The 41,938-nt window shown below is 57.0% G+C and carries 40 protein-coding genes (1 of these 40 cut by a window edge); 21 read left to right on the forward strand and 19 right to left on the reverse strand.

All coding sequences use genetic code 11. The features are described 5' to 3' along the window. On the reverse strand, positions 1 to 237 hold the start of the coding sequence (locus CRO87_RS07140; RefSeq protein WP_097162238.1) for a PAS domain-containing methyl-accepting chemotaxis protein. Its footprint begins 1,284 nt before the window's first position; only the first 237 of its 1,521 coding nucleotides appear in the window; its start codon is at positions 235 to 237; its stop codon lies beyond the left edge, outside the window. Between the two features lie 370 nt (positions 238 to 607). Between CRO87_RS07140 and ygjG the strand changes: the two genes are divergently transcribed. Then, entirely contained in the window at positions 608 to 1,987 is a 1,380-nt protein-coding gene (gene ygjG, locus CRO87_RS07145) for a putrescine aminotransferase (RefSeq protein ID WP_176504270.1), read from the forward strand. A gap of 195 nt (positions 1,988 to 2,182) precedes the next feature. On the opposite strand, the gene lsrG is transcribed toward ygjG, so the two are convergent. From lsrG to lsrA, 6 genes are read right to left on the reverse strand one after another with little or no spacing between them, the layout of a single operon-like run. Next, positions 2,183 to 2,479: a (4S)-4-hydroxy-5-phosphonooxypentane-2,3-dione isomerase gene (gene lsrG, locus CRO87_RS07150; protein ID WP_097162239.1), complete on the reverse strand. Its 297-nt coding sequence runs from the start codon at positions 2,477 to 2,479 to the stop codon at positions 2,183 to 2,185. Further along, complete coding sequence (gene lsrF / locus CRO87_RS07155) at positions 2,476 to 3,363, reverse strand: 3-hydroxy-5-phosphonooxypentane-2,4-dione thiolase (protein WP_097162240.1); 888 nt, start codon at positions 3,361 to 3,363, stop codon at positions 2,476 to 2,478. Before lsrF ends, lsrG begins: the two co-directional genes overlap by 4 nt. Before the next feature lie 11 nt (positions 3,364 to 3,374). Continuing rightward, positions 3,375 to 4,388 carry an autoinducer 2 ABC transporter substrate-binding protein LsrB gene (gene lsrB / locus CRO87_RS07160; RefSeq protein WP_097162241.1) on the reverse strand — a complete coding sequence of 338 codons (1,014 nt, stop codon included), beginning with the start codon at positions 4,386 to 4,388 and terminating at the stop codon, positions 3,375 to 3,377. 1 nt (position 4,389) lies between these two features. Next, complete coding sequence (gene lsrD, locus CRO87_RS07165; RefSeq protein ID WP_097162242.1) at positions 4,390 to 5,382, reverse strand: autoinducer 2 ABC transporter permease LsrD; 993 nt, start codon at positions 5,380 to 5,382, stop codon at positions 4,390 to 4,392. After that, a complete protein-coding gene (gene lsrC, locus CRO87_RS07170; RefSeq protein ID WP_097162243.1) occupies positions 5,383 to 6,417 on the reverse strand; it encodes an autoinducer 2 ABC transporter permease LsrC in 1,035 nt (344 codons plus the stop codon). Next, positions 6,414 to 7,901, reverse strand: coding sequence for an autoinducer 2 ABC transporter ATP-binding protein LsrA (gene lsrA, locus CRO87_RS07175; RefSeq protein WP_097162288.1), 1,488 nt, complete (start codon positions 7,899 to 7,901; stop codon positions 6,414 to 6,416). The genes lsrC and lsrA overlap by 4 nt, the downstream gene beginning before the upstream one ends. A gap of 217 nt (positions 7,902 to 8,118) precedes the next feature. Between lsrA and lsrR the strand changes: the two genes are divergently transcribed. From lsrR to CRO87_RS07190, 3 genes are all read left to right on the forward strand, one after another. Further along, entirely contained in the window at positions 8,119 to 9,087 is a 969-nt protein-coding gene (gene lsrR / locus CRO87_RS07180; RefSeq protein WP_097162244.1) for a transcriptional regulator LsrR, read from the forward strand. 37 nt (positions 9,088 to 9,124) lie between these two features. Then, the gene (gene lsrK, locus CRO87_RS07185; protein ID WP_097162245.1) at positions 9,125 to 10,717 is read left to right on the forward strand and encodes an autoinducer-2 kinase; all 1,593 of its coding nucleotides are present in this window, start codon (positions 9,125 to 9,127) and stop codon (positions 10,715 to 10,717) included. Positions 10,718 to 11,031: 314 nt separating this feature from the next. Continuing rightward, a complete protein-coding gene (locus CRO87_RS07190) occupies positions 11,032 to 13,053 on the forward strand; it encodes an NADPH-dependent 2,4-dienoyl-CoA reductase (RefSeq protein WP_097162246.1) in 2,022 nt (673 codons plus the stop codon). A gap of 206 nt (positions 13,054 to 13,259) precedes the next feature. Here CRO87_RS07190 and rlmG read toward each other — a convergent pair whose 3' ends face one another. Next, on the reverse strand, positions 13,260 to 14,396 hold the full coding sequence (rlmG, locus tag CRO87_RS07195) for a 23S rRNA (guanine(1835)-N(2))-methyltransferase RlmG (protein WP_097162247.1): 1,137 nt from the start codon (positions 14,394 to 14,396) through the stop codon (positions 13,260 to 13,262). An 83-nt stretch (positions 14,397 to 14,479) separates the two neighbouring features. Here rlmG and CRO87_RS07200 point away from each other — a divergent pair, with 83 nt between their 5' ends. The 4 genes from CRO87_RS07200 (at position 14,480) to sstT (ending at position 18,742) form a co-directional block, all read left to right on the forward strand. After that, the gene (locus tag CRO87_RS07200) at positions 14,480 to 14,980 is read left to right on the forward strand and encodes a M48 family metallopeptidase (protein ID WP_097162248.1); all 501 of its coding nucleotides are present in this window, start codon (positions 14,480 to 14,482) and stop codon (positions 14,978 to 14,980) included. A 72-nt stretch (positions 14,981 to 15,052) separates the two neighbouring features. Next, positions 15,053 to 16,039 (forward strand): Gfo/Idh/MocA family protein, encoded by a 987-nt coding sequence (locus tag CRO87_RS07205; RefSeq protein WP_097162249.1) that lies wholly within the window; start codon positions 15,053 to 15,055, stop codon positions 16,037 to 16,039. Positions 16,040 to 16,305: 266 nt separating this feature from the next. Next, on the forward strand, positions 16,306 to 17,274 hold the full coding sequence (locus CRO87_RS07210) for a TerC family protein (RefSeq protein ID WP_097162250.1): 969 nt from the start codon (positions 16,306 to 16,308) through the stop codon (positions 17,272 to 17,274). A gap of 223 nt (positions 17,275 to 17,497) precedes the next feature. Then, positions 17,498 to 18,742: a serine/threonine transporter SstT gene (gene sstT / locus CRO87_RS07215; protein ID WP_097162251.1), complete on the forward strand. Its 1,245-nt coding sequence runs from the start codon at positions 17,498 to 17,500 to the stop codon at positions 18,740 to 18,742. Between the two features lie 15 nt (positions 18,743 to 18,757). On the opposite strand, the gene CRO87_RS07220 is transcribed toward sstT, so the two are convergent. From CRO87_RS07220 to uxaC, 3 genes are all read right to left on the reverse strand, one after another. Then, positions 18,758 to 19,312, reverse strand: coding sequence for a YgjV family protein (locus tag CRO87_RS07220; protein ID WP_097162252.1), 555 nt, complete (start codon positions 19,310 to 19,312; stop codon positions 18,758 to 18,760). A 74-nt stretch (positions 19,313 to 19,386) separates the two neighbouring features. Further along, the gene (locus CRO87_RS07225) at positions 19,387 to 20,874 is read right to left on the reverse strand and encodes a UxaA family hydrolase (RefSeq protein WP_097162253.1); all 1,488 of its coding nucleotides are present in this window, start codon (positions 20,872 to 20,874) and stop codon (positions 19,387 to 19,389) included. Positions 20,875 to 20,907: 33 nt separating this feature from the next. Beyond that, positions 20,908 to 22,320 carry a glucuronate isomerase gene (uxaC, locus tag CRO87_RS07230; protein ID WP_097162254.1) on the reverse strand — a complete coding sequence of 471 codons (1,413 nt, stop codon included), beginning with the start codon at positions 22,318 to 22,320 and terminating at the stop codon, positions 20,908 to 20,910. 468 nt (positions 22,321 to 22,788) lie between these two features. On the opposite strand from uxaC, the gene CRO87_RS07235 reads away from it, so the two are divergent. The 11 genes from CRO87_RS07235 to CRO87_RS07285 all read left to right on the forward strand — a co-directional run bounded on the left by CRO87_RS07235 (position 22,789) and on the right by CRO87_RS07285 (position 30,088). After that, positions 22,789 to 24,084 carry an MFS transporter gene (locus tag CRO87_RS07235; protein WP_097162255.1) on the forward strand — a complete coding sequence of 432 codons (1,296 nt, stop codon included), beginning with the start codon at positions 22,789 to 22,791 and terminating at the stop codon, positions 24,082 to 24,084. Positions 24,085 to 24,202: 118 nt separating this feature from the next. Then, on the forward strand, positions 24,203 to 24,979 hold the full coding sequence (exuR, locus tag CRO87_RS07240) for a transcriptional regulator ExuR (protein ID WP_097162256.1): 777 nt from the start codon (positions 24,203 to 24,205) through the stop codon (positions 24,977 to 24,979). A 316-nt stretch (positions 24,980 to 25,295) separates the two neighbouring features. Then, positions 25,296 to 25,958, forward strand: coding sequence for a DedA family general envelope maintenance protein YqjA (gene yqjA, locus CRO87_RS07245; protein WP_097162257.1), 663 nt, complete (start codon positions 25,296 to 25,298; stop codon positions 25,956 to 25,958). Between the two features lie 2 nt (positions 25,959 to 25,960). Next, entirely contained in the window at positions 25,961 to 26,347 is a 387-nt protein-coding gene (gene mzrA, locus CRO87_RS07250) for an EnvZ/OmpR regulon moderator MzrA (RefSeq protein ID WP_097162258.1), read from the forward strand. Between the two features lie 148 nt (positions 26,348 to 26,495). Beyond that, positions 26,496 to 26,864, forward strand: a complete 369-nt coding sequence (locus tag CRO87_RS07255; protein ID WP_097162259.1) for a DUF1090 domain-containing protein — start codon at positions 26,496 to 26,498, stop codon at positions 26,862 to 26,864. Positions 26,865 to 26,901: 37 nt separating this feature from the next. Further along, the gene (locus CRO87_RS07260; protein WP_097162260.1) at positions 26,902 to 27,207 is read left to right on the forward strand and encodes a YqjD family protein; all 306 of its coding nucleotides are present in this window, start codon (positions 26,902 to 26,904) and stop codon (positions 27,205 to 27,207) included. A gap of 2 nt (positions 27,208 to 27,209) precedes the next feature. Beyond that, a complete protein-coding gene (locus CRO87_RS07265) occupies positions 27,210 to 27,611 on the forward strand; it encodes a phage holin family protein (protein WP_097162261.1) in 402 nt (133 codons plus the stop codon). Continuing rightward, a complete protein-coding gene (locus tag CRO87_RS07270; RefSeq protein ID WP_303622077.1) occupies positions 27,604 to 27,903 on the forward strand; it encodes a YqjK-like family protein in 300 nt (99 codons plus the stop codon). Before CRO87_RS07265 ends, CRO87_RS07270 begins: the two co-directional genes overlap by 8 nt. Before the next feature lie 237 nt (positions 27,904 to 28,140). Continuing rightward, on the forward strand, positions 28,141 to 28,533 hold the full coding sequence (locus CRO87_RS07275) for a DoxX family protein (RefSeq protein WP_176504271.1): 393 nt from the start codon (positions 28,141 to 28,143) through the stop codon (positions 28,531 to 28,533). Positions 28,534 to 28,605: 72 nt separating this feature from the next. Continuing rightward, positions 28,606 to 29,592 (forward strand): glutathione S-transferase family protein, encoded by a 987-nt coding sequence (locus tag CRO87_RS07280; RefSeq protein WP_097162264.1) that lies wholly within the window; start codon positions 28,606 to 28,608, stop codon positions 29,590 to 29,592. Positions 29,593 to 29,698: 106 nt separating this feature from the next. Further along, complete coding sequence (locus CRO87_RS07285; RefSeq protein ID WP_097162265.1) at positions 29,699 to 30,088, forward strand: DUF805 domain-containing protein; 390 nt, start codon at positions 29,699 to 29,701, stop codon at positions 30,086 to 30,088. 58 nt (positions 30,089 to 30,146) lie between these two features. Here CRO87_RS07285 and yhaJ read toward each other — a convergent pair whose 3' ends face one another. Beyond that, positions 30,147 to 31,046 carry a DNA-binding transcriptional regulator YhaJ gene (gene yhaJ, locus CRO87_RS07290; protein ID WP_097162266.1) on the reverse strand — a complete coding sequence of 300 codons (900 nt, stop codon included), beginning with the start codon at positions 31,044 to 31,046 and terminating at the stop codon, positions 30,147 to 30,149. A 104-nt stretch (positions 31,047 to 31,150) separates the two neighbouring features. Between yhaJ and CRO87_RS07295 the strand changes: the two genes are divergently transcribed. Both CRO87_RS07295 and CRO87_RS07300 read left to right on the forward strand, forming a co-directional pair. Further along, on the forward strand, positions 31,151 to 31,852 hold the full coding sequence (locus tag CRO87_RS07295) for a pirin family protein (RefSeq protein ID WP_097162267.1): 702 nt from the start codon (positions 31,151 to 31,153) through the stop codon (positions 31,850 to 31,852). 21 nt (positions 31,853 to 31,873) lie between these two features. After that, positions 31,874 to 32,056, forward strand: a complete 183-nt coding sequence (locus CRO87_RS07300) for a hypothetical protein (RefSeq protein WP_097162268.1) — start codon at positions 31,874 to 31,876, stop codon at positions 32,054 to 32,056. Positions 32,057 to 32,188: 132 nt separating this feature from the next. Here CRO87_RS07300 and tdcG read toward each other — a convergent pair whose 3' ends face one another. The 7 genes from tdcG to CRO87_RS07335 form a co-directional block, all read right to left on the reverse strand. Beyond that, positions 32,189 to 33,553 carry an L-serine ammonia-lyase gene (tdcG, locus tag CRO87_RS07305; protein ID WP_097162269.1) on the reverse strand — a complete coding sequence of 455 codons (1,365 nt, stop codon included), beginning with the start codon at positions 33,551 to 33,553 and terminating at the stop codon, positions 32,189 to 32,191. Positions 33,554 to 33,619: 66 nt separating this feature from the next. Beyond that, entirely contained in the window at positions 33,620 to 35,914 is a 2,295-nt protein-coding gene (gene pflB / locus CRO87_RS07310; RefSeq protein ID WP_097162270.1) for a formate C-acetyltransferase, read from the reverse strand. A gap of 20 nt (positions 35,915 to 35,934) precedes the next feature. Beyond that, entirely contained in the window at positions 35,935 to 37,143 is a 1,209-nt protein-coding gene (gene tdcD, locus CRO87_RS07315; RefSeq protein ID WP_097162271.1) for a propionate kinase, read from the reverse strand. Between the two features lie 78 nt (positions 37,144 to 37,221). Then, the gene (tdcC, locus tag CRO87_RS07320; RefSeq protein WP_097162272.1) at positions 37,222 to 38,553 is read right to left on the reverse strand and encodes a threonine/serine transporter TdcC; all 1,332 of its coding nucleotides are present in this window, start codon (positions 38,551 to 38,553) and stop codon (positions 37,222 to 37,224) included. A 47-nt stretch (positions 38,554 to 38,600) separates the two neighbouring features. After that, complete coding sequence (tdcB, locus tag CRO87_RS07325; RefSeq protein WP_097162273.1) at positions 38,601 to 39,590, reverse strand: bifunctional threonine ammonia-lyase/L-serine ammonia-lyase TdcB; 990 nt, start codon at positions 39,588 to 39,590, stop codon at positions 38,601 to 38,603. A gap of 93 nt (positions 39,591 to 39,683) precedes the next feature. Further along, a complete protein-coding gene (gene tdcA / locus CRO87_RS07330) occupies positions 39,684 to 40,622 on the reverse strand; it encodes a transcriptional regulator TdcA (protein WP_097162274.1) in 939 nt (312 codons plus the stop codon). Positions 40,623 to 41,158: 536 nt separating this feature from the next. Further along, positions 41,159 to 41,434 (reverse strand): YdgH/BhsA/McbA-like domain containing protein, encoded by a 276-nt coding sequence (locus CRO87_RS07335; RefSeq protein WP_097162275.1) that lies wholly within the window; start codon positions 41,432 to 41,434, stop codon positions 41,159 to 41,161. Positions 41,435 to 41,938 lie beyond the last annotated feature (504 nt).

Genomic DNA, 41,938 nt, shown 5'->3' on the forward strand with positions numbered 1-41,938 from the left:
CCACGGCTCGCCCTGTTGCAGGGTCGTCCACATATCGGCGAAGGCGGCTTTCGGCATATCAGGGTGACGGACCAGGTTGTGCGGCTGCCCGGTCAGCTCCTCCAGGCGATAGCCGCTGACCTGTACGAAGGTGTCGTTGGCGTGGGTGATGTGGCTTTGCAGATCGGTGGTGGACATCAACGTGGTGTCATCATCGAGCGCATAATCACGCTGCGTGATGGTTAGTGGAGGTGACATTAACGCGTCCTTTGCTTATTAAGTAGTTATTAATTTTTCTCTTAATTGTTATTTCGGCGATAACGACTTTATCTTTAATTGTTAAGTTTGATGCAGATCGCAATTTGCGTTTAAACCCTGAATTTCGTGGGTCATCACCGCCGTGGTGCAACCTTTGCACCAGCGCAGTGCAACCGTTCAATATAATGACCGTTGTTATGCTGAAAGCTCAGGAGTAAAAACCGCCGGAATGTTATGGGAATGATTAAATTTTGTAACATAGCGCCCTCCACAGCCGTTTATCTCGATTTTCTCGCCCCGCTTCCGGGTGGCGTAATCCCTGCAATACTTAAATCAGTATCATGTGATACGCAATCTCCAGGAGCATATTTTGAACAGGTTACCTTCCAGCGCCTCGGCTTTGGCCTGTACGGCGCACGCACTGAATCTCATTGAGAAGCGCACGCTTAATCATGAGGAGATGAAATCACTCAACCAGGAGGTCCGTGAATACTTTAAAGAGCATGTGAATCCGGGGTTTCTTGAGTATCGAAAATCTGTCACAGCAGGCGGGGATTACGGAGCCGTAGAGTGGCAAGCGGGCAGTCTGAATACGCTTGTCGACACCCAGGGACAGGAGTTTATTGATTGTCTGGGTGGCTTTGGCATTTTCAACGTAGGGCACCGTAATCCAAAAGTGGTTTCCGCCGTACAGAATCAGCTCGCTAAACAACCGCTTCACAGCCAGGAACTGCTCGATCCGCTTCGCGCGATGCTGGCAAAAACACTCGCCGCCCTGACGCCGGGCAAACTGAAGTACAGCTTCTTCAGCAACAGCGGCACCGAGTCCGTGGAGGCAGCCATCAAGCTTGCCAAAGCGTATCAGTCGCCACGCGGTAAATTCACCTTTATCGCCACCAGCGGTGCGTTCCACGGTAAATCACTGGGTGCACTGTCGGCGACGGCGAAAGCGAATTTCCGTAAGCCGTTTATGCCGCTGCTGCCGGGCTTCCGCCATGTGCCGTTTGGTGACATCAATGCCATGCGCACCGTGCTGAGCGAATGCAAAAAGACCGGGGATGACGTTGCAGCCATCATTCTGGAGCCAATCCAGGGCGAAGGCGGCGTGATCCTGCCTCCGCAGGGCTATCTGCCAGCCGTGCGTAAGCTCTGCGATGAGTTTGGGGCGCTGCTGATCCTCGACGAAGTCCAAACCGGGATGGGTCGCACCGGCAAGATGTTCGCCTGCGAGCATGAGAACGTGCAGCCGGACATTCTCTGCCTCGCCAAAGCGCTCGGCGGCGGCGTGATGCCGATTGGTGCCACGGTGGCAACCGAAGAAGTGTTCTCGGTGCTGTTCGACAACCCGTTCCTGCACACCACCACCTTTGGCGGTAACCCGCTGGCCTGTGCGGCGGCGCTGGCAACCATCAACGTGCTGCTGGAGCAGAACCTGCCCGCCCAGGCGGAGCAAAAAGGGGATTTACTGCTGGACGGCTTCCGCGTTCTGGCGCGTGAATACCCGGATCTGGTGCAGGAAGCCCGCGGGAAAGGGATGCTGATCGCCATCGAGTTCGTTGATAACGAAATCGGCTACACCTTTGCGAGCGAAATGTTCCGCCAGCGCATTCTGGTGGCGGGCACGTTGAACAACGCCAAAACCATTCGCATTGAGCCGCCGCTGACGCTGACCGTTGAGCAGTGTGAGCAGGTGCTGAAGGCGACGGGTAAAGCGCTGGCCGCGCTGCGGGTTTCCGTGGAGCAGGCCTGAGGATAGTCGGCAAAAAGCCCGGTGAGGTTTGGCACCCACCGGGCTTTTTTCTTTCCGGAGCCACTATGCTCCCCTCACCCCGACCCTCTCCCCAAAGGGGCGAGGGAGAAAAGTAGTCTGCTGCTCAACGTTAAAATCCCGCTCCGAACAGTCCCCTCGCCCCTTCGGGGAGAGGGTTAGGGTGAGGGGCGGTTTTCAGATTTCAGGCAACAACCCCACAAAGCTCCGTTTCTTGCGCGGCTCCGACATCATCTCATCGAGTTTTTCCACGCAGGCGAGATAGTGCGGAGTCTTTTTGTGCGCCAGCACCGCAGCGTCGTCCTTGTAGGCTTCGTAGATATAGAATCGCGTATCCACTTCCGGGTCCTGCAATACGTCAAAGCGCAGGTTACCGGGTTCTTCCAGCGCCCCTTCGTGGTTGGCGCGAAACACGTCGAGAAACTCACCGACGCGCTCCGGTTTGATGTTGATCTCCACCAGCGTCACGTTCATTTGGCTTCTCCCTGTTTTTCTTCCTGCCAGAACTGGTACGCCTCGCGGGCGCTCAAGTTCTCATGCACCACTTTTTTCACCGCTTTGAGCATCGCCAGCGGCGCGCTGGACTGGAAGATGTTGCGTCCCATATCCACGCCGGATGCGCCCTGATCGATGGCGCGCCAGCACATGTCGAGCGCTTCATCCTCAGGCAGCTTTTTGCCGCCCGCAATCACAATCGGCACCGGGCAGCTGGCGGTGACTTTTTCGAAGCCTTCTTCAACGAAGTAGGTTTTGACGAAGGTCGCGCCCATCTCCGCCGCGATACGGCTGGCGAGAGAGAAATAGCGGGCGTCACGAGTCATCTCTTTGCCCACGCCTGTCACTGCCAGCACCGGCATGCCGTAGCGGTTTCCGGCGTCCACAAGCTTGATGATATTGCTGATCGACTGGTGCTCGTACTCGCTGCCGATATAGACCTGCGCCGCTACCGCCGCCACGTTTAGACGCAAGGCATCTTCCATCGTCACCGCCACGCACTCGTTGGATAGCTCGCTCAGAATCGAGTTGCCGCCAGACGCACGCAGCACCACAGGTTTGTTGGTTGCCGCAGGCACGGTGCTGCGCAAAATGCCGCGCGTGCACATCAGCACGTCGGTTTCGCCAAACAGCGGCGCTATCGACAGGTCGATACGCTCCAGCCCCGTTGTTGGCCCCTGGAAATAACCGTGGTCGAAAGCCAGCATCACCGTGCGATTACTTTGTGGGTTAAAAATGCGCGCCAGGCGCGACTGCATGCCCCACTCCAGTGAGCCGCAGCCTTTCAGTTCGTACAGCGCGTTTTTCTGCGGGCGGTCGAGCCCAAAATCTTTGCCGTCTTTGATGTCGTCTAAATCAGCCATTGTTCCCTCCCTCAGAAATCGTATTTGCCGATGTTCTCTTTGGTGAACACCACGCGCTCCGGCAGCAGCACGATGCCGTTGCCCTTCGCCTCATACTGATAGCCCTGCACGCTGTTCGGCTCGACCTTAAGGTCGCCAATATCTTTTACCGCCACGCTGTCGCCGACGTTAAGATCGCCTTTTTTCAGCAGATGATCGGCGACGTTCACCGCAATTTTCCCCTGCTCCACCACGTCCCACAGGCCGAAGGCTTTCACCGTGCCGCGTTCAACATACGGGCGCATAACGTTTGGCGTGCTGAAGCCGACAATCGCCACGCCCTGACGCTTAAGGTTTTCAGCCGCCTGCGCAGCGGCGGGCAGAGCATTAGCGTCCGGGGCGATGATCGCGTCGAGATCCGGGTAGGCTTTCAGGATGCCTTCGGCGGTCTGCAACGATTTGGTGGCGTCGTTATAGCCAAACTGGGTGGTGACCACCTGCCACTGTGGATGATCCTTGGCGATTTTGGCCTTCGCCTCTTTCACCCACTGGTTCTGGTCGGTGACGGTTGGGCTGGAATAGAAGAACGCCACTTTGGCGTCGGGTTTGGTCACCTGCTTCCCGGCCATATCCACCAGCAGGCCGCCGAGCTGCTCCGGCGTGCCCTGGTTGATATAGATGCTGCGGCACTCCGGTTTGGTGTCGGAATCCCACGTCAGCACTTTCACGCCGCGCTGCATCGCGCGCTTGAGTGCCGGGCAGAGACCGTCCGGCGACACCGCCGAAACGATGATCGCGTTATAGCCCTGGTTGACGAAGTTGTTGATGAGCTGCACCTGGCCGGAGACGCTTGGCTCCGTCGGGCCGTCGTAGGTGACGTCCGCGCCGAGCTGTTTGCCCGCCTCTTTCGCCCCGTTGCCGCCGCTGGTGAAGAAGCCGACGCCGACCAGCTTCGGGATAAACGCAATGCGATCTGCCGCCTGCGCCGTCGCCACACTCATTGCCAGCGCCAGGGCGCTCAGCTGCACACACAGTTTTGCTTTCATCTTATGCTCCGGAAATTGTCTTCGAAAAAAGCCGACGCCACACCGTGCGCACCCCTTCACGATGCAGACTCAGCGAACGCCCCATCACCACGACAACCAGCAGCGCGCCCGCAAGCGCACTCGACACCTGGTTGGGAATACCGACCATCTGTAAACCTTGCTGTAAATACCCCACCAGCAGCGCCGCCAGCGCCGTCCCGATAACCGAGCCGGAGCCGCCGTAAATATTGGCCCCGCCGAGCACCGCCGCCGTCAGCGCAGGCATCAGCAAATCACGTCCCAAATCCGAGCGGGCAGAGCCGAAATAGGAAACCAGCACCAGCGCGGCAATGGCCGAGGCCAGCCCCACCAGGCCGTAAAGCACATACGGCATGCCATTGACGGAAAGCGCTGCATAGCGCGCCGCGCGCGGGTTTTGCCCGAGTAAAAAGAGATGGCGACCGAAGCGCCCGCGATGGGCCAGCAGCCAGAAGAAAAAAGTGATGACGATAAACAGCACCAGCGGAACGGGCAGGCCGAACAGCGTCAGGTTGGCGAAGGCGGTGAAGCTGTCCGGAAAGCCACCAATGCCTTCATAGCCCGTCGCACCCGCCATACCGGAAAGCAGCAGCGCCGCACCGCCGTAAAGGTAGAGCGTGCCAAGCGTGATGACCAAAGGGCTGATGCCGGTGTAGTGAATCAGGGCCGCATTCACCAGCCCGCAGAGCACGCCGAGCAGCAATGTCAGCGGTACCGCCAGGCTCATCGGCCAGCCCGCCTGCATCATCACGCCCAGCGCAATCGCGCACAGGCCAATGGTTGAGCCAAGCGAAATGTCGATTCCCCCACTGATGATCACCAATGTGAGCGGCAGCGCCACGATGCCAATACAAATGAAATCACTGGTGCTGAACAGCAGCATGTTCACGTCCAGCATGCGCGGGTTCAGCGCCCCGAAGAGGGCAATCTCCAGCACCAGCAGGATCAGCAGCGCGCTTTCCCAGTTGAGCTTCATTTACGCCACCTCTTTGCTTTTGCGTTTGGGAAACGGGGCGACGTTTTTGCCCCCTTTGTTGCCCGGCTGGAACCGGCTGTACTTCTGCGCCCGCTGATGACGGGTCAGCGCCTGGCGCAGGCGTCCGTCGAGCACCAGCACGCCCAGCAGCACCAGCCCGGCGATAAAGTCATTCCACCAGGCCGGAAGCTTAAACAGCACCAGCACGGTATCGATTTGAGTCAGGAAGAACGCGCCGAGGAAGGCGCCTATCAGCGTGCCGGTGCCGCCGAGCAGCGACACGCCGCCGAGCACGCAGGCAGCGATGGCCTTCATCTCCAGCCCGCTGCCGGTCTGGTTCGGCACAAAGCCAATCTGCGCGGCAAAAATGATCCCACCGCAGGCCGCAAGCATGCCGTTGAAGGTGAAGGCCAGCATCCGCGTGCGGTTCACGCCCACGCCCAGCTGCCTCGCCGCGGCAAGGTTGTCGCCAACAGCGTAAAAATCACGACCGAATGTGGTTCGCGCCAACCCCCACGCGCCTGCCAGCAGCAAAACCAGCACCAGCCAGCCGAGCGGCGAGATGCCAATGAGTGCAGGCTCCGACAGTGATTTCAGGCTGTCCGGCAGGCCTTCAATCCACTTGCCGCCGGTCCACAGCAGCATGATGCCGCGATACAGACCCAGCGTACCGAGGGTGGCGACAATTGCCGGAATACGAAAAGCAACCACCAGCAGGCCGTTGAATGCCCCCGCCAGCGCACCAATAGCCAGCGCGAAGGCGATCGCAACGGGCAACCCATAACCGCTGTTCAGCGCCACGCCAACCGCAATCGCGCTCAGGCCCACGGTGGAACCGACGGAAACGTCAATGTTGCGGGTCAGCATCACCAGCGCCGCGCCCAACGCCAGCAGGCAGAGGATCTGCGAGCTGGAATAAATCATCGCCAGAGTTTGCAGGCTGAAGTAGGAAGGGTTGAGCGCCACCAGCCCCGCAAACAGCGCCACGATGGCGAGGAACGCGCTCAGCTCGCGGTTTTTCAGCAAGGTTTTCATGCCTGTCCTCCGAAGGCTAAGGTCATCATCCGATCGACGCTCACCGCCTGCTTAGTCAGCTCGCCGCTCATGCGGCCCTGGTGCATCACCAGCACCCGATCCGCCAGCCCTGGAAACTCATCCAGATCGCTGGAGATCATCAGCACCGCCACGTTCTGCGCCGCCACGCTTTTCAGCAGTTGATAGATATCGGCGCGGGCCGAAACATCCACGCCGCGCGTCGGTTCATCCACGATAAGCAACAAGGGATTGGCTTCCAGACAGCGCGCCAGCAGCACCTTCTGCTGGTTGCCGCCGGAGAGCGTGCGCACCGGCTGGTCGGCATTGCTGAGCTTGATGCCGAGCGCGCGGTGATAGCGCTCCACCACCGCCGCCTCGCGCTTGTTCTCCTGCCACAGCGAAGGCTGATTGAACATCACCGTGTTCCAGCGAACGGGCGCATCAAGAAACAGCCCGGACACCTGCCTGTCCTCCGGCAGATAGACGAGGCCGCTCGCCAGCCGCGCGCGGGTGCTGTCGCCGCTGATGTCACGGTTTTCCAGCCAGACTCGCCCGGCCCGAACCGGGCGCAGGCCATAGAGCGTTTCCGCCAGCTCCGTTCGCCCGGATCCCACCAGCCCCGCAAGGCCGACGATCTCGCCCGCACGGATCTCCAGATTCAGATCGATAAAGCCTTCGCCCGTCAGATCTTCCACCCGCAATACGGGGAAATCCTGCGGCTGGGTGCGGCGGTTGCCCGGCAGCGCCAGCCACAGCTTTTGCGTGTCGCTCAGATCTTTGTCGCGGCTGGCGGGCGTCATGGCGGCGATCAGCTGTGCATCACTGTGATCCGCGGTTGCGCCGCTTAGCACCACCGCCCCGTCGCGCATCACCGAAACGTGGCTCGCAAGTTGACGGATCTCCGGCAGCTTGTGGGAGATAAAGACGATCCCGACGCCCAGCGCCTGCAAGGCCTGAACCTGCCGAAACAGCCTCTCCGTTTCGCCAGGCGTTAATGACGCGGTCGGTTCGTCGAGGATCAGGATTTGCGCGTTGCGCATCAGCCCGCGCAGGATCTCCACCATCTGCTGATCCGCCACTTCCAGGGTGCTGGCCGTCGCCTGCAAATTCAGCTGGCAGTTCAGCTGCTGTAATTTCTCCGCCAGCCGCTGCTCGAGATTCGCCTCGCGCGGCAGACGGAACAGGATGTTTTCCCGCACGGTTAAGTTCGGGAACAGCATCGGCTCCTGCGGCACCAGGTAGATGCCCAGCTGGTGTGCCTGCCCGGGTTTCAGGCGCGCAAAAGGTTTGCCGTTTATCCGAAGTTCACCCTCGTCCGGCGTTTCCACTCCGGCAACAATCTTCATCAGCGTCGATTTTCCTGCCCCGTTGCCGCCCATCAGCGCATGCACCTGGCCGGAAAAGAGCGTGAAATCAATGCCCTTTAGCACGGCGACGCCGGAGAACTGCTTGTGAATGCTGCGGGCTTCAATCAGTGGCTTCATCATCGCGCCTCGGTTGAACAAATGATTTTTTAAATTAATAATGTTCAAAAGCGTAGACCCTGAACTATATTTACAACCGTGCAGGGATCACAGTTTTGGCGTTTGGATCGCCCTGCAAAGGCTGTGAGCAATGAAAGATCGGTTTTGCCAGTGGCTTCACACTTTCTGTCCGCGCAACTGCGAACATATGATCTAGATTTTTATAAGAGTTCACTTTATGAGCGAAAAACGCATTGAAGAGAGCCGCTACGCCGGGCTGGCGCTGGCGGAAGAAGAACTGGTGGCGCGGGTGGCGTGGTGCTACTACCACGACGGCCTGACTCAGAACGATATTGGTGAGCGCCTTGGCCTGCCACGGCTGAAGATTTCACGGCTGCTGGAAAAGGGCCGTCAGTCCGGCGTGATCCGCGTGCAGATCAACTCCCGCTACGAGGGGTGCCTGGCGCTGGAAACCGAGTTACAGCAGCGCTTCGGGCTGAAAATCACCCGGGTGCTGCCCGCGCTGAATACCCCGCCGATGAACACGCGTTTGGGCGTCGGTGCCGCGCAGTCCTTAATGGGCGTGCTGGAACCCGGCCAGCTGCTGGCGGTGGGCTTTGGTGAAGCGACGATGAGCTGCATTCAGCACCTGAGCGGCTTTATCGGCTCCCAGCAAATTCGCCTGGTGACGCTTTCCGGCGGCGTCGGGCCTTATATGACCGGCATCGGCCAGCTGGATGCGGCGTGCAGCGTCAGCATGATCCCCGCCCCGCTGCGGGTGTCGTCGCCTGAAGTCGCGGAGATCCTGCGGCGCGAATCCAGCGTACGGGATGTGATCCTGGCAGCGGGCGCGGCAGACGCGGCGGTCGTCGGGATTGGGGCCATCGATCAGCGGCGCGACGCGACGATCCTGCGTTCCGGCTACATCAGCGAAGGTGAACAGCTGATGTATGCCCGCAAAGGCGCAGTCGGCGACATTCTGGGCTATTTCCTGCAGGCGGACGGCAAGCCGGTCGAGGGGCTGGAGATCCACCGCGAACTGCTCGGCGTCACCCTTGATGAGCTGGCACAGCTGCCGACCATCGTTGGCGTCGCCGGGGGAGAAGAGAAAGCGCAGGCCATTTATGCGGCCCTCACCGGCAAGCGCATCAACGGCCTGGTAACGGAAGAGACAACAGCACGCGCGGTGCTGTCGCTGGCGGGATAACCGCCGCGCGCCGCGCGATAACAGCGAGGCGCACGTCATGAGTTACCTTTTAGCGTTGGACGCAGGCACCGGCAGCATTCGGGCGGTGATTTTTGACCTGGCAGGTCGCCAGATTGCGGTTGGCCAGGCGGAATGGAAACACCTGAGCGTCGAGGGCGTTCCCGGCTCGATGGAGTTTGATCTGCACACCAACTGGCAGCTCGCCTGCCAGTGCATTCGCCAGGCGCTGGCCAACGCCCACCTCAGCGCCGCCGATATTCAGTCCGTCGCCTGCTGCTCGATGCGCGAAGGGATTGTGCTCTACGATCGCAACGGCGAGGCCATCTGGGCCTGCGCTAACGTCGACGCCCGTGCCAGTCGCGAAGTGGCTGAACTCAAAGAAATTCACGATTACCACTTTGAATCAGAAGTGTATGAAGTCTCCGGCCAGACTCTGGCGCTTTCCGCCATGCCTCGCCTGCTGTGGCTGGCGCACCATCGTCCGGATATCTACCGCAACGCGGCGACTGTCACCATGATAAGCGACTGGCTGGCGGCAAAGCTCTCCGGTGAGCTGGCGGTCGATCCTTCTAACGCGGGCACTACCGGCATGCTCGATTTGTTCAGCCGCGACTGGCGGCCCGCGCTGCTGGATATGGCCGGGCTGCGGGCAGATATTCTCTCGCCGGTGAAAGAAACAGGCACGGTGCTTGGCAGCGTGACTAAAGCAGCGGCACAGCAGTGTGGCCTGCGGGCGGGCACGCCTGTCGTTATGGGCGGCGGCGACGTGCAGCTGGGCTGTCTCGGGCTTGGCGTGGTACGACCCGGCCAGACGGCAGTGCTTGGCGGGACCTTCTGGCAGCAGGTGGTGAATCTGCCGCAAGTACGCACCGACCCTGAGATGAACATTCGCGTGAACCCCCACGTCATTCCCGGCATGGTGCAGGCGGAGTCCATCAGCTTCTTCACCGGCCTGACCATGCGCTGGTTCCGCGATGCCTTCTGCGCGGAGGAAAAGCTGATTGCCGAACGCCTCGGCACAGACACCTATGCATTGCTGGAAGAGATGGCCAGCCGCGTGCCTGCGGGCTCCCACGGCGTGATGCCGATTTTCTCCGACGCCATGCACTTCAGCCAGTGGTACCACGCCGCGCCGTCGTTCATTAACCTCTCCATCGACCCGGAGAAATGCAACAAGGCCACGCTGTTCCGCGCGCTGGAAGAGAACGCGGCGATTGTCTCCGCCTGCAACCTGACGCAGATTTCGCAGTTCTCCGGCGTCCGGTTCGACAGCCTGGTGTTCGCCGGAGGCGGCTCGAAGGGTGCGCTGTGGAGCCAGATTTTAAGCGACGTCACTGGCCTGCCTGTGCGGGTGCCGGAAGTGAAAGAAGCAACAGCGCTCGGCTGTGCGATTGCGGCGGGCGCAGGTGCAGGGCTGTATGCCGACATGGCCAGCGCAGGCGAAAAACTGGTGAGCTGGAGTCGGGTATTCACGCCCAACCGGGAGCATCGGGAGCTCTACGACGGCATGAAGGAGAAATGGCAGAAGGTCTATGCAGACCAGCTGGGCCTTGTGGACAGCGGCCTGACAACTTCAATGTGGCAGGCTCCGGGGCTGATGCGCTCGCCCGGCCAACGCCCCTCATCCTGACTTTCTCCCCAAAGTAGCGAGGGAATCATTTGCTCCCTCTCCCTTCCTGGGAGAGGGTCCTCACCTCACTCCCCCAATCTTTGAATCCCATCACAATCACCGCACTCGCCCTTTTCCCTTTTGCCCGCCGAACGCTAAATTAACAACTCATCCGACCACATAACAACAAAACTTTTACCCTAATTAATTTGAGTTGTAGGAAGGCGGCAAGGGAGCTTATCCCCAGGAGCTTACTAAAGTAAGTGACTGGGGTAAGGGAGTGCAGCCAACGCACCTACAGCTCGAAGTAAGACGGGTAAACACTGGAAGCGATTATGAGCCACTACCCATCCCTGTTTACCCCGCTCAGTCTGGGCTTCACCACCCTGAAAAACCGCGTCCTGATGGGCTCGATGCACACCGGGCTGGAAGAACGGCCAGACGGCACCGAGCGGCTGGCAGCGTTTTATGCCGAGCGCGCCCGGCACGGCGTGGCGCTGATCGTGACCGGCGGCGTGGCTCCGGCTCCTTCGGGCGTCGGGATGGAGGGCGGCGCGGTGCTCAACGATGCCAACCAGCTGGCGCATCACCGTCCGGTTACTGACGCGGTACACAAAGAAGGCGGGAAAATCGCTCTGCAAATCCTGCACACCGGGCGTTATAGCTACCAGCCGCGCCCGGTTGCGCCGTCAGCCCTTCAGGCACCGATCAACCGCTTCAAACCTCATGCGCTGACCCATGAAGAAATTCTTGTGCTGATCGACGACTTTGCCCAGTGCGCGCTGCTGGCGCGTGAAGCAGGCTACGACGGCGTGGAAGTGATGGGATCGGAAGGCTATCTGATCAACGAATTTCTTGCGTCCCGCACCAATCAGCGTGAAGACGAATGGGGTGGAAGCTGGGAAAAACGCATGCGCTTCGCCGTGGAGGTGGTTCGCGCGGTGCGCGAGCGCGTGGGCGAGGACTTTATCATTATCTACCGCCTGTCGATGCTCGACCTGGTGGAAGGCGGCGGCAACTTCGACGAAACCGTGGAGCTGGCGCAGGCCATTGAAAAAGCAGGCGCAACCATCATCAATACCGGGATTGGCTGGCACGAAGCACGCATTCCGACGATTGCCACGCCTGTACCTCGCGGGGCGTTCACTTGGGTAACGCGCAAGCTGAAAGGCAAAATAACAATCCCACTCATCACGACCAACCGCATTAACGATCCGCAGGTGGCCGATGAGATCCTCGCGCGCGGCGATGCCGATATGGTGTCGATGGCGCGGCCATTCCTCGCCGATTCGGAGCTGCTCTCGAAAGCACAAAGCGGCCGGGCGGATGAGATCAACACCTGCATCGGCTGCAACCAGGCCTGCCTCGATCAGATCTTCGTCGGCAAAGTGACTTCGTGCCTCGTTAACCCCCGGGCATGCCATGAAACGCGGATGCCTGTGGTCCCGGTACAGCAGAAGAAAAACCTCGCCGTTGTCGGCGCTGGCCCGGCGGGTCTTGCGTTTGCAGTCAACGCAGCCGCACGTGGCCATCAGGTGACGCTTTTTGATGCAGCAGGCGAAATTGGCGGGCAGTTTAATATCGCCAAGCAGATCCCCGGCAAAGAGGAGTTTTACGAAACGCTGCGCTATTACCGCCGAATGATCGACCTGCACGGCGTGAAGCTGGCGCTCAACCGCTTTGTGAACGCAGAAGATCTGGCTGAGTTTGATGAAGCCATTCTTGCCACGGGGATCGAACCAAGAATGCCCGCTATCGACGGCATAGATCATCCCAAAGTACTGAACTACCTCGACGTGCTGCGTGACAAAACACCAGTGGGAGAGCGCGTCGCCATTATCGGCTGCGGCGGCATCGGCTTTGACACGGCGATGTACCTGAGCCAGCCGGGCGAGGCCACCAGCCAGAACATCGCTGAGTTTTGCGTGGAATGGGGCATCGACACCAGCCTGCTTGCGCACGGCGGCCTGCGCCCGGAGGGACCACAGCTGCACAAAAGCCCTCGCCAGATAGTCATGCTGCAACGCAAGGCCAGCAAACCGGGTGAAGGTTTAGGCAAAACCACCGGCTGGATCCATCGCACCACCCTGCTTGCGCGTGGGGTGAAAATGTTCCCTTCAGTAAGCTACGAGAAGATTGACGATCGTGGCCTGCACGTAACGATCGGCGGGGAGCCACAGTTACTGGAAGTGGATCAGGTGATTATCTGCGCCGGGCAAGAACCGCGTCGCGATCTCGCCGAACCGCTGCGTGCGGCAGGTAAACCGGTCCATCTGATTGGCGGGTGTGATGTGGCGATGGAACTGGATGCGCGCCGCGCGATTGCGCAGGGCACGAAGCTGGCGCTGGAGATTTAGCGCTTTGCTGCCTTTTCCCCCTCACCCCAACCCTCTCCCTCAGGGAGAGGGAGAAAAGCAGAGACCGCACTATCAGTCCCTTCTCCCTATCGAAGAGGGAGAAAAGCAGGGACCACATGACCTGTTGACCTGCTTCAAGGAAAGGCAGAAAAACAGGGACCACATGACCTGTTGGTCTGCCTCAGGGAGAAGGCGAACGCTGAATGCTAACGGTTACGACCGAGCTTCACCGCTTTCAGGATCACAAACTTCTTATTGGTGGCGATAGTCGTGCAGTTGCCAAAAATCTTCTTCAGCTTGTGGTAATAATCGAGGTGACGGTTCGCCACGATCACCAGTTCCCCGTTGATTTTCAGGCAGCGGCGCGCGTGGTGGAACATCTCCCATGCCACGCCGTCGGTCAGCGCGCTTTGCTGATGGAATGGTGGGTTGCAGAGCACGGCGTTGAAGCGGAATGGCTCCACGCCTGACAGCGCGTTGTTAATCATGAACTCACAGCGGTCCAGGGCTTCCGGCATGTTCGCTTCGACGTTCATACGGCTGGAGCTGACCGCCATTGGCGATTCATCGACGAACACGACGCTCGCCTGAGGGTTACGTTCCAGCAGCGTCAGGCCGATGACGCCGTTACCGCAGCCGAGATCGACAATTTCCCCTTCCAGATCTTTCGGCAAATGCTCCATAAAGAAGCGCGCGCCGATATCCAGCCCGGTGCGGGAGAAGACGTTGGCGTGGTTGTGGATAGTCCAGTCGGTGCCTTCCAGTTTCCAGCGCGTAATCTGCGACTCTTCCTTCAACGCCGGGGCGGTGAAAGTACAGTTGATCAGGCGCGCTTTTTTCCACGCAAGGGTCGTGGTGGTAGTGCCCAGAATTTTTGTGAACAGATCCAGCGTGGAGTTATGCACGTCGCGGGCCTTCGCGCCGCCGATAATGCGGGTTTCCGGCGTGACCACTTCGCGCAACGCGCGCAGCTGCTGTTCCAGCAATGCCAGCGTTTTCGGGATCTTAATCAGCACAACTGCCGGAGCCGCCGGGTATTCGCCGGTGCTGTCGCGGAAGGTGACGCTGTTTTCCGGGATGTCGTTGTGGCGCAGGTTTTCACGGGTCGCCAGCTCGCTTAAGTAGGAATCACCGATGCTGTATGGCTGGTGTTCCGCGAGCGCACAGGCCAGCGCGCCGAAGGTGTCGTTCAGAACGAGGACCGGGCCGGTGATGTCGGTGCCGTCCAACTGTTGCAGCAGGTATTCGTCTGCCGCTTCCCACGCCTGCAGCGGGTTAACGTCGTCCGTTTCCGGGAAACGTTTTAGTGTCAGTGAACGGAAACCGTTGTCTGATTGGCTCATCGGCCCTCCTGAATGGTAAAATTCGGTGATATCCCCTTTGGGGGGCGTGAGTATACCCTTTTTTCCCTGAATTCGAGACAAGCATGAGCGAACTGACGTATTTAAGCGGTTATCCCGAGCAGCTCCTCGCCCAGGTTCGCACCCTGATTGCCGAACAGCGCCTCGGCGAAGTACTGGAGAAGCGCTATCCCAACAAGCACGACATCACTAACGATAAGGCGCTGTGGGAATTTACGCAAAACCTGAAAAACCGCTATATGCGCAGCGCCCCACCGATCAACAAGGTAATGTTCGACAACAAAATCCACGTGCTGAAAAACGCGCTGGGCCTGCATACCGCGGTGTCGCGCGTGCAGGGCGGGAAGCTGAAGGCCAAAGCGGAAATTCGCGTCGCCACCGTGTTCCGTCAGTCGCCGGAGGCCTTTTTGCGGATGATCGTGGTGCATGAACTGGCGCACCTGAAGGAGAAAGATCACAACAAAGCCTTCTATCAGCTCTGCTGCCATATGGAGCCGCAGTACCATCAGCTGGAGTTTGATACCCGCCTCTGGCTGACGCAGATGTCGCTGCCGGGAACTGCGTGAATCCGCACAGGTTTTGTCATCAAGCCGTGCTAAAGTGGCGAAAGGTCACTTTTACGGAGTACGTTGATTCTCATGATACGTTTCGCAGTCATTGGTACCAACTGGATCACCCGCCAGTTTGTCGATGCCGCCCATGAAACCGGCAGCTATAAGTTAACCGCCGTTTATTCCCGCAGCGCCGAACAGGCCCAGGCGTTCGCCAGCGATTATATGGTGGAGCATACCTTCACCTCCCTCGATGAAATGGCGCAAAGCGACGTCATCGACGCGGTGTATATCGCGAGCCCTAACTCCCTGCACTTCCCGCAGACGAAGCTGTTTTTGAGCCATAAAAAGCACGTTATCTGTGAGAAGCCTTTTGTCTCCAATATTGCGCAAGCGGAAGAAGCTATCGCCATTGCGCGGGAAAACGAGGTCGTGCTGTTCGAAGCGTTCAAGACCGCCAGCCTGCCAAACTTCGTGCAGCTGCAGCAGTCTCTCGGCAAAGTCGGCAATCTGCGCAAGGCGTTTATCAACTACTGCCAATATTCGTCACGCTATCAGCGCTATCTAGACGGCGAAAACCCAAACACCTTTAACCCGGCGTTCTCCAACGGTTCGATTATGGACATCGGCTTCTACTGCCTGGCCTCCGCGGTCGCGCTGTGGGGCGAGCCGCAGAGCGTGAAAGCCACCGCCTCGCTGCTGGCAAGCGGTGTTGATGCGCACGGCGTTGTCGTGCTGGAGTACGGTGATTTCAGCGTAACGCTGCAGCACTCCAAGGTGAGCGATTCCGTTCTGCCGAGCGAAATTCAGGGCGAGGCGGGCTCGCTGGTCATCGAGAAAATCTCCGAGTGCCAGAAAGTCTCCTTCGTGCCACGCGGCGGCAAAGCGCAGGATCTCACCCAGCCGCAGCACATCAACACCATGCTGTATGAAGCAGAAGTGTTTGCGCGCCTGGTGGAAGCGAATGAGGTGAATCATCCGGGCCTCGAGGTCAGCCGCATCACCGCGAAGGTTGCGACCGAAATCCGCCGTCAGACCGGCGTGGTATTCCCGGCCGACGGCGCATCTGCGTAAAACAATGTAAAACCCAGGTTACAGAGCATTGACCGCCTTCATGCTCTGTAATACTTTGTCACACGCAAAGGGGAGTAACTTGTTAGCCGGTGGATCGTCATGACGATGCGAAAGCATCCGGTCGCCGGGCAACAGGAAAGTGATGCAGCAGATCGCTTTCATGTTGTAAGTGAGACCTTGCCGAAAGGCGAGGTCCGGGCAAAAAATCCCATAACGGCTATCGTCTTTTGGACGTTAGCCGTTTTTTTTTGCTTGAGGAAGTGATTATGAATACTGTCGGCACACCGTTACTTTGGGGCGGATTTGCTGTTGTGGTCGTCATTATGTTGGCGATCGATCTGCTTTTACAGGGGCGGCGCGGCGCGCATGCGATGACGATGAAACAGGCGGCGAGCTGGTCGTTGGTCTGGGTCACTTTATCGCTGCTGTTCAACCTCGCTTTCTGGTGGTATCTCGCTCAGACCCAGGGGCGCGCGGTGGCGGATCCGCAAGCACTGGCATTCCTCACAGGCTATCTGATTGAGAAAGCGCTGGCGGTGGATAACGTCTTCGTATGGCTGATGCTGTTCAGCTACTTTGCGGTACCGGCGGCGCTTCAGCGTCGGGTGCTGATTTACGGTGTACTGGGCGCGATTGTGCTACGTACGATCATGATCTTCACCGGAAGCTGGCTTATCTCCCAATTCGAATGGCTGCTGTACGTGTTCGGCGCGTTCCTGCTGTTTACCGGGATTAAAATGGCGCTGGCGAAGGAAGACGAAGGCGGTATCGGCGACAAGCCATTTGTGCGCTGGATCCGCAGCCACCTGCGCATGACCGATAAAATCGAAAACGAACACTTCTTCGTGCGTAAAAACGGCCTGCTGTACGCCACGCCGCTGCTGCTGGTGCTGATTCTGGTCGAACTGAGCGACGTCATTTTTGCGGTAGACAGCATTCCGGCAATCTTCGCAGTGACGACCGATCCGTTCATCGTGCTCACGTCGAACCTGTTTGCGATCCTCGGCCTGCGCGCGATGTACTTCCTGCTGGCGGGCGTGGCTGAGCGCTTCTCCATGCTCAAGTACGGCCTGTCGGTGATCCTGGTGTTTATTGGCATCAAGATGCTGATCATCGATTTCTACCACATCCCGATCGCCATCTCCTTAAGCGTGGTGTTCGGCATTCTGGTGGTGACGTTGCTCATCAATTTGTGGGTGAACAAGCAGAACGACAGGAAAAAACTGACACAGTAATGCGTACGGCCCGGGTCATCCGGGCCGTTTTATTTTGCGGTTTATGTCAAATAAATGTTGTTGATTGGTTAAAAAATAAGACTCGGACGAAATAATCAGCACTTTCCCCTTTCTCCCGCGGCGAACATCCTTATACTCTTCCATGCAAACATTTGTTACATCCTGTAATGCAGCCACAAGAGCCGCCGGGATGGAACCACAACACCATCGAAGGAAGAATTAAATGACTACGCAACGCCCCTCAGGCCTGCTCCAGCGCATCGCTGGCGGCAGCCTTGTAAAACAAATTCTCGTTGGCCTGATTCTGGGTATTCTGCTGGCCTGGATCTCAAAGCCTGCCGCTGAGGCCGTGGGCCTGTTAGGCACACTGTTCGTTGGCGCACTGAAGGCCGTTGCCCCTGTGCTGGTGCTGATGCTGGTGATGGCCTCCATCGCTAACCACCAGCATGGACAGAAAACCAGCATTCGCCCGATCCTGTTCCTCTATCTGCTGGGTACCTTCTCCGCCGCGCTGACTGCGGTACTGTTCAGCTTTATGTTCCCTTCCACGCTGCATCTCAGCACCGGTGCGGGCGGTATCACTCCGCCATCGGGTATCGTAGAAGTTCTGCGTGGCCTGCTGATGAGCATGGTGAGTAACCCGATCGATGCGCTGCTGAACGCTAACTACATTGGCATTCTGGTTTGGGCCGTGGGCCTGGGCTTTGCGCTGCGCCACGGTAATGAGAGCACGAAAAACCTGGTTAACGACGTCTCTGACGCCGTGACCTTTATGGTGAAAGTGGTGATCCGCTTCGCGCCGATCGGTATTTTCGGGCTGGTCTCTTCTACGCTCGCCACTACCGGGTTTGCAACGCTTTGGGGCTATGCGCATCTGCTGGCGGTCCTGGTGGGCTGTATGCTGCTGGTGGCGCTGGTGATTAACCCGATGCTGGTGTTCTGGAAAATTCGCCGCAACCCGTATCCGCTGGTGCTGATGTGCCTGCGAGAGAGCGGCGTATACGCCTTCTTCACCCGTAGCTCTGCGGCTAACATTCCGGTGAATATGGCACTCGCAGAGAAGCTGAATCTCGACCGTGATACCTATTCCGTGTCGATTCCTCTGGGGGCAACCATTAATATGGCGGGCGCGGCTATCACCATCACCGTGCTGACCCTGGCGGCTGTCTACACGCTGGGCATTGCGGTCGATTTACCGACCGCGCTGCTGCTGAGCGTGGTGGCATCCCTCTGCGCCTGTGGCGCGTCCGGCGTGGCGGGTGGTTCGCTGCTGCTGATCCCTCTGGCCTGCAACATGTTCGGCATTCCAAATGACGTGGCAATGCAGGTGGTGGCCGTTGGCTTTATCATCGGCGTATTGCAGGATTCCTGTGAAACCGCGCTGAACTCCTCCACCGACGTGCTGTTTACCGCGGCGGCTTGTCAGGCCGAAGATGAGCGCCTGGCGAAGAACGCACTTCGCAGCTAGTGCCCGGCCCTTGCGCTAGCTGGCGGAAGGGCTTTCTTCCTTAAGCGCGGTTTCGGCCTGAAACGGATCGATGCCGCGCTTTTGCATCCGCCAGAAGCGCAGGATGTTCAGCCCGTTCATCACCAGGAAGCTGCCTTCAATCAGCGTGCCGCCAATCGACCCCAGCCAGAAGTTGTGGACAACCCAGCAAGCCGTTGAGCACCAGATGATGCAGCGCATCGTCAATCCTTTGCAGCGAAACAGCGCCCAGGTGCTGACCAGCGTGCTCGCCACCGGCAGTAATTCCATCGGATGATGAAACTTCGCCAGCCCAATGCCCCCGGTCAACAGCATGAAAATCGCCATCACCCACAGGCTGCGGGTGCGCAGGGTAATCAGCGTACGGACGGCGTTAAGCATGGCGCTGGAGCCTGCGGGAAACGCGCCCATCAGAAAGAAATGCACGCCGATGATGGCGCTGTAGACGGAAAGCTGCTTTTTGAAACGCCGCTCGTCGCGGTTGATAAACGTCGTGATACCCACCAGGAAGGCGATGACGCCGACGCCCTGGGCAAGCCAATACGCGGTCATGGAAAATCCTTTGGATGACGCAAAAAAAGAAACGGCGCTTCAGAATATGAAACGCCGTTTTAGCTTATCGGGGATCAGAGCGTGACGCCAGACTTAAAGATCGCCAGCTCGCGGAAATCATTCTTTTCATTACAGGTCTGCTTGCCGTTGGCAAACTCAACGATGGTATCGACGAACTCCGTCAGCAGCTCCGGCATCGCTTTGCCGTGAATTAACTGCCCGGCATCGAAGTCGATCCAGTGCTTTTTCTTCGCCGCCAACTCGCTGTTGGTGGCGATTTTCACCGTCGGCACAAAGCCACCGTACGGCGTGCCTCGCCCAGTGCTGAACAGCACCATATGACAGCCTGCGCCTGCGAGCGCGCTGGTAGCCACCGCATCGTTGCCTGGCGCACTCAGCAAATTCAGGCCGTGAGTTTTCAGACGCTCGCCGTAGCGCAGGACGTCAACCACCTGGCTGGAACCCGCTTTCTGTGTGCAGCCCAGAGATTTCTCTTCAAGGGTGGTGATCCCGCCCGCCTTGTTGCCCGGCGACGGGTTCTCGTAAATCGGCTGATTGTGCGCGATGAAATACTGTTTGAAGTCGTTGACCATCGTGACGGTCTTTTCAAACGTCGCTTCGTCGCGGCAGTGACTCATCAGGATCTGCTCGGCGCCGAACATCTCCGGCACTTCGGTCAGAACGGTTGTACCGCCGTTGCCAATCACGTAGTCAGAGAAGCGACCGAGCATCGGGTTGGCGGTGATGCCGGACAGGCCATCAGAGCCCCCGCATTCAAGGCCAAACTTCAGCTCGCTCAGCTTGCCTGGCTCGCGCTTGTCGTGGCGCATCACTTCATAAAGCTGATGCAGCTGCTCAAGGCCCGCTTCCACTTCATCATCCTGCTTCTGGCAGATCATGAAATGCACACGGTCAGCGTCAAACTCGCCCAGCGTTTCGCGGAACGCATCGACCTGGTTGTTTTCACAGCCAAGGCCAATCACCAGCACCGCCCCGGCGTTCGGGTGGCGCACCATGTTCTGCAACATGGTGCGGGTGTTGATGTGATCGTCACCAAGCTGCGAACAACCGTAGGTGTGGCTGAACAGGAACACGCCGTCGGTGCCTTCCGCGTCGTTCGACTCTTTCAGAAAACGGTTCTGAATTTGACGCGCGATGCCGTTCACGCAGCCAACGGTCGGCAGGATCCACAGCTCGTTGCGGACGCCCACTTCACCATTTGCCCGGCGATAGATCTGCACGTCACGATCGCCCGCCTGAGCGAGTTCGTCGTGCAGTTCCGGCTGATAGCTGTACTCGTCCAAATCGCTAAGATTGGTTCGTGTGTTGTGGGAATGGATATGTTCCCCAGGCGCAATATCCGTCAGCGCATGACCAATAGGCAGTCCATATTTGATGACGTTTTCACCCTTCGCGATGGCGTGCAGGGCAAATTTATGCCCGCGCACAACGTCGGCCAGCAGGCGCACCGTCTGACCTTCCACGGTCACTTCCTGTCCCGCCGCGATATCCGCCAGCGCGACGACCACGTTATCCAGCGAATGGATTTTGATGTATTGCATATCAACCAACCTTAATGCCGATGCGGTAGCGAATCAGTTCAGTTCAATGGCGAAGTAGTCGCGCGCATTGTTAAAGCAGATATTTCTCACCATTTCGCCCAGCAGCTGAATGTCGGCTGGCGCTTCGCCAGCGGCGACCCAGCGGCCAATCATCTGGCACAGAATGCGGCGGAAATATTCGTGACGCGTGTAAGAGAGGAAGCTGCGGCTGTCGGTCAGCATGCCGACGAAGCGGCTCAGCAGGCCCAGCTGTGCCAGCTGCGTCATCTGACGCTCCATGCCGTCTTTCTGATCGTTGAACCACCAGCCAGAGCCGAACTGCATCTTGCCCGGCATCCCTTCGCCCTGGAAGTTGCCGATCATGGTGCCCAGCACTTCGTTATCACGTGGGTTCAGGCAGTACAGAATGGTTTTCGGCAGCAGGTTCTCTTCGTTCTGCTTGCTCAGCAGCTTAGACAGCTCTTCCGCCATCGGGCGGTCGTTGATGGAGTCGAAGCCCACGTCCGCGCCCAGCAGTTTGAACTGACGCTGGTTATTGTTGCGCAGCGCACCAATATGGTACTGCTGCACCCAGCCGCGACGGGCGTATTCGCCGCCGAGCCAGACCAGCACAGCCGTTTTAAACTGCGCCACTTCGCGCTCGCTTAAGACTTCGCCTGACAGGCGACGAGCCAGAATCGCATCCAGCTCCGCTTCGTTGGCTTCAGCAAAGAGCACAACGTCCAGCGCATGATCGGAAACTTTACAGCCGTGCGCCGCAAAGTGATCCAGACGACGGCCCAGCGCAGTTTGCAGATCGCTGAAGCGACGGATATCGGTGTCAGACACTTCACCGAGCTTCGCCATGTAGTCGTTGAAGGTAGCCTGTTCGATGTTGAACGCTTTGTCCGGACGCCAGCTTGGCAGCACCTTCACGTCAAAACTGGTGTCTTTCGCCACGGTCGCGTGATGTTCGAGGGAGTCGATCGGATCGTCGGTGGTGCCGACCATCTTCACGTTCATCTGCTTCATGATCCCACGGGCAGAGAATTGATCCTGCGCCAGCAGATCGTTGCACTGATTCCAGATCTCATCGGCGGTTGACGGCGACAGCAGCTTGCCGGTGATACCAAACGGACGACGCAGTTCCAGATGCGTCCAGTGATACAGCGGGTTGCCTATGGTGTGCGGCACGGTCGCGGCCCATGCATCAAATTTTTCACGATCGGAGGCATCGCCGGTACACAGGCGCTCGGCCACGCCGTTGGTGCGCATCGCACGCCATTTGTAGTGATCGCCCTTCAGCCAGATGTCATACAGGTTTTTGAAACGGTAATTTTCGGCAACCTGCTGCGGCGGCAGATGGCAGTGGTAGTCGAAAATCGGCTGGTCTTTGGCATAGTCGTGATACAGACGGCGGGCAAATTCGGTGTCGAGCAGGAAATCTTCGGTCATAAACGGAGTCATTATCGTCTTCCTCGTTAAGAGTGCGTCAGATGCTTAACTGCAATGGTGACAAAGTTATCACACCAATTTCCAGCCGCCGAAGAATTTTTCGTGAGTGAGATCAATAAAAGCCGACAAAAAAAGTACCTCAAAAGAAGTAAACAGCGCGCCAGGCCGCGCCATTACTGGCTTTATTCATCGGCAATAAAGACCCTACGGTTATTCCAGCATTTGTGACGGTTCTCACCTTTTAAAGTTGTATGACAAGTTATCGTTTGCCCCGTCGCAAGCTATCAACCGACAAAATACATAACCGATGACGCTGTCGTCGGAATTACCCGGTACGGATACCGAATTAGCAAGATTACTCATGGCAAGGTTCGGGCCGTTACAGGTTTCTCTGTTACGCCCCCGTTACTCAAACATCCTCCTTCCACTCAGGAAGATGACCGCGCGCTGCGTGGATAGAACAATATAACGAGGTTTTAGATGCGTAAAATTAAAGGGTTACGTTGGTATATGATCGCACTGGTGACGCTTGGCACCGTGCTCGGTTACCTCACTCGTAACACCGTGGCCGCAGCCGCACCGACGTTGATGCAAGAGCTGCACATCTCCACGCAGCAATACTCCTACATTATTGCCGCCTATTCCGCGGCATACACCGTAATGCAGCCAGTGGCTGGTTATGTGCTCGACCTGCTCGGCACCAAAATTGGCTACGCCATGTTTGCCGTACTCTGGGCCTGCTTCTGTGGCGCAACGGCGCTGGCAGGCAGCTGGGGCGGCCTGGCCCTGGCGCGTGGTGCGGTCGGCGCGGCTGAAGCCGCAATGATCCCTGCGGGCCTGAAAGCAAGCTCCGAATGGTTCCCTGCGAAAGAACGTTCTGTGGCGGTGGGCTACTTCAACGTGGGCTCCTCCATTGGCGCGATGATTGCGCCACCGCTGGTCGTCTGGGCTATCGTGATGCACAGCTGGCAGATGGCGTTCATCATTTCCGGCGTGCTGAGCTTCGCCTGGGCAATGGCCTGGCTTATCTTCTATAAGCATCCGCGCGATCAGAAAAAATTAAGCGATGAAGAACGCGAGTACATCATCGGCGGTCAGGAAGCACAGCATCAGACCAACAACGCTAAGAAGATGTCGGCGATGCAGATCATCCGCAGCCGCCAGTTCTGGGGCATTGCGCTGCCACGCTTCCTGGCAGAACCGGCCTGGGGTACTTTCAACGCCTGGATCCCGCTGTTCATGTTTAAAGTCTACGGCTTTGACCTGAAGCACATCGCGATGTTTGCCTGGATGCCAATGCTGTTTGCCGACCTCGGCTGCGTCGTCGGCGGCTATCTGCCTCCGTTCTTCCAGCGCATCTTCGGTGTGAACCTGATTGTCTCCCGTAAACTGGTTGTCACCATGGGCGCGGTGCTGATGATTGGCCCGGGCATGATTGGCCTGTTCACCAGCCCGTACGTGGCAATTGCCCTGCTGTGCGTCGGTGGCTTTGCTCACCAGGCGCTGTCCGGGGCGCTGATCACGCTCTCTTCCGATGTGTTTGGTCGTAACGAAGTAGCCACCGCAAATGGCCTGACCGGCATGGCTGCATGGACCGCAAGCACCATGTTCGCACTGGTTGTCGGTGCGCTGGCAGATACCCTCGGCTTCAGCCCTCTGTTCGCGGTTTTGGCCCTGTTTGACCTGCTCGGTGCCGTGGTCATCTGGACCGTGTTGCAGAACAAGCCCGCGGCGGAAAATACGCAGAGCGTTGGCGGTCCGGCGACGCAGAGCTAAGACGCATTATTGTGACGCGAAAGCCGCTCCTGGAGCGGCTTTTTGTTGTTTCAGGGTGGTGAGTTTTGGGTAAAAGTGGTATAACAAATTCTCATGCCGTACCCTGCCTGGAGCGAATATGGAAATCACGGAACCACGCCGTTTATATCAACAGCTTGCCGCTGAGCTGAAAGATCGCATCGAGCAAGGCGCTTATCATGTGGGCGATAAACTGCCTGCTGAGCGTTTTATTGCCGATGAGAAGAACGTCAGCCGTACGGTTGTCCGTGAAGCCATCATCATGCTGGAAGTCGAAGGCTACGTTGAAGTGCGTAAAGGCTCCGGTATTCATGTTATTTCCAGCACCGCGAAGCACTACCAGGCACCGGATGCGTCCCAGGAGTTTGCCAGCTATGGCCCGTTCGAGCTTCTGCAGGCCCGCCAGCTGATTGAGAGCAATATTGCTGAATTTGCCGCGACCCAGGTCACCAAGCAGGACATCATGAAGCTGATGGAGATCCAGGAAAAGGCGCGCAAAGAGAAGTGCTTCCGCGACTCGGAATGGGATTTGCAGTTCCACGTTCAGGTGGCGCTCGCCACGCAAAACACGGCGCTCGCCGCTATTGTCGAAAAAATGTGGACCCAGCGCGTACATAATCCGTACTGGAAAAAACTGCACGATCATATCGATCTGCGCACCGTCGATAACTGGTGTGACGATCACGACCAAATCTTAAAAGCGCTGATTCGCAAAGACCCGCACGCGGCGAAACTGGCGATGTGGCAGCATCTGGAAAACACTAAGCTGATGCTGTTTAACGAAACCAGCGATGATTTTGAATTCAATGCTGACCGTTACCTGTTTGCGGAAAACCCGGTGGTTCACCTCGATACGGCCGCTAACGGCGTAAAATAAGATTTTCCCCACCCTCGGCCTCCCGTCGAGGGTAAGTTAACCCACTATAGTGTCAGCCTGTGTAAAATCCCTCGCCTCTCCCCTCTTCAGAACGCAAAATCATCCAGCAACAGTCTGCAATTTCTGTGACGCAGAAGCCCAGGCTTTGTTACACTTAGATGCATTTTGTCGTTCACGGAACGGACTTTCCCGCTTCGTGTGAACATGGATAAGTTCGGAACGTATTGCCCGCGTCCATAATCAATCAATAAAAAACCAACGACCGGCAGAAAAGCGCGTTCAGGCGTGACATTAATCGATGTACCAGGAATCGTGAATGGAACTGTTAACCCAATTACTTGATGCCTTATGGAGCCAGGATTTCGAAACCCTCGCCAATCCTTCCCTGATAGGTATGCTTTATTTCGTATTATTTATGATTCTGTTCCTTGAGAACGGGATCCTGCCTGCTGCGTTTTTACCCGGTGACAGCCTGCTGATCCTGGTCGGCGTGTTGGTTGCTAAAGGCGTGATGGGCTTCCCACAGACCCTTTTCCTGCTCACGGTTGCCGCAAGCCTGGGATCCTGGGTCAGCTACATTCAGGGGCGTTGGCTCGGCAATACGCGCATTGTGCAAACCTGGATGTCGCATCTGCCTGCACATTACCACCAGCGTGCGCATCACCTGTTCCATAAACATGGCTTATCCGCGCTGCTGGTTGGCCGTTTTATTGCCTTCGTACGTACCCTGCTGCCGACCATCGCCGGGCTGTCCGGCCTGAGCAGCGCCCGCTTCCAGTTCTTCAACTGGATGAGTGGCCTGCTGTGGGTGGTTATCCTGACGACGCTGGGTTATGCCCTGGGTAAAACCCCGGTATTCCAGAAGTACGAAGATGCGTTGATGTCCTGCCTGATGCTGTTACCGGTCGTGCTGCTGGTATTCGGCCTTATCGGCTCGCTGGTTGTGCTGTGGAAGAAAAAATACGGTAACCGGAGCTAAGCATGGGATTGCGCAACATCATCTTTCACCGATTTAGCCTCAGTCTCGGTGCACTGCTTCTGCTGTGCGCCGTGCTCTGGTCGTGGAGCGCTTTGCAGCAGCGGGAGTCGTCGCTTGCTATTCGCCCGGTGAGCGCGAATATCAGCATGCCGGACGGCTTCTCCCTCTGGCACCATCTGGATGCCAACGGTATCCGCTTCAAGAGCATCACCCCGCAGGATGATGCCTTAGTGATCAAATTTGAATCCAGCGACCAGAGCGCCGCAGCCAAAGCCGTGCTGGACAGAACCCTGCCCCACGGATATATCATCGCCCAGCAGGAGGACGATGACTCGCTGGCTCCGCTGTGGCTCTCCCGCCTTCGTGACGCCCCGCACCGCTTCGGTTGACACCTTCCAGGATTCTGAATCTTTTCACAGGCTTTGGTGATTTGCCGTTTACTAACTATCATTGAGTAAGCGGAAGTCACCCTCCTCTCTTCATCGACCTGGTAGGGCAATGTCGGACGTTGCCACAAAACAATGGAAGGTTACCTCTATGAAATACCGCATTTTTCTGGCTTTGGGCCTTCTTTCTCTCAGCGCAGGCGCTTTTGCATCCACGCCTTGCCAGGAGAAAGAACAGGATATTCAGCGTGAAATTCACTACGCCGAAAAGCACCACAACCAGAGCCGTATTGACGGTCTGAACAAAGCGTTACGTGAAGTCAAAAGCAGCTGTAGCGACAGCAAGCTTCGCGCCGACCATCAAAAGAAAATTGCCGAGCAGAAAGAGGAAGTCGCCGAGCGTCGTCACGATCTGGACGAAGCGAAAAACAAGGGTGATGCGGACAAGATCAGCAAGCGTGAACACAAACTTGCTGAGGCGCAGGAACAGCTGAAAGCGCTGGAGTCGCGTGACTATTGAGCCAATGGAAGTCTAATCTCGTAAACCGGAGCACATCATGTCAAAAGATAACACCTCTGAACATCTGCGTAACGAACTGAAATCCCTGGCGGATACCCTGGAAGAGGTGCTGAACTCCTCCACTGATAAATCAAAAGAAGAGTTAGGCAAACTGCGCAGCAAAGCAGAGCGCGCACTGAAAGATAGCCGCTATCGCCTCGGCGAAACCAGCGACGTTATTGCCAAACAAACCCGTGAAGCCGCAGCACGTGCGGACGAATACGTCCGTGATAACCCATGGACCGGTGTCGGAATCGGTGCCGCTGTCGGGCTGGTGCTGGGTGTGCTGCTGACGCGTCGCTAATTATGGCTGATTCACACCACACTCAGGGCCCGGGAAAAAGCGTTTTCGGCATTGGCCAGCGGATTGTCACCATCGTGGTTGAGATGGTCGAGACGCGCCTGCGGCTGGCGGTGGTCGAACTGGAAGAGGAGAAAGCAAACCTCTTCCAGATGCTGCTTATGCTCGGCCTCACCATGCTGTTTGCCGCCTTCGGGCTGATGAGCCTGATGGTGCTGGTCATCTGGGCCATCGATCCGCAATACCGCCTGAACGCCATGATTGCCACCACCGCCGTGCTGCTGTTGCTGGCGCTTATTGGCGGCATCTGGACGCTGCGTAAAGCGCGGCGCTCCACGCTGCTGCGCCATACCCGCAACGAGCTGGCGAACGATCGGGCGCTACTTGAGGATGACTCCCGTGAGTAAGAGCAAGCTGGAGCTGCAAAAGCGCAAGGCGTATTTGCTGAGTCGTATCCAGCAGCAGCGGTTGGATCTTTCCGCCAGCCGTCGCGACTGGCACGAGGCGACCGCTGTTTACGATCGCGGCTGGGCGACGCTGCTTAACCTGCGCTCCTGGGCGCTGGTAGGCAGCAGCGTGATGGCCATCTGGAGCGTACGTCATCCGCGCTTTCTGGTGCGCTGGGGCCGCCGCGGCTTTGGTGCCTGGAGCGCTTATCGCCTGGTGAAAAGCACGCTTCACCAGCAGCATTATCGCTAAGTTGATTGCCGGGTGGCGCTCCCGCTTACCCGGCCTACTCCTCACTCCTTCCCCGATGTCACTTTTCCTGCCCAAATGCCACCCTCAATATATTTGAAGAAGACTGACAGTTTTCCTTGCTAACAATCGCGCACCGTCACGTTTAAACTTCTTTCCATCGACAGCAAGAACGCGGTATCTCCGCGAAATTGCACAATAAATCAATTTATCCGCCCCTGTGGTTTGATGGAGAGTAAAATGAAAAAATTAGATGATGTTGGTTTCCTGGTAGCACGTATTCTGATGCCAATTCTGTTTATCACCGCAGGCTGGGGCAAAATTACCGGCTACGCTGGCACCCAACAGTACATGGAAGCCATGGGCGTCCCGGGTGCGCTGCTGCCCCTGACCATTCTGCTTGAGTTTGGCGGCGGCCTGGCCATCCTGTTCGGTCTGCTGACCCGTACCACCGCGATTATCACCGCCGTGTTTACGCTGCTGACCGCGTTCATCTTCCACAGCAACTTTGCTGAGGGCATGAACTCCCTGATGTTTATGAAAAACCTGACCATCGCCGGCGGCTTCCTGCTCCTGGCTATCACCGGCCCTGGCGCTTTCAGCCTCGACCGCGTGCTGAACAAAAAGTGGTAAGGCATCTATACTGAATGCATCAAAAAAGCGAGGAGCTGCTTCCTCGCTTTTGTCATTTGAAGGAGAGAGAGCATGGGACAACTGATCGACGGCGTCTGGCATGACACCTGGTATGACACAAAATCAACCGGGGGACGTTTCAAACGTTCCGTTTCGGGGTTTCGCAACTGGTTGACTGCCGATGGCGCACCTGGCCCCTCCGGAGAAGGCGGATTCGCCGCCGAAAAAGACCGCTACCATTTATACGTTTCCCTCGCCTGCCCGTGGGCGCACCGCACGCTGATTATGCGCGCGCTGAAAGGACTCGAATCCTTTATTGATGTCTCGGTGGTGAACCCGCTGATGTTCGAAAACGGCTGGACCTTCGACGACAGCTTCCCGGGTGCGACAGGTGACAGCCTCTATCAGAACGAATTTCTCTATCAGCTCTACCTGCATGCCGATCCGCACTACAGCGGGCGTGTCACCGTGCCGGTGCTGTGGGATAAGAAGAATCACACCATCGTCAGCAACGAATCCGCTGAAATCATCCGCATGCTGAACACGGCGTTTGACGCACTGGGCGCACGCGCGGGCGATTACTACCCGGAAGCCCTTCGTGGGCAAATTGATGAGCTGAACGGCTGGATTTACGACACCATCAACAACGGCGTCTATAAGGCCGGGTTTGCCACCAGCCAGGAAGCCTACGATGAAGCGGTGAGCAAAGTCTTCGAATCCCTGGCCCGCGTCGAGCAGATCCTCAATCAGCACCGCTACCTGACGGGCAACCAGCTCACCGAGGCCGATATCCGCCTGTGGACCACGCTGGTGCGCTTCGATCCTGTCTATGTCACCCACTTTAAATGCGATAAGCACCGCATCAGCGATTACCCGAACCTGTACGGCTTCCTGCGCGATATCTATCAGCTGCCAGGCGTGGCGGAGACGGTCAATTTTGATCATATTCGCAACCACTATTACCGCAGCCATACAACCATCAACCCGACGGGGATCATCTCGATCGGGCCGTCGCAGGATCTCGATGAGCCGCACGGGCGAGAAGTACGCTTCCGCTAATTATCAGGGGCATCACGGGATGCCCTTTTTAATTTCCTGATTTGCATCTATCCTTACCTCGATCGCTTAGAAAACAAGTGATTGACTGACTATTGAGGCAAGGAAAATGGACTGGTATCTAAAAGTACTCAAGAATTACATCGGGTTTGGTGGCCGCGCACGCCGGAAAGAATACTGGATGTTCGTGCTGATAAGCTTCGTTCTGGCTGGCGTATTGAGCATTATCGATAAGATCCTCGGCTGGGAGCGCGCCGGAGGCGAAGGCGTACTGGCAAGCATCTATGGTTTGCTGGTGCTGCTGCCGGGGCTGGCGGTACAGTTCCGCCGCCTGCACGACACCGATCGTTCCGCGTGGTGGCTGCTGATCTGGCTGATCCCGGTGATCGGCTGGCTGGTGATCCTGGTCTTTAACTGCCAGAACGGCACGCAAGGCGACAACCGCTTTGGGCCGGATCCGAAGGCATTGGATAACAGCACACAGCGGATCGTTTCGTAACGCCATCTGCGCATAAAAAAACGCTCCCGTCTGAGGAGCGTTTTCGTTTTTGCTTTCGCTATCGATGGTGCGCGAACAGCTTCGGAATTTCGCGAAGGCACCAGGCTTTCGCTTCCCCCATGCTGTCACGCCGCCAGGCCATAATGATATCGATTTCGTTGGTGTATTCCGGGCTGACAACCCGCAGGCGCCCTTCGGCAATGTCCTGCTCCACCAGCGGATAGGGCATGGTTGCTACGCCAAGCCCGGCAAGCAGCGCCTGACGTTTATCTTCGATGGTGCTCACCGTCAGACGCGGCTGTTTGTCCAGCAGCTGTACCGTCAGCACCGGACGCTCACGCGCGGTATCGGCCACCGCCACGCCACGGTATTTCACGCGCGTCACTTCGGATAACGGTTCCGGCTCCTGGTGGATCGGGTGATCCGGCGCCGCAACATACACGCTCATAATCGAATAAAGCTTACGGGAGTTAATCTCGGAAGATGAGCGGAAATGCATGTCGGGGGCGATAACAATATCCGCCCGGCCCTGCTCCAGCCTTTCCCACGCACCCGCCAGTACTTCGGTGATGATCGACAGCTGCGTGTTGGCTTTCACCGCCAGCTTCTCCACCAGCGGGAACAGCTCAGGTGTGGGCACCAGCGCCTCTGTGACCAGCGTCAGATGCGTTTCCCAGCCGCGCGCCAGCGCTTCGGCATCGGTTGTCAGCTTATCCGCCGCTTCCAGCAGCACGCGCCCGCGCTCCAGCAGCATGCGGCCCACGTTGGTGAATTTTGTACGATGGCCTGAGCGGTCAAACAGCACCACGTCCAGCTCTTCCTCAAGCTTCTGCATGGTGTAGCTCAGCGCCGACGGAACGCGCCCCAGCTCATCGGCGGCGGCGGCAAAGCTGCCTCGCCTGTCGATGGCATCCATTACTCTTAACGCTTCCAGCGTCAATGCTCTCTCTTTAGCCATGGCGTTCTCATTCAGGAAATTTGAACATACCGGGCAGAATATCTGGCTAACAATGCAGCGTCCATAGCTTTACCATTGTTTTAGTGTAAAGAGAGGTCAAGAATATGATTACTACCCGAACAGCCAAACAGTGCGGACAAGCCGATTTCGGCTGGCTGCAGGCCCGATACACTTTCTCCTTTGGACACTACTTCGACCCGAAACTGCTGGGCTACGCCTCGCTGCGCGTTCTGAATCAGGAAGTGCTCGGTCCTGGCGCTTCGTTCCAGCCAAGAACCTACCCGAAAGTAGATATCCTTAACCTTATCCTGGAAGGGGAAGCCGAGTATCGCGACAGTGAAGGGAATCACGTTCAGGCCAAAGCAGGCGAAGCACTGCTGATTGCCACCCAGCCCGGCATCAGCTACAGCGAGCACAACCTCAGCAAGGATAAGTCGCTGACCCGCATGCAATTGTGGCTCGACGCCTGCCCGGAAAGGGAAAATCCGCCGGTGCAGAAGCTACAGCTCAGCAACACGGCGCAGCAGCTGATTGCCTCCCCGGACGGCAGCAAAGAGAGCGTGCAGCTGCGCCAGCAGGTGTGGATCCACCACATTCAGCTGGAGAAAGGCGAGCAGCTGAGCTTCCAGCTTCACGGGCCGCGTGCCTATTTGCAGTCGATTCACGGCACCGTCCATGCGCAGACGTCTCAGGAAGAGCGTGAAGGGCTCACCTGCGGCGACGGCGCTTTTATTCGTGACGAGGCTAACATAACACTTGTTGCTGATACGCCACTGCGCGCTTTGCTGATAGATTTACCTGTATAGCCCTGAAATCAGGCGGTGATTGTGAGTAAAAAGCAGCAGAAGAAAGTGGCGGTCCAGAAAACCGCTGCCGCAGAAAACCTGGAAAGCGTCGCCGAAGTGAGCGCCGCGCCCCTGGCATTTGGTTATAACGAAATGCTGGGAGAGCTGGAGGCGATTGTCTCCGAAGCCGAAATCAGGCTGGCAAACGAAGCCCCACAGATGTGACAAAAGCCCGCAGCGTGCAAACCCTGCGGGCTTTTTGTATTCCTCGCTGACGGCCTGAACCTGCTTACGCTGTTCCGGCGTTTGCGGCCGCAGGTGGATTATGCAGGGCGTACCGAAGCGCGCCCCGAACAATCAGGCGCAGACCACTTTTATCGCCAGCCCCCCGCGTGAGGTTTCACGGTATTTGTCGTTCATGTCTTTCCCCGTTTCGTACATGGTATCGATCACTTTATCGAGCGATACCCGTGGCTCGGACGTTCTGCGCAGCGCCATACGCGCTGCATTGACCGCCTTCACCGCATTGATGGCATTGCGCTCGATGCAGGGGATTTGCACCTGTCCCGCTACCGGATCGCAGGTCAGCCCCAGGTTGTGCTCCATCGCAATTTCCGCCGCGATACAGACCTGTGCCGGGCTGCCGCCGAGCAGTTCGGTAAGCCCCGCCGCCGCCATTGACGCGGCCACGCCAATTTCACCCTGACAGCCCACTTCAGCTCCGGATATCGACGCGTTCATCTTATACAACCCGCCAATGGCGCTGGTGGCTAACAGATAGCGGGCAATGGAGTTCGGGTTAACCGGACGGCGGAACTTGTCGTAATAGGCCAGCACCGCCGGAATGATGCCGCAGGCGCCGTTGGTGGGCGCAGTCACCACGCGCCCGCCCGCGGCATTCTCCTCGCTGACCGCCAGGGCGAACATGTTGATCCAGTCGATCACGTTCATCGGATCGCTCGACAGGCTGTCGCTCGCCACCAGCATTCTTCGCAGCGCCACGGCGCGACGCGGCACCTTGAGCGGGCCCGGCAGTACGCCTTCGGTGTTCATGCCGCGCTCGATTCCGTCGTGCATCACCTGCCACAGCTGAGCGATCCCGGTATCAATCTCCTCTTTGCTGCGCAGCGCCAGTTCGTTCTGCATCATCAGCCCGGAGACGGACAGCCCGTTGCGCTCACACAGCTTCAGCAGTTCAGCGGCGGAACGGAAGCCGTACGGCACCGGCGTTTCCACCTCATGCGCCTGACCGAAGTGCTCTTCATCGACGATAAACCCGCCGCCAATGGAGTAGTAGGTTTTGCTGAGCACTGTTTCCTGCCCGCGCCAGGCAATGAGCCGCATCCCATTCTCATGGCGCGGCAGCGCTTCGTTATGAAAAACAATGTCGTCAGCAGGCGAAAAACGGACCTGATGAGCGCCGCCCGCGACGGGGAGCTGCCCGCTGCGGCTCACCTGCCCGATGAAGGAAGGAATAGCGTCAATCTCCACGCTCTGCGGCGTATTCCCCGCCAGCCCCATGATGATGGCGGTATCAGTGGCGTGGCCTTTGCCGGTCAGCGACAGAGAACCATAAAGATCGACGCTAATCCGCGTGACGGAGGCTAACTCGCAGAACGCCGCGAGAAGATCGATAAAGCTTTTGCCTGCATTCATGGGCCCAACGGTGTGCGAACTCGAAGGGCCGATGCCAATTTTGAAAATGTCGAAGGTGCTAATCATATCCACACTCCTGAAAGAGCGGTGGCCGGGCGAGGCGCAAAGAGCACGCCCCGCCGTGTGCGCAAGTTACAGCGCGTGCGTGAAGGTTCGGGAAATTACGTCCTGCTGCTGCTCGCGGGTCAGCGCGTTGAAGCGCACCGCGTAGCCTGACACGCGAATGGTGAGATTCGGGTACTGTTCGGGATGCGCAATGGCGTCCAGCAGCATGTCGCGATTCATCACGTTGACGTTCAGGTGCTGCCCGCCCTCGATGGCTTCTTCGTGATGGAAATAGCCATCAAGCAGGCCCACGAGGTTGGTTTTCCGCGTGCCGTCCTCTTTACCGAGCGCCGCTGGCACAATGGAGAAGGTGTAAGAGATACCGTCTTTGGCGTAGGCAAACGGCAGCTTCGCCACGGAGGTTAGCGAGGCGACAGCCCCTTTGCGGTCGCGCCCATGCATTGGGTTCGCGCCTGGCGCAAACGGCGTGCCTCCGCGGCGCCCGTCCGGCGTGTTGCCGGTTTTCTGGCCATAAACCACGTTGGAGGTGATGGTCAGTATGGACTGCGTCGGCACCGCATCGCGATAGGTTGGCAACGCGCTGATTTTGCGCATAAACCGCTCCACCAGATCGCAGGCAATGCTGTCCACGCGCTCGTCGTTGTTGCCGTATTGCGGGTAGTCGCCTTCGATAACAAAGTCCACAGCCAGCCCGGTGTGGTCGCGCACCGGTTTCACCTGGGCGTATTTGATGGCAGAAAGGGAATCCACCGCCACCGACAGGCCTGCAATGCCGCACGCCATCGTGCGATGCACGTCGCGATCGTGCAGCGCCATCAGCGAGGCTTCGTAGCTGTATTTGTCATGCATGTAGTGGATCAGGTTCAACGCGCTGATGTACTGCACCGCCAGCCAGTCCATAAAGTGATCGAGGCTCTCCATCACCGTGGCGTAATCCAGCACTTCATCCATCAGCGGCGCGGTTTTCGGCCCGACCTGGATTTTCAGCTTCTCATCCACGCCGCCGTTGATTGCATACAGCAGCGTTTTGGCGAGGTTGGCGCGGGCCCCGAAGAACTGCATCTGCTTGCCAATCACCATCGGGCTGACGCAGCAGGCAATGGCGTAGTCGTCGCTGTTGAAATCGGCACGCATCAGATCGTCATTTTCATATTGCAGCGAGGACGTCTCGATCGACATCTGCGCGGCGTATTTTTTAAAGGCAATCGGCAGCGCCTCAGACCAGAGGATCGTCAGGTTAGGCTCCGGCGCAGGCCCCATGGTGTGCAGCGTGTGCAGATAGCGGAATGCGCTTTTGGTCACCAGCGTTCGGCCGTCCAGCCCCATGCCACCAATCACTTCCGTCGCCCAGATCGGGTCGCCGGAGAACAGCGAATCAAACTCCGGCGTGCGCAGGAAGCGCACCATGCGGATCTTCATAATGAAGTGATCGACCAGCTCCTGCGCTTGAGTTTCCGTCAGGCGGCCTGCGCGCATGTCACGTTCGACGTAAATATCGATAAAGGACGCGGTACGCCCGAGCGACATCGCCCCGCCGTTCTGCGATTTCACCGCCGCCAGGTAAGCAAAGTAGAGCCACTGGATGGCTTCCTGGGCCGTCTGCGCCGGGCGGGAAATGTCGTGCCCGTAGCTCGCGGCCATCTGCTGGATCTCGAGCAGCGCGCGGCGATGTTCGGACAACTCTTCACGCAGACGAATCGTGGCTTCAAGATTCTCACCACGTTCAAGCGCGGATTGCAGATCGGCAAACTGCTGCTCACGCTCGCGCACCAGGTAAGTGATGCCGTACAGCGCCACGCGGCGGTAGTCGCCGATGATGCGCCCGCGACCGTAGCCGTCCGGCAGCCCGGTCAGTACGCCAGACTTACGGCAGCGCAGCATATCCGGCGAGTACACGTCGAACACGCCCTGATTGTGGGTTTTGCGCAGATGAGTAAACAGGTACTCAAACTGCGGGTCCATTTCACGCCCGTAAGCGTCAAATGAACTCTTGATCATGTTCACGCCGCCGTAGGGATGCAGCGCGCGCTTTAGCGGTTTATCCGTTTGCAGGCCAACGATAGTTTCCAGATTCTGCTCAATGTAGCCAGGCGCGTGGGCGGTGATGGTGGTGGCAACGTTAGTGTCAAAATCGACCGGCGCATGGGTGGCGTTCTCGATGCGAATCCCCTCCATCACGCTTTCCCACAGCGCAGTAGTCGCAGGCGTGGCCGTCGCTAAGAACGACTCATCGCCTTCATATGGGGTGTAGTTATTCTGAATAAAATCGCGGACGTTAATTTCGCTTTTCCAGGCTGAGCCCTGAAATCCCTGCCAGGCATCGGCATACTGCATATCGTGGGTATCGATATTCACCTTCATGAAATTGCTCTCTCTAAAAGTCAGGCGTATTCGGCTTCGGCGTTAATGTTTCCGAGATGGATCGCGTCCATCGCGATCATTTGCTCTTCATTGGTGGGGATCACCGCGCAGGCAATCCGGGAATCTGGCCGCGAAATAATTCGCTCGCCATGTTTCCCCGACAGCAGGTTTTTCTCGCCATCGAGCTGTATGCCCAGCACCTCAAGATGCTCAACGATCAGTTGGCGAATCAGCGATGAGTTTTCGCCAATCCCGCCGGTGAAAATGATGCCGTCGAGTCGCTTCAGCGCCATCGCGTGACCGCCAATGTGGCGAGCAATGCGGTGGACGAATGTTTTGATGGCCAGGCGCGCGTGTTCATGGCCGTCGTGCCAGGCCTTTTCCAGCACCCGCAGATCCGAAGAGAGGCCAGAAATGCCGAGCAAGCCGGACTCCTTGTTCACCACGCGTTCAAGATCGCTCAGGGATTGCCCGGTCTGGCTGGCAATCCAGGCCATCGCGCCGAAATCCACGTCGCCGCAGCGGGTGCCCATCATCAGCCCTTCGAGCGGCGTCATGCCCATGGAAGTGTCGGCGCTTTTGCCGTCACGAACCGCGCAGATGGACGCGCCGTTACCTAAGTGAGCAATCACCAGGCCGGAGTTTTGCGCCTCAAGCCCTAACAGGTCATATGCCCGCTGCGCCACATAGCGGTGTGACGTGCCGTGGAAGCCATAGCGGCGCACGCCGTGCTCCTCGAAATAGCGCCACGGTAAGCCGTAGAGGTAGGCTTCCGGCGCCAGCGTCTGGTGGAAACTGGTATCAAACACCGCCACCTGCTGCACGCCAGGGAACAGGCGTTTCGCGCACTCCACGCCGCTTAGGTTGGCGAAGTTATGCAACGGGGCCAGCGGGGAGACCTGACGGATCTGTTCGATGACTTCATCCGTAATTAAGACTGACTCACTAAATATGCTGCCGCCGTGGGCAATCCGGTGGCCAATTAGCGTCACGCTATTCAGCAATTGCCGTTTATCCAATTCATCCGTAATGGCACTCAGCGCGCTTTCGTAATCCTGGCGAATTAATTCAGCAGGCTCGCCATCGTTAATACGCAAAGTAGCAACATCGGTATTAATACCTTCGGCGATACCCGTCAGTAATACATCCTGTGAATCCGCATCCATTACCGAAAATTTAATGGAAGATGACCCACAATTAATGACCAGCACCACAGGAAACTCAATCATTTGAATTCTCCGCTCGTCCTTTTTCGAGATTAATCACTCAGGCTGCGGGCGCAGCCTGAGTATATTTGAGGTCAGGAATTAAAACAGCTTGTAGACAATATTCAGAATGGTCAGCAGGCCGATAACGGTGACGAAGATATTCTCGGTTCTGCCTTTATATTTTGCCAGCGCCGGGACTTTACGAATGGCGAACATCGGCAGCAGGCACAGCAGCGAGGCAATAATTGGCGCGCCCATCGCTTCAATCAGGTCCAGGATATTCGGGTTGGCGTAGGCCACAACCCAGGTGGAGCCCATGATGAAGATCATGCTGATGGTGTTCAGTTTGCCCATCGAGACTTTGGTTTTATCGCCCTTGTAACCAAACTTCAGCACCAGGCCGTTCAGCCCTTCCAGGGTGCCCAGATAGTGGCCGAAGAAGGATTTGAAGATCGCCACCAGCGCGATGATGGAAGCGCCAAACTCAAGCACCGTCGCAAACGTGGATTTAGTGCCAGTCATGGTCGCGAAGTGGTTCGCCAGGTAAGAGAGCACCGGAATGTTCTGCGCTTTCGCCTCCGCCATGTTTTGCGGGGAGAGCGTGAACAGGCAGCTGAAGGCGAAGAACATCACCACGGCCACCATCAGCATGCTGGCGCGGGAGATAATCTGTGAACATTTCTGCTCGGTGTACTGGTTGCCGAAATCCTTTTCGTACTCTTCACGCTTGGAGACCACAAAGGAAGAGACAATCGGTGAGAAGTTAAAAGAGAACACCATGATGGAAATGCCTAGCCACACGGTGACCAGAATACCGTCATGGCCGGTGAACGTAATATCGCTGAGGCTCGCCTGATCGATAACCGCCGAGTTCCAGTAAGGAATAAGCGAGAGCGAAATCAGCACCAGGCTTGCGATGAACGGGAAGACCAGCCAGCTCATCACTTTAACCATCAGATCCTTACCGAACCAAATGACGAACGCCATCAGCAGCAGCAGGAACAGCGCGACCATGCCGCGGTTTAGCGCCGCGTAGCCCAGCTGGTTTTCCCAGAAGGTCATAAAGGTGTTGGTGATGGTTACGCCGTAAATCCACAGCAGCGGACAGATGGCGAAGAAATACAGGAAGGTGATGACCACGCCGCCGGTTTTGCCGAAGTGCTCCTCGACCGTTTCCGTGATGTTGCCGGAAGGATTTTTCCCGGACAGGCACAGGCGGGCCAGCGCACGGTGGCAGTAGAACGCAATCGGATATGCCAGCACCAGCATGATCAGAATCGGGATCAGGCCGCCGTAGCCCGCACGAATCGGGAAGAACAGCACGCCAGCGCCGATCGCCGTGCCAAACAGGCCGAGCGTCCAGGTGGTATCTGACTTGCGCCATGCCGAGGATTTTTGCTGGCCGGCAACCAGAGTTTCTGTGGTACTCATATCGTGTCCTTAGCGAATAATTTTCCGAAACCCGTTAAAGCGGGGCATTATGCCCCAACTAATCCGGTAATTTGTGAAACGCGGGAAAGATCGATATTGCCGCCAGAGATAATGCTGACGGTTTTGCGGTGCTGGATGTAGTCATCCAGCTTACCGCTGAGCAGCGCGGCGGAAGCCAGAGCCCCGGCGCCTTCGGTAATCACTTTGTTACGCTGGATAAGCGCCACCATGCTGTCGCGAATTTCGTCCTCGGTCACCAGCACGATGTCGTCCACCAGTTCACGGACAATCTCGAAGGTCAGATTGCCCGGGCGCGCCACGTCGCAGCCGTCGGCAAGCGTCGGATTCAGACGATGGTTGGTGAGGGCGCCTGCGCGCCAGGAAGCGGCCATGCCGTGCACGTTCTCGGACTGCACGCCGATGATTTTAATGGTCGGATTGATAGATTTGATCGCCGTGGCGATCCCGGCAATCAGGCCGCCGCCGCCAATCGGGACAATGACGTTATCCACGTCGTACAGATCCTGAAGGATTTCCAGGCCAATGGTGCCCTGACCTGCAATCACGTGCCTGTCATCGTAAGGTGGAATGAAAATCCGCCCTTCCATTTCGACGATTTCGCTCACTTTGGCGATAGTGTCGTTGAAGTTGTCGCCGTGCAAAATCACTTCAGCCGAGTAGTCCTGGGTGGCGGCGACCTTCGATTTTGGTGCGCCGCGCGGCATCACGACTTTGCCGTCGATACCGAGCATGGCGCAGGACAAAGAGACGCCCTGAGCGTGATTTCCCGCGGAGCAAGCCACTACGCCCTTGCGACGCTCTTCCATCGTTAAAGAGCTCAGCTTATTAAACGCCCCGCGTATTTTGAACGAGCCGGTGCGCTGCATATTTTCGAATTTAAGGTATATTTCACCCTTGCAGCGCTCGCTCAGATAATTCGACCGTGGCATACCCGTTTTATATATTTTACCGGCAAGGCGATGCTTTGCTTGCTGAATATCATCGAGGGTGACCGGAAGATCGTAAGTAATATGCATAATATCCTCGTCTCAGGAATGATTCTGATTTCAGGCAATAACAGTCCAGGGAGTTCCGGTTGAGAGAACCCCGTTTATTTCTTAATAATACTTTTAGATTATTTCAGCCAGCGGCCTTCGCCTGCTGCAATTCTGTGCTGAATAATGTCTGGCAAGCTCCACTAACACCGAGGCCGATTTTTTAATTCGATAATTCTTCGACCAGATGGCGGCATAACGGGCCACCGGTAAAATATCCTTCAGCGGCAGGGTAATAAATTCATCAGAGCCAAAAGGCTTTGTCATATCACAAGGAATGACCGTTAAAAAACCGGCGTTGAGCACCAGGTTGTAAATCGTTACCACCGAGTCGGTTTTCACAATATGGTTTGCGTTGATGTGGTGCTGCTCAAGGATGGCGAGCAATTGCTTGTAGTAACCCATTTCCGTGTGCGGGAGGACCCACTGTTCGTTCTGCAACGACGCCAGCGCGATCTCTCCCCGGCATGTTCGGGACTTACTCGCCACCACCACAAACTCCGATTCAAACAGTGGTTCTACGTGCAAATCCTGGAGCTGCATGTCGTCGTCCAGGGTGCCGATGGCAAAATCGAGACGACCATCGCGCAGCGCGGGCAGGAAAGAGGAGAGCTGTGCTTCAAACATCGAAACCTGAGCCGTCGGGAACAGCGACTTGAAGCTCTTCATCATGCCCGGCAAAAACGTAAAGCCAATCAGCGACGGAAATCCGAAGGAGACATCGACCACCCCGCCCGTGCTCAGGCTGTTGATCTCACTGACCATATTCTTCATTTCGCGGGTAATGGATTCAGCATAGGCGAGCAGCACTTGTCCGGCGCTGGTCAGCGTCACCCCGGTGTTTTTTCGAATCATCAATTCAGTGCCGAAATAATATTCGACGTCGTTGATAATTTTACTGACCGCCGGTTGCGTGAGCCCGAGCTGTTTTGCCGCAGAGCCAATTGAGCCGCAGCGAATGACTTCCTGAAACACCACGAGATGCTGCGTTTTTGGCAGAAGAATATTATCCATAGCACTCAATCCATATTCCGTTCTTCGGGGCGAATTCTAGTAAATTAACCCTCATGGCGTATGTGCGATGACTCACAATTCACCGGAAGGGTTGTCTGCCACGCGTCACACAATTCAAAATAACCCTTTAGTTACAATGAGTTAAAAAACAACCAATTCAACAATAGACTGACCGCAATCAATAAACCATGTGTTAATAACTTTATTTTATGGCGATAATATTTATTGCCGAAGCTATTATTTATTGTCCACAGGACATATTTAATGCGATTTTAGCCGTAATTTTAACCAGCGTCTTACTTGCAAATATTTTAATTAATAAAAATATTTTAATGCGCATTATTATAAATATGATTGCGGTCACATGAGTTGTTACTCATTTAAAGGCTGGCCGTTCCAAACCATCCATTTCGTGAATAATTTGCAACAAACACACAACAACGCGGCATTTGATTAACAATCAGGTCTGGTGCATAAAAAAGCCCCATGCGGCTGCATGAGGCTTTTGTCGAGGGAGTGCTACATGGAGGAGAATGTTATTTGTACAGAATCGCCGTACCGCCCCAAAGACTTGAATCACCCGCGTTACCCATCGCAACAATCTGGTAATGGCCCGCATTATCTTGCGCGGCTTTCGCTTTCAGCGCGTGCGCCGCATCATCTGATGAGCCAGCAATCCCGGAAACCTGAACCGTACCCATGGCCTGCAGGCTGCTGGCCTGATCGGCATCAACCTGTTTTGGACCGGCGGCCAGCGCCGCACCGGAAAGCAGCATAAAGACCGCACCTGTCAGCAGAGACGTTGTTTTCATTTTTAAACCCTCACGGAATTTTTATGTAGAAGCGTTTACAGGTTTAAGTATGTCGCCCGTCACGTCAGGCGATATAGGACAAGTGCAAAGTCAGTTAATCATTGTGGCAGGATTGTGGAGAAAGCATGTCGGGGTTTGGCGCGGGAAACATAGTGTCATGATTGAGCGGAGCGGCACAGGTTTACCCCCCATTATCCATCATGAAAACCGCTGTCAGCGGAGGCCAGGGTGTCGGGCCTGTGAGCAATAAGCAGGACAGGGATCTCCGTTAAGCAAAAAACCCGCCGAAGCGAGGTTTTCTAATAAGTTGAAGCTGACCAATAAGCCGCATTCTTTTTGGTATAGCGTCGTGGACAGTCATTCATCTTTCCTGCTCCAGATAGCAAAACGCACCGCACTATTTTCATATCGTGGGGCGTCTTTAAGTAGTGAAGCTGACCGATAAGCCGCATTCTTTTTGGTATAGGGTCGTGGACAGTCATTCATCTTTCCGGTCCCATCCTG

The sequence above is a fragment of the Enterobacter sp. CC120223-11 genome (assembly GCF_900215375.1).
Lineage (GTDB): Bacteria > Pseudomonadota > Gammaproteobacteria > Enterobacterales > Enterobacteriaceae > Scandinavium.

Coding starts and splice junctions, on each gene's coding strand:
- lsrF (WP_097162240.1), bottom strand. CDS start 3,363: ATGGCTGATTTAGACGACATCAAAGACGGCAAAGATTTTGGGCTCGAC.
- tdcD (WP_097162271.1), bottom strand. CDS start 37,143: ATGATTGAGTTTCCTGTGGTGCTGGTCATTAATTGTGGGTCATCTTCC.
- CRO87_RS07190 (WP_097162246.1), top strand. CDS start 11,032: ATGAGCCACTACCCATCCCTGTTTACCCCGCTCAGTCTGGGCTTCACC.
- CRO87_RS07255 (WP_097162259.1), top strand. CDS start 26,496: ATGAAATACCGCATTTTTCTGGCTTTGGGCCTTCTTTCTCTCAGCGCA.
- lsrB (WP_097162241.1), bottom strand. CDS start 4,388: ATGAAAGCAAAACTGTGTGTGCAGCTGAGCGCCCTGGCGCTGGCAATG.
- CRO87_RS07335 (WP_097162275.1), bottom strand. CDS start 41,434: ATGAAAACAACGTCTCTGCTGACAGGTGCGGTCTTTATGCTGCTTTCC.
- CRO87_RS07220 (WP_097162252.1), bottom strand. CDS start 19,312: ATGACCGCGTATTGGCTTGCCCAGGGCGTCGGCGTCATCGCCTTCCTG.
- lsrA (WP_097162288.1), bottom strand. CDS start 7,901: ATGAAGCCACTGATTGAAGCCCGCAGCATTCACAAGCAGTTCTCCGGC.
- rlmG (WP_097162247.1), bottom strand. CDS start 14,396: ATGAGCCAATCAGACAACGGTTTCCGTTCACTGACACTAAAACGTTTC.
- CRO87_RS07280 (WP_097162264.1), top strand. CDS start 28,606: ATGGGACAACTGATCGACGGCGTCTGGCATGACACCTGGTATGACACA.
- lsrK (WP_097162245.1), top strand. CDS start 9,125: ATGAGTTACCTTTTAGCGTTGGACGCAGGCACCGGCAGCATTCGGGCG.
- CRO87_RS07210 (WP_097162250.1), top strand. CDS start 16,306: ATGAATACTGTCGGCACACCGTTACTTTGGGGCGGATTTGCTGTTGTG.
- CRO87_RS07235 (WP_097162255.1), top strand. CDS start 22,789: ATGCGTAAAATTAAAGGGTTACGTTGGTATATGATCGCACTGGTGACG.
- CRO87_RS07265 (WP_097162261.1), top strand. CDS start 27,210: ATGGCTGATTCACACCACACTCAGGGCCCGGGAAAAAGCGTTTTCGGC.
- lsrD (WP_097162242.1), bottom strand. CDS start 5,382: ATGAAGCTCAACTGGGAAAGCGCGCTGCTGATCCTGCTGGTGCTGGAG.
- sstT (WP_097162251.1), top strand. CDS start 17,498: ATGACTACGCAACGCCCCTCAGGCCTGCTCCAGCGCATCGCTGGCGGC.
- uxaC (WP_097162254.1), bottom strand. CDS start 22,320: ATGACTCCGTTTATGACCGAAGATTTCCTGCTCGACACCGAATTTGCC.
- tdcG (WP_097162269.1), bottom strand. CDS start 33,553: ATGATTAGCACCTTCGACATTTTCAAAATTGGCATCGGCCCTTCGAGT.
- CRO87_RS07275 (WP_176504271.1), top strand. CDS start 28,141: ATGAAAAAATTAGATGATGTTGGTTTCCTGGTAGCACGTATTCTGATG.
- CRO87_RS07285 (WP_097162265.1), top strand. CDS start 29,699: ATGGACTGGTATCTAAAAGTACTCAAGAATTACATCGGGTTTGGTGGC.
- CRO87_RS07205 (WP_097162249.1), top strand. CDS start 15,053: ATGATACGTTTCGCAGTCATTGGTACCAACTGGATCACCCGCCAGTTT.
- tdcB (WP_097162273.1), bottom strand. CDS start 39,590: ATGCATATTACTTACGATCTTCCGGTCACCCTCGATGATATTCAGCAA.
- lsrC (WP_097162243.1), bottom strand. CDS start 6,417: ATGAAAACCTTGCTGAAAAACCGCGAGCTGAGCGCGTTCCTCGCCATC.
- pflB (WP_097162270.1), bottom strand. CDS start 35,914: ATGAAGGTGAATATCGATACCCACGATATGCAGTATGCCGATGCCTGG.
- tdcA (WP_097162274.1), bottom strand. CDS start 40,622: ATGGATAATATTCTTCTGCCAAAAACGCAGCATCTCGTGGTGTTTCAG.
- CRO87_RS07225 (WP_097162253.1), bottom strand. CDS start 20,874: ATGCAATACATCAAAATCCATTCGCTGGATAACGTGGTCGTCGCGCTG.
- CRO87_RS07260 (WP_097162260.1), top strand. CDS start 26,902: ATGTCAAAAGATAACACCTCTGAACATCTGCGTAACGAACTGAAATCC.
- yhaJ (WP_097162266.1), bottom strand. CDS start 31,046: ATGGCTAAAGAGAGAGCATTGACGCTGGAAGCGTTAAGAGTAATGGAT.
- mzrA (WP_097162258.1), top strand. CDS start 25,961: ATGGGATTGCGCAACATCATCTTTCACCGATTTAGCCTCAGTCTCGGT.
- tdcC (WP_097162272.1), bottom strand. CDS start 38,553: ATGAGTACCACAGAAACTCTGGTTGCCGGCCAGCAAAAATCCTCGGCA.
- exuR (WP_097162256.1), top strand. CDS start 24,203: ATGGAAATCACGGAACCACGCCGTTTATATCAACAGCTTGCCGCTGAG.
- CRO87_RS07295 (WP_097162267.1), top strand. CDS start 31,151: ATGATTACTACCCGAACAGCCAAACAGTGCGGACAAGCCGATTTCGGC.
- CRO87_RS07200 (WP_097162248.1), top strand. CDS start 14,480: ATGAGCGAACTGACGTATTTAAGCGGTTATCCCGAGCAGCTCCTCGCC.
- lsrG (WP_097162239.1), bottom strand. CDS start 2,479: ATGAACGTGACGCTGGTGGAGATCAACATCAAACCGGAGCGCGTCGGT.
- lsrR (WP_097162244.1), top strand. CDS start 8,119: ATGAGCGAAAAACGCATTGAAGAGAGCCGCTACGCCGGGCTGGCGCTG.
- yqjA (WP_097162257.1), top strand. CDS start 25,296: ATGGAACTGTTAACCCAATTACTTGATGCCTTATGGAGCCAGGATTTC.